The sequence below is a fragment of the Streptosporangium sp. NPDC049078 genome, from assembly GCF_040648855.1.
Taxonomy (GTDB): domain Bacteria; phylum Actinomycetota; class Actinomycetes; order Streptosporangiales; family Streptosporangiaceae; genus Streptosporangium.
In genome coordinates, this window is sequence record NZ_JBEZEL010000019.1 from 1 (window position 1) to 52,483 (window position 52,483).

General features: G+C 69.7%; 48 protein-coding genes and 2 tRNA genes. 26 read left to right on the forward strand and 24 right to left on the reverse strand.

The features are described 5' to 3' along the window. Positions 1-353: 353 nt before the first annotated feature. The 5 genes from AB0B90_RS29570 to AB0B90_RS29590 form a co-directional block, all read right to left on the reverse strand. Complete coding sequence (locus tag AB0B90_RS29570) at positions 354-548, reverse strand: hypothetical protein (protein ID WP_350947031.1); 195 nt, start codon at positions 546-548, stop codon at positions 354-356. 3 nt (positions 549-551) lie between these two features. Next, complete coding sequence (locus AB0B90_RS29575) at positions 552-1,352, reverse strand: hypothetical protein (RefSeq protein ID WP_362925841.1); 801 nt, start codon at positions 1,350-1,352, stop codon at positions 552-554. A gap of 5 nt (positions 1,353-1,357) precedes the next feature. Further along, on the reverse strand, positions 1,358-2,065 hold the full coding sequence (locus AB0B90_RS29580; RefSeq protein WP_350947033.1) for a hypothetical protein: 708 nt from the start codon (positions 2,063-2,065) through the stop codon (positions 1,358-1,360). 224 nt (positions 2,066-2,289) lie between these two features. Beyond that, a tRNA-OTHER gene (locus AB0B90_RS29585) sits at positions 2,290-2,362 on the reverse strand. A gap of 35 nt (positions 2,363-2,397) precedes the next feature. After that, entirely contained in the window at positions 2,398-2,850 is a 453-nt protein-coding gene (locus AB0B90_RS29590; RefSeq protein ID WP_350947034.1) for a hypothetical protein, read from the reverse strand. A gap of 112 nt (positions 2,851-2,962) precedes the next feature. Here AB0B90_RS29590 and AB0B90_RS29595 point away from each other — a divergent pair. From AB0B90_RS29595 to AB0B90_RS29675, 17 genes are all read left to right on the forward strand, one after another. Continuing rightward, positions 2,963-3,039 (forward strand) — tRNA-Pro (locus tag AB0B90_RS29595). A gap of 177 nt (positions 3,040-3,216) precedes the next feature. Then, positions 3,217-3,699, forward strand: a complete 483-nt coding sequence (locus tag AB0B90_RS29600; RefSeq protein ID WP_362925842.1) for a hypothetical protein — start codon at positions 3,217-3,219, stop codon at positions 3,697-3,699. Positions 3,700-3,849: 150 nt separating this feature from the next. Continuing rightward, on the forward strand, positions 3,850-5,046 hold the full coding sequence (locus AB0B90_RS29605) for an FAD-dependent oxidoreductase (RefSeq protein WP_350947054.1): 1,197 nt from the start codon (positions 3,850-3,852) through the stop codon (positions 5,044-5,046). Between the two features lie 10 nt (positions 5,047-5,056). Next, on the forward strand, positions 5,057-6,409 hold the full coding sequence (locus tag AB0B90_RS29610) for a hypothetical protein (RefSeq protein ID WP_362925843.1): 1,353 nt from the start codon (positions 5,057-5,059) through the stop codon (positions 6,407-6,409). Between the two features lie 35 nt (positions 6,410-6,444). Further along, on the forward strand, positions 6,445-7,452 hold the full coding sequence (locus AB0B90_RS29615; protein ID WP_350947055.1) for a LacI family DNA-binding transcriptional regulator: 1,008 nt from the start codon (positions 6,445-6,447) through the stop codon (positions 7,450-7,452). Positions 7,453-7,636: 184 nt separating this feature from the next. After that, positions 7,637-7,876, forward strand: a complete 240-nt coding sequence (locus AB0B90_RS29620) for a hypothetical protein (RefSeq protein ID WP_362925844.1) — start codon at positions 7,637-7,639, stop codon at positions 7,874-7,876. 499 nt (positions 7,877-8,375) lie between these two features. After that, positions 8,376-9,560, forward strand: a complete 1,185-nt coding sequence (locus AB0B90_RS29625; protein WP_350947057.1) for a low temperature requirement protein A — start codon at positions 8,376-8,378, stop codon at positions 9,558-9,560. 9 nt (positions 9,561-9,569) lie between these two features. Next, a complete protein-coding gene (locus tag AB0B90_RS29630) occupies positions 9,570-9,842 on the forward strand; it encodes a hypothetical protein (RefSeq protein ID WP_350947058.1) in 273 nt (90 codons plus the stop codon). 297 nt (positions 9,843-10,139) lie between these two features. After that, positions 10,140-10,370: a hypothetical protein gene (locus AB0B90_RS29635; protein WP_350947059.1), complete on the forward strand. Its 231-nt coding sequence runs from the start codon at positions 10,140-10,142 to the stop codon at positions 10,368-10,370. 83 nt (positions 10,371-10,453) lie between these two features. Then, a complete protein-coding gene (locus tag AB0B90_RS29640; protein WP_350947060.1) occupies positions 10,454-11,368 on the forward strand; it encodes an RNA polymerase sigma-70 factor in 915 nt (304 codons plus the stop codon). Positions 11,369-11,414: 46 nt separating this feature from the next. Further along, complete coding sequence (locus tag AB0B90_RS29645) at positions 11,415-12,098, forward strand: hypothetical protein (protein ID WP_362925845.1); 684 nt, start codon at positions 11,415-11,417, stop codon at positions 12,096-12,098. An 83-nt stretch (positions 12,099-12,181) separates the two neighbouring features. Beyond that, positions 12,182-12,376 carry a helix-turn-helix transcriptional regulator gene (locus AB0B90_RS29650; protein WP_362925888.1) on the forward strand — a complete coding sequence of 65 codons (195 nt, stop codon included), beginning with the start codon at positions 12,182-12,184 and terminating at the stop codon, positions 12,374-12,376. 70 nt (positions 12,377-12,446) lie between these two features. Then, a complete protein-coding gene (locus AB0B90_RS29655) occupies positions 12,447-13,199 on the forward strand; it encodes an SDR family oxidoreductase (protein ID WP_362925846.1) in 753 nt (250 codons plus the stop codon). Between the two features lie 8 nt (positions 13,200-13,207). Continuing rightward, positions 13,208-13,618, forward strand: a complete 411-nt coding sequence (locus AB0B90_RS29660; RefSeq protein WP_350947063.1) for a cupin domain-containing protein — start codon at positions 13,208-13,210, stop codon at positions 13,616-13,618. A 115-nt stretch (positions 13,619-13,733) separates the two neighbouring features. Next, entirely contained in the window at positions 13,734-14,042 is a 309-nt protein-coding gene (locus AB0B90_RS29665) for a ferritin-like domain-containing protein (RefSeq protein WP_350947064.1), read from the forward strand. A gap of 171 nt (positions 14,043-14,213) precedes the next feature. Continuing rightward, complete coding sequence (locus tag AB0B90_RS29670) at positions 14,214-15,326, forward strand: hypothetical protein (RefSeq protein WP_362925847.1); 1,113 nt, start codon at positions 14,214-14,216, stop codon at positions 15,324-15,326. 415 nt (positions 15,327-15,741) lie between these two features. Further along, positions 15,742-19,245, forward strand: a complete 3,504-nt coding sequence (locus tag AB0B90_RS29675) for a hypothetical protein (protein ID WP_362925848.1) — start codon at positions 15,742-15,744, stop codon at positions 19,243-19,245. Between the two features lie 255 nt (positions 19,246-19,500). Here the strand turns inward: AB0B90_RS29675 and AB0B90_RS29680 are convergent, their stop codons facing one another. The 7 genes from AB0B90_RS29680 to AB0B90_RS29710 form a co-directional block, all read right to left on the reverse strand. Beyond that, on the reverse strand, positions 19,501-20,541 hold the full coding sequence (locus tag AB0B90_RS29680; protein ID WP_362925849.1) for a thiopeptide maturation pyridine synthase: 1,041 nt from the start codon (positions 20,539-20,541) through the stop codon (positions 19,501-19,503). Positions 20,542-20,546: 5 nt separating this feature from the next. Further along, positions 20,547-21,413 (reverse strand): lantibiotic dehydratase C-terminal domain-containing protein, encoded by an 867-nt coding sequence (locus AB0B90_RS29685; RefSeq protein WP_362925850.1) that lies wholly within the window; start codon positions 21,411-21,413, stop codon positions 20,547-20,549. Beyond that, positions 21,410-23,596 (reverse strand): lantibiotic dehydratase, encoded by a 2,187-nt coding sequence (locus tag AB0B90_RS29690; RefSeq protein ID WP_362925851.1) that lies wholly within the window; start codon positions 23,594-23,596, stop codon positions 21,410-21,412. The genes AB0B90_RS29685 and AB0B90_RS29690 overlap by 4 nt, the downstream gene beginning before the upstream one ends. Positions 23,597-23,682: 86 nt before the next feature. Continuing rightward, the gene (locus AB0B90_RS29695; protein WP_350947070.1) at positions 23,683-23,856 is read right to left on the reverse strand and encodes a hypothetical protein; all 174 of its coding nucleotides are present in this window, start codon (positions 23,854-23,856) and stop codon (positions 23,683-23,685) included. A 21-nt stretch (positions 23,857-23,877) separates the two neighbouring features. After that, on the reverse strand, positions 23,878-25,206 hold the full coding sequence (locus AB0B90_RS29700; RefSeq protein ID WP_362925852.1) for a hypothetical protein: 1,329 nt from the start codon (positions 25,204-25,206) through the stop codon (positions 23,878-23,880). A gap of 8 nt (positions 25,207-25,214) precedes the next feature. Then, a complete protein-coding gene (locus AB0B90_RS29705) occupies positions 25,215-27,026 on the reverse strand; it encodes a TOMM precursor leader peptide-binding protein (RefSeq protein ID WP_362925853.1) in 1,812 nt (603 codons plus the stop codon). Continuing rightward, on the reverse strand, positions 27,023-28,429 hold the full coding sequence (locus AB0B90_RS29710; protein WP_362925854.1) for a hypothetical protein: 1,407 nt from the start codon (positions 28,427-28,429) through the stop codon (positions 27,023-27,025). The genes AB0B90_RS29705 and AB0B90_RS29710 overlap by 4 nt, the downstream gene beginning before the upstream one ends. Positions 28,430-29,233: 804 nt before the next feature. On the opposite strand from AB0B90_RS29710, the gene AB0B90_RS29715 reads away from it, so the two are divergent. From AB0B90_RS29715 to AB0B90_RS29735, 5 genes are all read left to right on the forward strand, one after another. Continuing rightward, positions 29,234-29,677, forward strand: a complete 444-nt coding sequence (locus tag AB0B90_RS29715; protein WP_362905839.1) for a PASTA domain-containing protein — start codon at positions 29,234-29,236, stop codon at positions 29,675-29,677. 238 nt (positions 29,678-29,915) lie between these two features. Next, positions 29,916-30,281 (forward strand): hypothetical protein, encoded by a 366-nt coding sequence (locus AB0B90_RS29720; protein WP_362925855.1) that lies wholly within the window; start codon positions 29,916-29,918, stop codon positions 30,279-30,281. Between the two features lie 522 nt (positions 30,282-30,803). Then, positions 30,804-31,145 carry a TraR/DksA C4-type zinc finger protein gene (locus AB0B90_RS29725; RefSeq protein WP_350947076.1) on the forward strand — a complete coding sequence of 114 codons (342 nt, stop codon included), beginning with the start codon at positions 30,804-30,806 and terminating at the stop codon, positions 31,143-31,145. Positions 31,146-31,200: 55 nt separating this feature from the next. Continuing rightward, positions 31,201-32,769: a helix-turn-helix domain-containing protein gene (locus tag AB0B90_RS29730; RefSeq protein WP_350947077.1), complete on the forward strand. Its 1,569-nt coding sequence runs from the start codon at positions 31,201-31,203 to the stop codon at positions 32,767-32,769. Between the two features lie 150 nt (positions 32,770-32,919). Further along, a complete protein-coding gene (locus AB0B90_RS29735) occupies positions 32,920-34,164 on the forward strand; it encodes an FAD-dependent oxidoreductase (protein WP_350947078.1) in 1,245 nt (414 codons plus the stop codon). A 120-nt stretch (positions 34,165-34,284) separates the two neighbouring features. Here the strand turns inward: AB0B90_RS29735 and AB0B90_RS29740 are convergent, their stop codons facing one another. The 6 genes from AB0B90_RS29740 to AB0B90_RS29765 form a co-directional block, all read right to left on the reverse strand. Then, positions 34,285-35,067, reverse strand: coding sequence for a MerR family transcriptional regulator (locus AB0B90_RS29740; protein ID WP_362925856.1), 783 nt, complete (start codon positions 35,065-35,067; stop codon positions 34,285-34,287). Positions 35,068-35,139: 72 nt separating this feature from the next. Beyond that, positions 35,140-35,967 carry a type II CAAX endopeptidase family protein gene (locus AB0B90_RS29745; RefSeq protein WP_362925857.1) on the reverse strand — a complete coding sequence of 276 codons (828 nt, stop codon included), beginning with the start codon at positions 35,965-35,967 and terminating at the stop codon, positions 35,140-35,142. A 440-nt stretch (positions 35,968-36,407) separates the two neighbouring features. Next, entirely contained in the window at positions 36,408-36,680 is a 273-nt protein-coding gene (locus AB0B90_RS29750; RefSeq protein WP_362925858.1) for a hypothetical protein, read from the reverse strand. A gap of 240 nt (positions 36,681-36,920) precedes the next feature. Further along, the gene (locus AB0B90_RS29755) at positions 36,921-37,694 is read right to left on the reverse strand and encodes an ABC transporter permease (protein ID WP_362925859.1); all 774 of its coding nucleotides are present in this window, start codon (positions 37,692-37,694) and stop codon (positions 36,921-36,923) included. Next, a complete protein-coding gene (locus AB0B90_RS29760) occupies positions 37,691-38,452 on the reverse strand; it encodes an ABC transporter permease (protein WP_350947083.1) in 762 nt (253 codons plus the stop codon). The genes AB0B90_RS29755 and AB0B90_RS29760 overlap by 4 nt, the downstream gene beginning before the upstream one ends. Further along, positions 38,452-39,177, reverse strand: a complete 726-nt coding sequence (locus AB0B90_RS29765) for an ATP-binding cassette domain-containing protein (RefSeq protein WP_350947084.1) — start codon at positions 39,175-39,177, stop codon at positions 38,452-38,454. Before AB0B90_RS29765 ends, AB0B90_RS29760 begins: the two co-directional genes overlap by 1 nt. Before the next feature lie 210 nt (positions 39,178-39,387). Between AB0B90_RS29765 and AB0B90_RS29770 the strand changes: the two genes are divergently transcribed. Both AB0B90_RS29770 and AB0B90_RS29775 read left to right on the forward strand, forming a co-directional pair. Then, a complete protein-coding gene (locus AB0B90_RS29770; protein WP_362925860.1) occupies positions 39,388-40,275 on the forward strand; it encodes a histidine kinase in 888 nt (295 codons plus the stop codon). Continuing rightward, positions 40,272-40,964 carry a response regulator transcription factor gene (locus AB0B90_RS29775; RefSeq protein ID WP_362925861.1) on the forward strand — a complete coding sequence of 231 codons (693 nt, stop codon included), beginning with the start codon at positions 40,272-40,274 and terminating at the stop codon, positions 40,962-40,964. Before AB0B90_RS29770 ends, AB0B90_RS29775 begins: the two co-directional genes overlap by 4 nt. Positions 40,965-41,073: 109 nt before the next feature. Here the strand turns inward: AB0B90_RS29775 and AB0B90_RS29780 are convergent, their stop codons facing one another. The 6 genes from AB0B90_RS29780 to AB0B90_RS29805 form a co-directional block, all read right to left on the reverse strand. Continuing rightward, positions 41,074-42,903, reverse strand: a complete 1,830-nt coding sequence (locus AB0B90_RS29780; RefSeq protein WP_362925862.1) for an RICIN domain-containing protein — start codon at positions 42,901-42,903, stop codon at positions 41,074-41,076. 45 nt (positions 42,904-42,948) lie between these two features. Next, on the reverse strand, positions 42,949-44,529 hold the full coding sequence (locus AB0B90_RS29785) for an arabinofuranosidase catalytic domain-containing protein (RefSeq protein WP_362925863.1): 1,581 nt from the start codon (positions 44,527-44,529) through the stop codon (positions 42,949-42,951). Between the two features lie 120 nt (positions 44,530-44,649). Next, on the reverse strand, positions 44,650-46,104 hold the full coding sequence (locus AB0B90_RS29790; RefSeq protein ID WP_362925864.1) for a hypothetical protein: 1,455 nt from the start codon (positions 46,102-46,104) through the stop codon (positions 44,650-44,652). Positions 46,105-46,560: 456 nt separating this feature from the next. After that, positions 46,561-48,249, reverse strand: a complete 1,689-nt coding sequence (locus tag AB0B90_RS29795) for a PQQ-dependent sugar dehydrogenase (protein WP_362925865.1) — start codon at positions 48,247-48,249, stop codon at positions 46,561-46,563. Between the two features lie 146 nt (positions 48,250-48,395). Continuing rightward, positions 48,396-50,216 (reverse strand): ABC transporter ATP-binding protein, encoded by a 1,821-nt coding sequence (locus tag AB0B90_RS29800; RefSeq protein ID WP_362925866.1) that lies wholly within the window; start codon positions 50,214-50,216, stop codon positions 48,396-48,398. A 211-nt stretch (positions 50,217-50,427) separates the two neighbouring features. Next, positions 50,428-51,123, reverse strand: a complete 696-nt coding sequence (locus tag AB0B90_RS29805; protein WP_362925867.1) for a hypothetical protein — start codon at positions 51,121-51,123, stop codon at positions 50,428-50,430. A gap of 267 nt (positions 51,124-51,390) precedes the next feature. On the opposite strand from AB0B90_RS29805, the gene AB0B90_RS29810 reads away from it, so the two are divergent. Together AB0B90_RS29810 and AB0B90_RS29815 are read left to right on the forward strand one after the other, a co-directional pair. Then, positions 51,391-51,531 (forward strand): hypothetical protein, encoded by a 141-nt coding sequence (locus AB0B90_RS29810; protein WP_350947093.1) that lies wholly within the window; start codon positions 51,391-51,393, stop codon positions 51,529-51,531. Positions 51,532-51,726: 195 nt separating this feature from the next. Further along, positions 51,727-52,275, forward strand: a complete 549-nt coding sequence (locus AB0B90_RS29815) for an Hsp20/alpha crystallin family protein (RefSeq protein ID WP_350947094.1) — start codon at positions 51,727-51,729, stop codon at positions 52,273-52,275. Positions 52,276-52,483: the final 208 nt, after the last annotated feature.

Consider the following 52,483-nt stretch of genomic DNA (forward strand, 5'->3'; position numbering starts at 1 on the left):
GCCCGCGGTCACTAAACTCTCTCGTCCATCCTGTTTTTGTTCGCCGGGGGGGGGGTGGGCTCCCCCCCCCCCAGGCGGGGGGGGGGCTTCCGGCCCCACCACCCCCCCCCACCGGCTTTTCCCGCACCGCCCTTCCTTCGCCGGCGCGAGGCGCGTCCCAGCGCCCTCGACGCCGGTTTCCTCATGCCCTTGAGTCCGTCGGAGGGGCTTCCCCCGCAGCCGACGGAGATCAGGACAGTCGAAAGGGCCCCGTCCATGTGGACGGAGCCCTTTCCTTCGGCTCCTTCGGCGACCGTGTTCCCGACTCTCGGAGCAGGCTTTCCCCGGTGCGGGGCAGCCCGTGGGCGGAGGGTCTAGCGCCTACGGCGCCAGCCGCCTCCACCCCCGCCGGTCCGCGGACCGGCCGAGCCGATCCCGGCCTGGTGCAGCGCCAGGAGCAGGAGTCCGAGAAGCAGGAAGCCTGTCCCGCTGATCGGGCCGAGTCTGGTGTTGATCAGGTCGAGCAGGAATCCAAGGCCGAAAACGACGGCGGCGGCGATTGCGAGCATGGGTCACCTCGTCCCGGCGGAGATGTTCAGGAGCTGCTCCAAGGTCGCGCGGTAGTCACGCAGAGCGGTCCGGAGATCTTCGGTGTCGTTCTTCTCGGTGTTCTTCCAACGCCCCTGGAGTTCGGTGGCCCGGGTCTCCAGCGCGTTCCTGAGGGAACCCGTGACCTCGTCGAGGAGGGAGTCGGCCCGTTCCACCGCGTCACGCGGATCGTCCACGAAACCGGCCTGGACCTCCTGCCAGCGCCGCCGTACGTCGTCGGCGTCCTGGTCGAACAGGGCCCCGGCCGTGGTGGGCGCGGTGGTGGCGGGCGTCTGGCCGGTCCGCTCGGCGTCGGTGAAGCCCGTGCTCTCGTCGAGCACGTCGTCCGGCCGATCCGCGGTGCTTCCGGGGAGATCGGAGGCGACCGGGGAGTCGTACGCGCCGGTCACCGGTGTACCCGGGGTGGTGGCGAAGGGCTGCGCGTGGGCGAACGGGCTGTCGTTCCTGCCGTCACCGTCGAGGTCACCCGGCACACCGTCGTTCGCCACGTCGCGCCGGTCGTCGTCGAACGAGGCGTCCGATCCGACGGCGGTGTGCCGGTCGTCGCTCGATTCGACGACGAGGACGTCGTCGCGGTCGCTGATCAGCGGGTCGCGCGTCCCGGTGTCCGGGTCGAGGGACGAGGTGTCCGTGCGGCCGGCGTCACCGTGGTGCGGCTCCCGGAACTCGGGGGCGGCCTCCTCGCCGTGGCGCGGCGTGTTCAGGTCGTCCTCGTCCGCCTTGTGGACCAGCCGGTCCTTGTCCGTGCTGAATCGGTCGTTCATTCGGGTCACCGTCCTTGGGGGTCGCGTCGAGGGGCTCGCTCGGCGTCGTCGATGGTCTCGGGCTGGGTGGAGTCCGGGTGCCGGGCGTCTCGGTCGGCGGGAATCGTGGCGTCCCGGTCGGCGGTCTCGGTCCGCCGGGAGTTCCGGTCACCGTTGACCGAGGGTTCCGGGGTCGAGGTGCCGGGGGCCTCGAGCAACTCCTCGAACAGGGCGCGGTAGTGGACCATGGCCTGCCGGAGCTCCTCGGTGGAGGCCTCCTTGCGGGCGGCCCGGGTGCTGATCTCGTGAGCCTGCCGGTAGTGGTCGAGGGTGCGGCCGTGCGCGACCGAAAGGTCGGAGAGCCGCTGCTCGAAGTCCTCGGTCGGGTAGCCCCGCTCCGCCATCACGGACGTGACCAGGTGGTCGGCCTCCGTCACCGCGAAGCCGGGAGCGTCCACGAAACGCTCCTGGACCTCCATCCACTTCTTCGCGTAGACCTCGCGCGTCCCGGCGTCCAGGGCGCGGATGTCGAGGGAGCTGAAGCGCTGCTCGCGGGCGATGAGCTCCTGCTCGGCATCGCGCCGGTTCTCGCGCTCCTGCACGGTACGTTCGTATTCTGGGCCGAAACGGTCGCGAAGCCGGTGTCGGCGTTGCTGCTGCATCACGAAATAGCCGACTGCAGCGATCGCCACCACCGCGACCACGATGACGGCCACCCAGATCACGGTGGACATGTCTGCCTCCGGTCGTGTAGGCGCTTGTACCCGTGCGCTGCCCTGGGGTCAAGGCTCGAAACCGGATGCCAACATCTATGGCGTGCCACTATTTAGACTTGATTTGACGTTTTACCGCGATTTTTCGGGTATTGACCGTTCCTTTGCGGAGTTTCTGATCGTGGCCTCCTCCTCTGGCTTCGGCCGGTTTCCGGTGCTCACCCCTCCGTCCAGCCGAAACCCGGTCGGGACGACGGGCTTTGAACCTGCGCCCCCGTGCCCCCGGCCAAGTGCGCCGCCAAGCTGCGCTACGTCCCGGTCGCCCATCGCCCTCTCGGGCAGGACGTCATGATCTAGTGATCCTCGATGCCCTCAGAGGGCACGGTGACCTCGAGAGCCTTCCTGGCCTCGTTCAGCATCCTCTCGACGAGCCAGTCCCCGGGAGAGGCGGGAACCTCCAGAAAACCCTGGCCCGGCTCGTACGAGATGTCCATCCCGGAGGCGACCAGCCGCCCGGCCCAGCGCAGCGCCGTGTTCAGCTTCTCGGCCGGGATCACCCGCCCCTGCGCCACGGACGAGAGATTCCGCAGGTTCGTCGCGGGTCCGGACTGGTTGTGCGCGCGGTCCAGCTTCCACGGGATGGCCCGCGAGTGGTCGAGCATCGGCTTCGAGAGACCTGCCGCCCGCTTCGCCTGCAAGATCCCCGACTCGCTCACCCCGAACCGCGCGGCCAGCTCCGCGTTCGACAACCCCTGCCCGGCCAGCCGCCGCAACTCCTCCTGGTCGATCAACGCCTTACGCCCCACGGTGCCCCTCGCCCTTCGCGCGATCGCCTGCCCTCGTGGGCGTCGCCGTGTGCGAAGCCCCCTCGATCTGCGCTAAGGTTATGACGTCCCGCCCGAGAGGGCGCAGGACAACCGGGACGTAGCGCAGCTTGGTAGCGCACTTGACTGGGGGTCAAGGGGTCGCAGGTTCAAATCCTGTCGTCCCGACCAGGTTTTTGCTGGTCGGCAAGGGTGTCACGTGATCACGTGACACCCTTTTCCGTTGCTGGGTGACTAACTGAGTGACCAAGGTACTCCTAGCCAGAGCTTGGAGGCGGCTTGTCTCTGCTGTGCGAGCTATGGAGCAGAGAGTCGCCAGTTCTGGCAGCCGTCCCCGAGGAGACCGTAGTGACCAAGCTATGGGCAGTTCGTATCTTCCGGGCGCGAGACACCTACAAGCGAAATGCTTCTGTGGTCATGACTAAGCGCTTCACCGTTGACGGCTGGGATGCTCGGATCACTATTGGAGACATCCCTGATGAGGTGGTCCGTGCGACTGCTGTTGGTGATGCTGCTATTGGATCTCTGCTGGACGAGTACCTCGTGCCGAAGGTCGCTGATCGGCTTGCGGCACGAGACGCCCACATCATCGAGCAAGCGGCAAAGTTCCAACTTCCACAGGAGTGGGCTCAGCAAGATGGTCTCTACACGACGCTTACCGTCTCGCGTTCTGTAGAGGTTGAAGCTGCCGACTCTGAACGCGCCTCCTCGATGCACTTCTGGTTTGACCTGAACAGTGCTCTTCGTGTGGCAGGGGAAGTCCGGCAAGGACGCGATGACCTTCTTGAGCGTCACACAGGTCCTGAGCATGATCTGTCACGCAGATCATGAGACCCGACACCGTGCAGGGGAAGATTCGATTGACACGCTGAACGGCGCATGCTTTGTTTGTAACTAGTTACAGAAACTAGTTACTTTCGAGAGGGCGTAAGCCGTCGAGCCGAGGTCATCAGTTCCCTTTCATTCGCCCCGGCTTAGACGATGAGCGCCGAGATCGGCGACACCCGAAACGACCCGACAAGCCCCACGAAAGACGAGGGAGACCGGATCAGCATGGTCGAGCATGTGGTCGTCATCGGTGCCGGCGTCTACGGTGCGGCGGTGACCGCCGCGCTGACGCGGCGGGGCGCTCGTGTCACGGTCGTTGACGCCGGTGCACCGGCGGCTGGCAGCTCTGGTGCGACGTTCTCGTGGACCAACTCCTGCGGCAAGCAGCCGCGGTCGTACCACGATTTCAGCGTCGCGAGTATGGCGGCCCATCGCAAGCTGGCCACCGACGTGCCTCATGGCGACTGGTACCACGAGGGCGGCAACCTCGAATGGGCCGCCGACGACGCCGGGCGCGAGGCACTGCGCAAGAAGGTTGCGGGCGTCCTCGACTACGGATACGAGGCACGGTGGCTCAGCCGAGCGGAGGCGCTGGGCCTGGAACCGGACATGGACCCCGCCGAGTTGCCGGCAGGCGAGATCGCCTACTTCCCTCGCGAAGGCTGGATCGAGCCGGTGCGCCTGATCGCCCACCTGCTGTCGAGGGCGGTGGCCGGCGGTTCCGAACTGGCGGCGAACGACGCCGTCACCGCACTGGAGGTGACTGCGGGCACGGTGCGCGCCGTGCGGCTCGCCTCCGGCCGGCGGCTCCTCGCGGATGCGGTCGTGAACTGTGCAGGACCCCAGGCCGCCGGGATCGCCGCGCTGGCCGGACTGGTTCTGCCCATGCGCAACACCCGCGGTGTGCTCGTCTGCTCCTCACCGGTCGCGGTATCGGTCTCGCGCGTCATCCATGCCCCGCACGTCCACCTACGCCCGGATGGCGGCGGGCGGCTGCTGCTGCACACCCATGAGATCGACGACACGGCACACGTGTCCGGCACCGGGGAGATCAGCGTCGACCCGTCGGCCATCGACAAGGTGGTCGAGGCCGGTCGTGCGCTGTACCCGGGAATGCGAGCCTCGACCGTGGAAGCCGTCCGGGTCGGTCAACGGCCCATCCCCGGCGACGGCCTGCCGGTACTCGGCCGGGTCGTCGCGCTGCCCAACTTCCACTTCGCGGTCTCGCACAGCGGCGCGACGCTCAGCGTGCACGCCGGCGACCTGGTCGCCGGCGAGGTGCTCGGTGAGGACCACGACGACGCGCTGGCCGCGTTCCGGTTCGAGCGGCCGGCACTGGCGGCCCGGTAACGGAGGGATCATGCGCACGATCGTCCTGCATGGCTGCGACCTGGTCGACGGCACGGGCACGGATCCACGGCACGGGGTGGACATCGTCGTCGCGGGGGGCACCATTCGCGAGATCGTTCCCGCGCGACCGGCTGACGCCTACGGCACGGTGGACGAGATCGTTGACGCGGCCGGAATGCTGATGATCCCCGGACTGATCAACAACCACACACATGGCACCGCGTACGGACCGCTGTTTCCCAGCGGACACGTGGGCCTGCCACACGAGCAGGTCCTCGCCAACCTCGACCGGCACCTGCTGGAAGGGACGACCACGGTGCTCTGCGTGGACGGGTTCGTCACCGCCGAGGCGCTCGCGCGCACCGGTGAAGTGCACCCGATCAACGTCAAACTCGCCTCGTGCAACACCCCGGCGTGCCTGGCGGCGGCGACCATCGCCGACGGCGGCGGCCTCACCGAGGCGAACCGTATGTTCACCGCGCGGCACGCGGTACGCGCCGGCGCGGTCGCGCTCGGCGAGATCGGGGCGGGACACACCCTCGGTGGGGGCGGGGCGAGTTACATGTACATCCCGGCCGAGATCGAGAGACGTACCGGCGTGAAGATCACACCCCGGCAGGCGAACGGGCTGAAGACCGCGGTGCTGGGCCGGCACATCTCGGAGAAGGCGTTCGATCGGGACCGTGTCGAGGAGGCCCTGGCGAGCGCGGGCCTGACTGGCACGCTCTCGGTCGAGGTCACCCGTGAGATCGTCTCCGGCATCGTGCTGCCGGCCTTCGACATCGCCTTGCACGGGCTCGCCGAGGCGGCCGGGCAAGCTCGCGAGGCGGGTGTCCCGGTGCTGGTGCACAACGCGGCGGCATCGATGACCCAGGTCGCCTCCATCGCGGAGACGGACGTGACGCTGATCGCCGGGCACTCCAACCACTCGAGCTTCGAGCTCCGCGAGGCGGTCGAGCACGCCGGACGGCTCAAGGAGATGGGTGCGATCGTGGATGTCTCCACCCTGGACACCTTCGGGGCACAGCGGCTCACAACGGGGCCGGAATTGCTTTATGCGATGTTTTCCGCAGGGGTGGTCGACACGATCTCGACCGACTACGCGGGCGGCCACCACGACCCGATCCTGCTGGCGATCGACCGATCCATCAAGGCGGGTGTGGTGAGTCTGCCGGCGGCGGTCGCGATGGCGACCGCCAACGTCGCGGACGCCATCCCCGGCGTGGCGCCGCGGCGTGGCCGTATCCTGCCGGGAACGATCGCCGACCTCGTGCTGACGGACCCTGCGGAGCTCCACCACGTGGGGATCGTCATGGTCGGTGGCGAGATCGTCGCGAGAGCCGGTCGGCGCGTCGCCGCCTGACCGGCACCGGAACTGCTGGGGGGACCGGGAGAATCATGGTGAAACGAGCGACCATCGGCGACGTCGCCGCGGACGCCGGCGTGTCCACGGCCACGGTCTCCCGCGTCCTCAACGGCGGCGCCGTCACCGAGGCGACCACCACCCGGGTGTGGGAAGCGGTCGCTCGTCTCGAGTACACCCCCAACGCGCTCACCAGGGGCGTCTTCGCCGGACGCTCCAGCACGATCGGAGTCGTCATCCGCGACCTGAGCAGCCCGTTCTACCTGGACCTGATCCGCGGCATCGACGAGGTGGCGGCCGCAAACGACAGCCTCGTCATGCTCGCCAACACCTTCCGTCGCGTCGACCGCGAGGTCGCCCAGGTACGGACCATGGACGAACAGAGGGTGCGTGGCCTGATCGTGACGACCGGCGAAGCGACCGATGGCCGGACACGCCGGATGGCCGAGAACGGCACCCCCTGCGTGATCATCGCGCGCTCCGTGCTGGACGCGCCGCCCGGCATGCACTCGATCAGCTTGGACAACGTCGAGGCCGGGCGGCTGATGGCCGTCCATCTGGCCGGGTGCGGGCGGTCGTCCATAGGCGTCGTGTCCTCGGGACGCCGCACGTCTCAGATCGAGCGCACGGCGGGGCTGAGGCGGGCCCTCGCGGACCTGGGGCTGCCCTTGCCCGAGGACGCGGTGATGGTCGCGGAAACCGAAGACGAGGTGAGCGGTGCCGTCGACACGCTGCTCGTCCGTGGCCGTGATCGCGGCAAGCCATTGGACGCGATCGTCTGCACCACCGGCCGACTCACCGTCGCGGTCCACGCGGCCCTCACCGCTCGCGGCATCGCCATCCCCGGCGACATCGCGTTCGTGACGATGGACGATTTTCCGTGGGCCACCGCGCTCGGGATCACCGTGATCGCCCAGCCCTCCTACCAGATGGGCCTGAAGGCGGGCGAACTCGTCGTCGACCGCCCCAGCGGGCCGGTCGAGTTGGTCTTCGCGCCTACGTTGGTCGCCCGCACCTCGTGCGGCGAGCGCCAGAAGGCCTGATCCCGTACCCGGCAGCTCGACGCTCCCGCCAAGCAGTCCAGCCCCGACTGCGCTGCCCACGGTCGTTCCCCACTCGCCTACCAGCGCAATGTGACCAGGCGTACAGCGGTGTGGGGTCGATCAGCGGGACCGAGCGGATCGTCGGGTGCGGCGGGAGGGGTATGTCCGCGGGCAGCAGGCTGAAGTGCTGCGTGTCGGCTGCCAGGTCTGCCAGGAAGTGGTCCAGTCCGAGATTCGTGCCTTCGGCGTGCTGGTGGATGCCGAAGGCCGTGGCGAAGCGATGCAGGAAGTCCAGCCGGTGGAGCGGGCCGGGGGGCCACAGCACGCCGTCGCGCAACTGTGCCGGACGGACCGCGGGGGCGTCCGCCAGCGGGTGGTCGGCGTGGAGGATCGCGTCCACAGGTTCGAGCCGTACCAGTCGTAGTGGTTCCTGGGTTGGACTCCGGCAAGGAGGAGTTCCACGATGTCGTCGCCGCCCTGCTGTACCGGGGGTCGGCCGTGTTCGCCATGGACGGGCCAGGACAGGGCGCGCTCGCCGCCACCACTACCGTCCGCGCCGACTATCATCACGTGATCGGCCAGGTTGTCGACGCACTCGGCACGCGGAGGGTGGGACTCGCCGGGCTCGGCGGCCACCGCCTTCAGTACAGCCGGATCGACCTCCGGATCCGGGGCGTCGGACGCGGTGTTCTCCTGCCCGCGATCGATGGCGGCCCCGAGCGCCGCCACGGTCGGCGCAGGTGGGCGGGGAGCACCTGCTCGATTTGGCGCGCGCCCGGGCCCCGGCGTCCTCGATCCCCGCGATGCCGGACGCCACGTGCAGGCCCACCGTTGACAACCACCGCGACGAGCTGTCACAGATCGCGGCGCCGTCCGGTCTTCCTTGGCGAACCGGATGCCGTAAGAGCGACAGGAGCGTGAGCGTGCCCTCGACCAGGACCACCGTCCGGATCCGGGTCCAGATGAGCTCCCGGCCCGTCGACGAGCCGCATCGCGCGTCGAGCCAGCTCGAGCTCCTCTTCGATCTCACCTTCGTGATCGCGGTCGCGGCTATCACGGCGCAGTTCGCGCACGCCATCGCTGAAGATCACGGCCTGACCGGGCTGGTCCCGTTCCTCCAGGTGTTCTTCGCCATCTGGTGGGCGTGGATGAACTTCACCTGGTTCGCGTCGTCCTACGACACCGACGACGTTCCATACCGGCTGCTGACCATGGTGCAGATGGCGGGGGTGCTGGTCCTCGCCGTCGGCGTGCCCGCCGCGGTCGGCCACTCCGACTACGGGATCATCACCCTGGGTTACCTCATCATGAGGATCGGGCTTGTCGCCCAATGGCTGAGGGCCGCGTTCGAAGACCCGGCGAGCCGTCGTACGGGGCTCCGCTACGCCGCGGGCATAGGTCTGGTCGAGTTGGGCTGGTTGTTCCGACTCGCTCTCCTGGGGACGGGATTCCTGCCGGCGTCACTCCAGCTGCCGTTCTTCGCCTGCCTGGTCGTCCTGGAGCTGGCGGTGCCGTGGTGGGCGGAGCGAGTCAGGGCAACCACCTGGCACCCGCACCATATCGCCGAGCGCTACGGCCTGTTCACGATCATCCTGCTGGGCGAGAGTGTCCTGGCCGCGAGCAGAGGAGTTGAAGCGGCGCTCGAAGCGGCTCCCCTCGTCGCCATCGCCGGATCCGGTCTCGTCCTGCTGTTCGCCATGTGGTGGCTGTACTTCCTGGTCAAGGCAGGGGAGGGGCTCAGCGACCGGCGTCATCGGTCGTACTGGTGGGGGTACGGCCACTTCGGCGTCTTCGCCGCGCTGGCGGCTCTTGGCGCCGGTCTCGAGGTGGCGGTGGAGCAGAGCGGGCGCCAGGTGGCGGCATCGCCGACGGCGATCGGCTACGCGGTCGCCATCCCGGTCGGGGTGTATCTCATCCTGCTCCGGGTGGTGCATGCGCTGGTCGACGCGGACTCCGTCATCCCCCGCCCTGCCGTGGCAGGGTGCGTCGGCGCCGTCGTGTTGTCGCCGCTCGCGGCGCCCTGGATCGGGGTGGCCGCCGTGGTCGGGCTGATCGCGGCCGCCTGCGTCGCGCTGGTCGCCGTCGCCCTCTGGGCGGCCCGTAGCTGAAGGAGCGTCATGTACGCATCAGAGAACAGAATCGCCACGTCCGTCCTGGTCATCGGGACCGGAGGGGCCGATCTGCGGGCGGCCGTCGACACCGCGATCGAGCGCCGCGAGACCCGTGGCTGCCGCAACCGCTCCGACGACCCGGAACTCGACCCCGCACCGCAGGTCAACCTCGGGTGGTCCGGCCCCGGATCGGTGGAGCGGGAGAGCATCCCGCCGATTCCCGCCGAGATCGCGGCGTTCATGCGCGAGGTCTCAACCGTGGGAAAGCTCGTCGAATAGCCGGATCTTGTCACAAATGCCGGGGCTGTCCTGTCTTAGCTGGCGATCGGGCCACACCGCTGAACGGGGGAGGTTGTTGTGACCGCGTTGCCGATGGTCGCCGAGTCCGGCGATGTCGCGGGCTGGACCGCCGACGTCTGGAATGCGGCTGCTCGATGTGGGCGCGGGAGTCGGCGGGCCGGCGGCCTGGGCCGCCGAACGGTTCGGGGCCCGGCCAATCCCGATCGAGCCGATGCCGGCCGCCGACCGGCTGATCCACGCGGTCAGCAGGCCGGCTGTACATCCCTTGGAGGAGACATGACCACCCCGAACGGTGAGAACGAGTTCCTGTACGAGCTCCACGTCGAGATCGAGGAGGAGCTGATCATCGCCGAGGCGAGCCATCCGGAAGAGGAGGTGTGGCGGCCGGTCACCGAGTGGCTGTACGACCCGACGGACGTCGAGCGCGAGAAGATCGCTCTGCGGGGGCTGCGCGACGCGGTCAAGGTGCTGGAGGACGGCTCGCGGCCTCCCAGCCCGACGCCGTGACAGCGACTATCCTCGACGCTGTGGACCACGCGCGAGGCTGACGAACCCCTGCCCAGGCCAACGGGTGAATCGATGTGGGGCACATGAACACGGAATCCCTGAAACAGGCGGGCGCTCTCGATCGGGCGGCGTCCGCTTTCATCGAGCTGCGCCCGCGGCTGTTCGGCATCGCCTACCGGATGCTGGGCAGCGCGGCCGAGGCCGAGGACATCGTCCAGGAGGTGTGGCTGCGCTGGCAGGACACCGACCGCGAGACCATCGAGAACCCGGCGGCCTTCCTGGCGCTGGTCACCACCCGGCTGGCCATCAACCTGGCGCAGTCGGCGCGCATGCGGCGGGAGTCCTACATCGGCCCCTGGCTGCCGGAACCCGTGGACACCAGTCTGGACCCCACTGTCGGCGCCGAACGCGGCGAAGCGCTGGAGCTGGCCTTTCTGCTCCTGCTGGAGAAGCTCAATCCCACCGAGCGCGCCGCTTACGTCCTGCGCGAAGCCTTCGACTACCCCTATCCGCAGATAGCGGAGATCCTGCGGCTCACCCCGGTCAATGTCAGGCAGATCGTGAGCCGCGCCCGCAGGCGCCTGACCGCCGTACGCCACGAGCCCATCGACAGGCTCCAGCACCGGCGCCTTCTGGAGACGTTCCTCGACGCCGCCCAGACGGGAAACGTCGGCGCCTTGGAGAAGCTCTTCGCCTCCGACGTCGTCAGCTCCTCCGACGGCGACGGCATCAGGGGATCGGCCAAGTTCCCCGTGCTGGGCAATGAGCGGGTGGCCAGGTTCGTGGCCGCGTTCTCACCACGGTTCTGGCCGGGCGCCGCCGTCACGTGGGTCGAGATGAACGGGCTGCCGGGCGTGCTCGTCACCCGGGACGGCAGCGGCGTCGCCCTGCTCGCCATCGAGGCCTCCAGGGAGGGGATCCACCACCTGTTGTGGATCCTCAACCCGGCCAAGATCGAGGCCTTCGAGCGGTCTCGCAGCCGCTTTGTCACAACGTAACGGGCTGTCCGGTCTTATCTGCCAACAATGAAGGGGGCGGCAGATCATGACCGAGGCGGGCGCCGAGTCGCTGGCGGAGATGCTCGACGAACGGCAGCACCTGCTCGAGATCGCTCTGTGCATGTTCGGCTCGGACACCACGGCCGACCACGTCGTCCAGGAGACCTATCGCCGCTGGTACGCCCTCGACGAGGAGGAGCGCGCCGCCATCGCGGTGCCGCGCGCCTGGCTGACGCGGACAGCGGGAAGCATCTGCCTGGAGCTCCTCGCCGACCCCAACCCCGACCCCGACCACGTGCCCGGCGGCCGGGTGCCCCGGGCCCAGCCCGTGCCGTACCCGGCCTCGCACCGGGCCGGGTACGGCCCGGAGATGCTCGCCAGGCACGAGCGGGTGGCCCGCCGGTTCGCCGCGGCCTGCCAGGCGGGCGACACCGAGGCGCTGCGGGAAGTCCTGGCCGCCGACGCGATCGTCGTCAGCGATGGCGGCGGCAAGGTGCGCGTCGCCGTACGGCCGACTTACGGTGCGGACGCGGTCGCGCGGGTCGTCACGGCGTTGCTGATCGACCAGCCGGGAACCGAGCCGGCCATCGGATCGGTGAACGGCGGGACGGGGCTCGTGCTGCGGCGGGCGGGCAAGGCCGTGGCGGTGGTCAGCGTGAGCGTGGCCGGAGCAGAGGTCACGGCGGTGTGGATCATCCTGAACCCCGACAAACTCCAGCGTTGGCACTGAAGGGCATACCGGCGCACGACCTCAAGGGCCTGGGCGGGCGCCGCTCGCGCGGTGTCCGGTAGGCCGACCGCGGGCTGGACAGCCTGACCGCCTCCGAGACGCAGATCATCAGGCTCGTCGCCGGCGGCGCCACCGACAAGCAGGTCGCCGATCGGCTCCACCCGCCGCCGCACACGGTCAGCACACACCTCCGGCATGCCTTCACCAAGCTCGGGGTCGGCTCGCGTGTCGAGCTCACCAAGCTTCTCCTCGAACACGAGGCCGCCTGTCACAAGTGAGGGGGCTGCCTTGTCTTAACTGACGATGCGGGCGCACTACAGCGCCCAGAGAGGCAGAAGGGTGCCAACAATGAAGATCGTGGTGATCGGCGGGACCGGGCTCATCGGGTCGAAGCTGGTGAAGAAGCTGGGCGAGCACGGCCACGAGGCCGTGGCCGCGTCGCCGAACACCGGCGTCAACACGCTGACCGGGGAGGGCCTGGCCGAGGTGCTGAAGGGCGCCCAGGTCGTGATCGACGTGTCGAACTCGCCCTCGTTCGAGCGCGAGGCCGTCATGAAGTTCTTCCAGACCTCCACCGGCAACCTGCTGGCGGCCGAGGCGGCCGCGGGGGTGGGCCATCACGTGGCGGTGTCGATCGTGGGGACCGACCGGATGCCGGAGAACGGCTACTTCGCGGCGAAGATCGCCCAGGAGGAGCTGATCGAGAAGTCGGGAATCCCGTTCTCGCTGGTGCACTCCACCCAGTTCTTCGAGTTCACCCGCGGCATCGCCGACGAGGGCACGGTCGACGGCAAGGTGCACATCGCGCCGGTGCTGTTCCAGCCGATCGCGGGCGACGACGTGGCTCAGGCGGTCGGCAGGACCGCGGTGGGGACGCCGCTGAACGGCCGGATCGAGATCGCCGGACCGACCCGGTACAAGATGGATGAGTTCTTCCGCGAGGCGTTGGCCGCCTGGGGCGACACCCGCGAGGTCGTCGTCGACTCGCAGGCACGCTACTTCGGCAGCCTGCTCGGCGAGCGGTCGCTGGTGCCCGCTGACGGCGCGCAGCTCGGCACCATCACCTACAAGGACTGGCTCGACCGGTCCAACGCGAAGTAGGCGGGGCGATGGACAAGCCGCGATCGACCGCGTGGCAGACGGCGCTGACCGTGCTGCAGGAGGCGCAGCCTCCGTTCATCCCCGAGGGCGCGCACGCGATGACCGTGGTCATCGAGTACCCGCCCGGAGACCCTGGCGCGCCGCCGCATCGCCACCCGGGTCCCGCCTTCGGCGTCGTCCTCGAGGGCGAGATGCTGATGGAGCTGGAAGGAGAGCCGGAGCGGGTGATCCGCGCCGGCGAGGCGTTCTGGGAGCCGGGTGGCGACGTCATCCACTACCAGGACGGCAACAATCGCGACGATGTCCCGGTACGGTTCACGGTCACCATGCTGTGCGAGCCGGGCAAGCCGATGTTCACGCTGGTGGAAGAGGCCGAGCTGGCCCAGCGCAAGGACCGCCGCGGCCCACGCCCGTCCTGAACCCCGGCGAAGTATCCGCAGCGTGACGGCACCGGCTGCCGTCATCGCTGCCTGACCCCAGGATCGAACCAGACCGCCGGCCCACCGGCCGGCGGTCCGATCCGCTGTGGAGGTGGTGAGCGGCGTCTTCGTGGAGGAGATGCTGCATCTGGCGCTGGCGGCGAACCTGCTCAACGCCGTCGGCGGCGCGCCGCGCCTGGACATGCCGGGGATGCCGCCGCCGCACCCGCGCAAGTTGCCGCACGGCGATCTGGAGGTGTCGCTGGTGCCGTTCGGCGCGGAGGCGGTGGAGATGTTCCTGCGTCTGGAACAGTCCACACCGCCCGGCGCGCCACCGGAGGACGACAACTACGAGAGCGGTGCCACGGGACAGCGCGTCTGGCATCGAGACGTCCATGGTGAAACCGAGGCAGGCACGCATTGAGGTGACCTCGGAAAACAATTCAGACTGATTGTGCCGCGGGCTTGACGTGATGTGACGAGCGTCATGTCACAAGCCGCCTGCCGCACTTTGTCTCTGTAGTGACAGTCCATGAGTCACCTCCGCGCAAAGGGCGCGACGGACATCGATTCGAGAGACGATGCGGGAGAAGAAATGCTCATCAAGAAGAGGTTGTTCATCGCGCTGGTGACGCTGGTCGCCTGTGCCGCCGCTCCTGGTGGAATGACGGCGCCCGCACCGGCTTCGGCCGACGACGGTGACGCCTCGATCAGTTCCTGGGGTTTTCCCGGTGAGGGATCCGACTGGCAGCCGGTGACCTATGCCGGTGGGCAGATCACCAGCAGGTCCACTCCGGGAGAGGCGCGCGACAACCGTGGCAACATCCTGCACGCCTGGCGCGGCGCGGACAACGACTCCATCTGGATCTCGTTGAACAACGGGCCGGCGTACTCACTGCCCAACGCGCAGACGTGGACTCCTCCGAGGGTGATCTGGACCGACGACGGGGGTCGCGGAAACTTCCGGATCTTCCACACCGGTACCGAGGGCCACGTCTACCAGCACCGCGTCCAGCTCAGCGCGAGCTACCAACTGCCCGGCACCCTGCCCAACTGGACCAGGATCCCCAACGACACGCGCACCACCAACACCGAGCCCGTGGCGGTTGCCGCGCTCCCCGGCAACTCCTTCATGCTCGCCTGGAACAGCCAGTCCACCGATGACATCTGGACGATGTACTACAACGGCGAAACCGCGACCTACAGCGCGCCCGGCATCGTGCCGGGTGCGCAGAGCAAGGACGCGCCGGGACTGGCCGCCCAGGTGGACACCGACAACGACCCCGCTCCCTGGAACCAGGTCGTTCTCGCCTTCACGGGCACCAATAACTACGTGTACATGTCGCGGCAGCGGTACGGGACCGGCAACTGGACGAATCCGTTCCGGGTTTATGCGACAGGCACCCCCGGCTACACGAGGAATGGCCCGTCCGTCGCGCTCTCCCGAAGCGGTTACGGCGTCATCACCATTACCGAGGACCGCGACAACACCATCGGGAGTTACATGATCTCGCGCGACGGTGGGTGGAGCGGTTATTACGAGGAGAACAGCTTCGCACTCTCCCCGGGCAGAACTCCGCTGGCCGTGGTAGCCGGTACCGATGTCTATTACGTCATCAACGGTTCAGCCGGCGGCAAGAGCGGCGTGCTGTGGAAGAAGGTCTACGACTTCGCGGCGATGCCCACGCCGTCGGCCCCGCAGTGGTGAAGCCGGTAAACGCTTAGCCGGACGGCGCCATCGTCGCCGACGTCGACGCCGGCGCCCGGCGCCGGCGTCCTACTCGGAAAGAGATCACGTGAGACTGCTTCGACCAGCGGCGGCCGTGTCATCCGTGTTATCCGGCCTGCTGCTCTTATTATCGTCGCCGGGCATCGCCCCGGCGGCATCCGCTTCCCCGACGCCCTTGACCGCGGCTGCCACGGCGGAGGACTCGCCGTCGGCCGGACCGGGAGCGTCCGGCCCGGACCTGAGTGTCACCAACCGCACAACCCCGACGGCCGGTCTACCGGACTGGTCACGCGCAGGATACCGAGGCGGCCAGAAGCTGCCCGAGGGCGATACGGATCTGACCGACGACGCCTCCTGCCGTATCTCGCCGGAAAAGCTTGCTTCCTCCTACGGGGTGACGGCGGACGACGGGGCCGACGACACCGCCGGACTGCAGAAGGCGATCGACCACATCAAGAGCGTCTGCTCGCCGAACGCCAACTTCAACCGGCTCTCGCTCGTCGAGCTGCCTTCCGGCCGGCTCGACATCACCCAGCAGATCTACGTCGACGCCGGATTCCTGATCGTACGGGGCAAGGGGGCCGGCGACGGCGGCACCCGGCTGGTGTTCAGACCCGGCCTCCGGACCCGCTACGACCAGGTGATCAACGGTCGGTGGGACCAGGAGAGCATGATTGCCGGTACCGCCCCCGACATCGGCAAGGGTGGCTGGATCTGGCCTGGGCGAGGCATGTTCCGGGTCCAGACCCGGGAGGTGGCGGCCCGGTACGAGGATGACTGGGAGCTGGCGTCGAGCCTGCCCATGCGCAAGGACCTCTACGAGGGCAGCATCAACCAGCACTGGGCCTCCGGCTTCAAGGTGGCCGCGGCGGACGGGGACCCGGGCTTCTCGGCACGGGCGGGAAGCGCGGTCGTGCGGCTGGACGCGAAAGCCGACATGACCAAGTTCAAGCCGGGCGGCTATGTCTGGGTGGGCGCGGCCAACAGCCGGAAGTTCTACGCGCAGCAGGGCATCACCGACCAGAGCATGATCGAGGCGCTCCACATGCGGCAGGAGATGTTCCGGCTCAGCCGCATGGACGCCACGGCCAAGACGATCACGCTGGACCGGCCGCTGGAGTGGGACCTGCCGGTCGACTCCGAATCGGACGGCTCCGAACCGCTGAACGGCAACGGCACCCCGTACGCCAGCAAGGTCACGCCGCTGAAGGTGGTCGAGGGTGTCGGGTTCGAGGACTTCGCCTTCACCCAGGACATGAACGGCCTGCCGAAGATCGGTGGCCAGGAGACGTACTCGCTCACTCCCGAGCAGGCCGTGCACAACTACGGCAACATGGCGCCCGAGTACGCCATGCACGGCATCGTGTTCAAGTGGGCGGCCAACAGTTGGGCGCGCGGGCTGAAAGCCACGATGACCGGCTCACACCCGATCGTCACCGAGGTGGCGCGCAACCTGCAGATCGAGCGCAACAGCTTCGACGGCGCCTGGAACAAGGGCAAGGGCGGCAACGGCTACCTGCGCGGCAGTCGCGTGTGGGACTCGCTGTGGGCGCACAACCTCAGCCGCAACCTGCGCCATTTCACCTTCCAGTGGTCGGCCGGCGGCAACGTCGCCTTCCGCAACGACCTCGACTCCGACCTGAACCTGCACGGCGGCTGGGAGCACGACAACCTGTTCGAGCAGAACACGGTGCGAGTCCCCTATGAGCACCGCTCGGCCAGTTGCTCGGCCAACTGTGGTGGTGAGGGCGGCGAGATCGACGAGGGCACCTGGTATCCGATCTGGTGGGCGGCCGGCCCCAAGGCGGGCAAGTGGGCCGGCTCCTCCGGGCCGCAGAACGTCTTCTACGACAACACGCTGAGCAAGCAGACCACCGCGGGCGGGCCGTTCGAACCGTACAGGCCGTACGGCGCCCAGGCCGGTACCGCCTTCCAGTTCGGATCGAACGACTCCGACCCGCGCACGTTCCTGCCCCTGCGCCAGAACGGGCAGGCGATCACGGACTGGACCGAACGGGAGACCCTGAACTACCGGGGCAACGGAGTGGCCACCCTCGACGTGGGGAATCGGCACTCACTGTTCCTCCGCGACACCGGCGGCGAAATTCCCCCACGTGACCCAGAGCTCGTCGAGATCAAGGCGGCCACCTGGAACATGGCCGGCGCGTCCTCGCAACACCATGGCGACAGGTACGCGACCGCACTGCCCTCCCTGCATACGCAGGAGAATCCTCCCAGGGAGAACGACATCCTGGCCCTACAGGAAACCGGCTATCCCGCCGACCGGCACTATTGGGCCAAAGACGCCATCGCGCAGGCCGACTACGTCAAGAGGATGCGGGACGGCAGCACGAACGCGCCTCCCGTCGAGGAGATCTGGCTCAGCCGAACCAGCGGAGGCCGCAGAGGGGGCTACCTCTACTGGCTGAACACGAACGTCGACACCGGCTCCGGCAACCCGGAAAAGATCAATCTGGCCGTCTGGACTCGGAGAAGTGTCCAGCAGAACGAGATATTCGTCGTCCCCGGAGCGACCAGGAACGGCGTGCACGAGGGCAAGTCCCGTCCCGCGCTCGGCGTCAACTATTGCGGTGTCGTCTACTTCACCTGGCACGGGGCAGCGGAAGGCGGAACGGACAACGCCACGATGCTGAGGAACATCAAGAGTCGTATGGAGAACGCCGGCCCGAACGGGCAGCCGCTGCGCTGGGTGGTCCTCGGCGACTTCAACATGGAGGCTTATGGACAGGCAGGATTGATAAACGCCCTCGGCGGTGACTCCCATCAGTTCGACATACTGTCCTCGAGCGGGCCGACCCGCCCCGTCACGGGACGCACCATCGACTACGCCGTCACGCAGAACAGCGTCACCCCGGTGCTCTACAGGGGTTACGGGTTCGGGACGCCGATAACCGACTTCGAACTGTCGGACCACCGTCCCGTCGAATACGACTTCTCCTATCCCACCGACGATCAGAGATGCACGACGTCCAAGCCGGCGCAGCGGGCGAAGGCCGTTCCGCGAACAACGCAGAATCTCAGAAGCGCATCCAGCACCCGCTCTCCCTACCCTTCGGGTGCGGGGACACAGCCCGGCAGTAGTCGCCTCAAGACCAGGATGTTCGCCCGCTCCGAGCAGAGCGCGCACAATTTCCGCTTCCTGGCCGCCGCTGACCACCCAGGTCACTACCGCGTGCTGCACAGCGTCACGCGTACCTATCTGGGCCAGGAATTCGGCCGTGCCGACGCGCCGGCGGTTCTCCAAGGCTCCGACGAGGGCGACTCCCAGCTCTGGCAGTTGCTGGACATGGGTGACGGCACATGGATCCTGCTGAACAAGGCCACCGGTCAGGCGTTGACCGCCCTGGATCGCGCGGACGGCGAAGAACTGGTGGGCCGTGATCTCGTCGACGAATTCGACCCCGGGCAACGCTGGTTCCTTCAGGACGCCGAGAACGAGGCGCTGGACGTCGACGAGATCGTCACCGGCGCAGGCTCGGCCATGACCGTGCAGGACTCCGATCCGGAGCCGGGCACCCCGGTGGTGCTCGAACCCGACAGCGGCGGTCCCGAAGAAGAATTCCTGCCCATATACGCTGACAAGACCGAGGATTTCTACTGCTACTACCTCGTCCACAAGGGACTGTACGTCAATTCAACGGCCACCGATCCCGCGGTCGGCGATGGTAACCGGCTCACACTGAACGAATTCCGCGCCAATGACGGCGGCTACGTGTTCTGCACCCCTCTCGCCGACAGGCACGCATCGCAGCCGACGACGGTGGGTCAGTACGACGCGCAGGCCCGCTTCCTCAATCTCGGCGCCATCGGCCCAGGTTCGCTGGCTCTGAGCTCGTCCTACGGGCTCACATGGAACTGGAAAGCACTCCAGAGCTGATCGCCGGCCCCGTTCTCCGGGGTCTGTCCAGTGAACCGCTCACGGAACGGGCGCGCGTAACAGGTATGGATGCAGCTGAATATGAACGGGAGGGAGACTGCGAGTGCTGCGGCAGCAGCGAGTGTGTCCAGGCGCTTCTTGAAGATCTTGTCCATGGTTTGGGCGCCCTTGGTGAGGGAGGGCCTGTTCTCGTGTCGGTGGACGTGCACGCCTGCCGACGACCGGCGCCCCGTGGTCGCCGGTTGGCCCGTCCCGCTAGCCGAGGGTGTAGCGGCGCATCGACTCCAGGCCGGAGACGCCGTAGACCTCCTCGACCGCGTTCGCGAGCAGGTGGCAGGTGCGGAAGCGGTCGAGCGGGGTCAGGCCGAGCCTTGTCAGGTGCAGGTAGGTGTAGTTGAGCACCACCCGGTAGCGCAGGAAGTCGGGGCGGGTGAACATGTCGCGGCGGTAGTCGGGGGTGCCGAACATCAGGGTGTGCAGTTCGCCCCTCGTTTCCGCCGGGGCGTCGTCCATGGTCGGCAGCAGGTGCACCACGCGGTCGGCCCTCGCGCGGTAGGTCTCCACGAGCGCCGCCCACTCCCGGACGAACGGGCTGTCCCCGTCCGCGTCGATGGTGTCCACGACCTGCCTGACCCGTTGGGTGAGCTGGGTGCGGCGGGAGTCGTACACCTCGTCGAAGGAGCGCCGGGCGGCCTCGGGGTCCTTGGTCCACGGGAGGAAGCCCTCGGCGTGCACCCGGAAGGACAGGTAGCTGCGCTCGATCGGATGGGAGGTGTGTGCGACCGTCAGCAGCAGGGCCATGGCCAGGTCCGGCTTGGTGTCGCGGCCGTCGCGGCAGTGGTCGAGCATCGTGAACAGGAGCGGGGTGCTGTCGCTGTAGAACGCGGTGAGCAGGTCGACGGCCTCGTCGCCGCCCAGGACGTGGCGGCGGTCGTCGAACGGGAACTCGACGATCGAGTTGTCGGCGGGCCACGGGGTGAGCGGGCCGTGTTCCTGCTCGCGTGCGGCCATGAGGCGGTGCCGCGCCAGGCTCTCGGCCTGGTCCACCACGTACGTCGACGGGTGGTCGCGCAACCATCCGCCGACGACGGTGTCGATGCGAGGGCGCACCGCCTCCTCCCACGTTCGCCGGTCGGTTTTCACGTTGACGCGCAGGTGGGGGCCCTGCCGCCAGTGGCGCACCACGTACGCCGCCTCGACATGGTCGCGGATGTCGGCCAGCAGGGGCCGGACGGCGTCGAGGATCAGGGAATCCTTGTCCGGCTCGTGGTAGAAGACGTGGACACTGTGCCACATGGTGGTCACCTCCGCAGCGCGGCCAGCGCGCGGGCCGCGAGAGTCGAGACATGTGATTCCGGGCCGGGGCGCAGGCCGATCCGGTTGTGGAACAGGTGGGCGCATCGCAGCAGTACGCGGGCCCGTTGTGCGTCGTCGCCGATGACGGCCAGGTGGGCGTGGGCGGAGCCCGCGTCGCCGGTCGTTGTCGGGAGGTTCGCGGCAAGGTCGTTGATCGAGGCGGCCCAGGTTCCGAGCAGGCCGGGGCCGTCCTTCAGGTGCCAGAGGCGTTCGGTCTGGGTGACCAGCGCGGCCGGGAGGTCGCCGGAGTCGCCGAGGTCGCCGAGGTCGCCGAGGTCGCCGGGGTCGTGCGGGGGCAGGCGGCGGGCCGCTTCGGCGAGGTCGGGCTGGCAGGCGGCCATCGTCAGGGTGAGCACGGCGAGGCCGACGGCGGTCCTGCGTTCCAGCGCGGGCGCGCCGTGCAGGACGTCGAGTGCGAGGGAGCTGGAGATGCTGAAATGTCGTTCGACGGCGGACATGTTTCCGTAGACGCGCTCTTCCGGCTCGTACGGGATGAACACCACGCTGCCGGGCGGGTGGAGGGCCGGGTCGTAACTCTCGCGGCGTTCCCCTTTCGCGAGCACGGCCGCCAGCCGCCGGTAGGCCGGGGCGTCGACGGCGGGCGACGGGTGGTCGGCGAACCACTGGGCGGCTCGGTCCCTGATCTCGTCGCGGGGCACCCCTTTCAGGCGCAGCCGCACGTGGGGGCCCGACTCCCAGTAGCGCAGGTAGAAGGAGGCCGTCGCCGACCGGGCCAGCGGGGTGACGACGTCGCGGATCAGGTCGTCGAGGTCTCCGGTATGGAACAGGTGGGCACTCTGCCAAGAGGTCACGGGGCGCTCACCTGGATGGCGTACTCGGTGACGCGCGGGCCGCCGGGGTAGACGGGGGCGTCCTCGGGGGTGGGCAGGGTCTCCTCGATGACCATCAGGGCGTCGGGGTTCCCGGCCGCGTGGCGCAGGCCCGCGAGCAGGAATGAGTCGGTGACGTCGACGTACATGGGCTTGCGGTGTTTGCCGAGCAGGCCCGCGAGCATGCCGTCGCGCAGGTCCAGGACCCGGGCGAAGAAACGCCGCGGCATGTCGTGGTCGCGCAACCACGACGCCAGCGCGGGCAGGTCGCCCGAAGGGAAGTCGGCGGCGCGCAGCCGCCAGCACTCGCGGGCCAGCGTGACCATGCCCAGGTCGAGGCGGGGCAGGTGGTCGATCCGGCCACGCGGCGGCACCGGGCCGGGGCGCAACACCCAGCCGGGCACCATCGCGACCGACGGTTCGCCGAAGACCCTGACCAGGAACTGCAACCACGGCGGCAACCAGTGCTGGGCGGTCATGCCCAGGTGCATCGGGCGCACCTTCTCGCCGTCGGCCCACAACGCCAGCCGGGAACCGTCGAGCCGCACCGTCAACGCCGAGGGGTGCAGACCTCCACCCGTGGTGTACGGGTAGTCGATCGTCACATCGGCCGTGGGGGTGCGGAGGTTCAGGCCGCTGCCGAGGGCGCCCGTGACCTCGGCGATCCTGGTGTCGTGTTGCGGGGCCCGCAGCGCCGACACGTCCGGGGCGTGGCCGATCCTGCGCAGCTGGTGGTGGAGACGGGACAGTCCTTTGCCGTAACCGGCGGTGACGGTGTTGACGACCAGGCGGCCCTCCGGGAGCGCCTGGGCGTAGACGCAGATCGAAGCCGGGGCGCGGAACCGGTCGTCGTCGGGGGGCTCGCCGGTCCGCAGGAAACGTTCACGCAGGTCCGCGTGGCCGGGACCGGCCGCGAAGACATCGCGGACCAGGTCGCGCAGCGGGCCCGGGTCGCTGTGGACGGCGCGGTAGAAGCTCATGACGGGGACGGCGGCGCCGGGGCCGTACCGGCGCAGGAAGAAGTCGGCGGCGGCCAGTTTCACCGGGAGGTCGCCGTCGAACAGGGCCAGCCCCTTGCGCAGCCGGTTGAGGTCGTCGAGCGCCGGGCGCCACGCCTCCCGGCCGCACCGGCCCGCGTCGCCGGGGATGACGGCGTTGTGCCAGAACAGATTCCGCTCCGGGATCTCCCTCGGCGCGAGCAGGTCGCGGATCACCTTCGCGTCCTGCTCGACGCCCAGCTTGGTCAGCGGGTCGTCGTCGTGTTCGCCGTACGGCGGCACGAGCTCCACCAGCCCGATGTCGGCCAGCGCCCTGGCCGGTTCCGCGAGCGCCGCCTTCACCGGCTCGGTCGCGGGCACGCTGAGCAGCGGTTCCTTCGCGGTCGGGCCGAGGAACCAGATGCGGCCGTCCTCCTCGAACGCGGTCGGGTTCACCCGCGTCTCCGCGGCCTCCGCGTGCCGCGACAACGTCACCCAGAGCGGGCGCAACACGGCGCGGTCGAGGTCGACGACCTCCCGCCAGGTCAGGGCGGCGGGTGGGGCGGACATGGGACCGTCGTCGGTCCAGGTGCCGAAACCGCTCCACGCGAACGTCGCGTAGGGGCTGGTCTTCATGGTGGCGCGGGCCAGGTAGCGAGCCAGTTTGACCATCTCCTGGCGCGACGGGGACGTGCGCGCGGCCAGGATCGGGCTGCCGAGCTCCAGCCCTCGGCGGAAGGTCGCGTCCTCGGCGAGCACGCGCAGGAGCTCGGCCTTCTCCCGCTGTTCGGTCTCGTAGACGGCGGGCAGGTCGGCCGCCAGCCTGTCGTGGAGGTCCTTGAGGGCGATCCAGGCGAGGACCCGTGCCCGCAGCTCCTCGGGGAGCGCGGTGAGCACCTGCGGCGCGGTCGCCCGCCGGTCAGGGCGGCGGCCCCGGAAGAGATCGCGGCGCAGCGCCACCAGGATCGGTTTGAACACGCCCGCGCCGATCACCTCGTGCAGGGGGCCGGACATCGCCCGGCCCTCGTCAGCCAGCGTGCGGGCGACCTCGAGCAGTTCGTCGACGAGCCTCCATGTGCGCTCACACCGCAACCGCCGTAACCCGTCGGCGGGCAGCCCGGCCACCCGGATGGCGAAAATCGGCGCCACGACGTAATCTCGGTCGGCGGGCTGGGCTGTTCGCGACAAGGACACTCCTTCATCCCGTGACCGAGGGCGCCCGTGCCGTGGGCGCCCTCGGCGTTTAGTGGGAACGTGCTACCAGCGGGGACCTGTTACGCCTCCGGCGCCCAGCAGCTGTTCGCCTGCATGTACGACGAGCAGTAGCCCATCGCCGACGAGGCGCCCGTCTCGATGGCGCCGTGGCCCTCCATCACGATCGAGTCGGCCGACAGGACGTCGATCGCCTCGACCTCCAGACCGGACAGGTCAAGGGGGAGCTTCTCCATGACGTTTCTCCTCTTTCTCTTTCACTGATCGGTGTGTTCCGGACGTGCCTTCGGACCTCCTTTCTGCGGATCGGGGAACCGGAGGACCAGGTCTGGCCCCCGGGATCTGGGGGCGCCGACGAGCAGGGACGACAGGCTCCGCGCCGGGCCCGTCAGGCCAAGGACGCGGTCCGTCGCCTCGTCGGCGCAGTCGGAGTGGATGCGGGAGGTGAGACCCAGCGCGGCGGCGGCCAGCGTCGCCCGCTGCAGCGACGCGCCGATCTCCACGAGCTGGTCACGGTGGTCGCGCGCGGTGCCCGCCAGAGGGTCGCCCACGGGGACGATCACTGCGGCGGCCGTCTTCAGGGCTTCCCGGGTGTTCGCCATGAGGGAGGCCGCGCCCAGTTCCTCCAGCGGCGCGGCGCGGACCCGTCGGAGGACGCCGTCGTAGTGATAGGCGGCCCTCGGGAGGCCGTCGACGCGCAAGGCCAGCAGGTAGAGGTCCAGGCCGGGGCGGACGGCGAGGCCGGCTATCGCGACGATCTTCGTCAGCGGGACGGGCGCCGGGCGGAAACCGTCGATGGGGGAGTGGCGCGCGCGCAGACCGTCGCGGAGATCCACCACTTCGGCCGCAACCCGGATGCCCTGTTCCGGTGGGCTCGGACGTCTCGCCCGTGAGGTGGCGTCCGCGGCCCGGTGCAGGTCGCGGGCCGTGCCCGGAGGAAACGGCCGGGGGAGAGGCCGGGCCTCCCGCGGCAGGTCGCCGGAGTTTCGCGGGGCGTCGGCGGACTCCGGCGGAAGGATGCGTTCGTACGGCTCCACGTACAGGACGGCCAGCGGGGATTCGCGGGTTTCGTCCAGACCGAGGAGGGTGTCGTCGGCGTCGCCGGGGGTGACGGTCAGGCCCAGGGTGGTGGCGACCACTTCCGCCTGGGTGCGCAGGACGCCGATCTCCTGGCAGATCAGGCGGTAGGCGTAGTCGCCGTACTTGAACATGGAACGCCAGAAGACCGCCGTCAGGCAGATCCGCGTCGGGCCGTGGTCACCCGTGCGCAGCACCTCCAGGACCTCGTGGACCGGGTCGTAGTGGAACAGCCCGTCCGGGCAGGCGACATAGGCCTCGATCGGGTACAGGCCGCCCCCGGAGGGCACCGGACGGCCCGGGATCGCCATCGGTCCCGCGTCCGTGTGTCGCCAGATCACGCGGGTGATGCCGAGCATGCCCCGGAGCAGCGCGCCCAGCGGATGCCGTGGTTGGACCCATTCGGCCGAGGGGTAGCGTTTGTGCCGGAGCGGCGCCAGGTCCCACCGGATGTCGAGCGGCCCGCGATCCGCCATCGCCGCCACGTAACGTGCTGCCGCGTCCGTCATCGCGCGCCTCACGGGAACGGGTGCGGATAGGGGCTGAGATCGCCCACCGCGAGGTCGTGGTCGAGGTAGCCGATCGCGCGGCCCCGTGTCAGCAGCCGAGGAAGCCCGTGCACCCGCCGGTGGTGGTGACCGAACGTGATCGGCACCGCTCCCGGCACAATCACCTTCGCGCAGGCGAATCCGCCCGTCGCCGCCTCGGGTGAGGTGGTGTCGACGGCGATCACGTCCATGCCGCTGACCAGGAACCGGGCCACCAGGTCACGCAGGTCGTCGGTCAGGTCGTCGTGGGCCGGCCACTCCGACAGCTCGCCGACCGTCGTCTCGGTGCCGTCCGACAGGAATTCCAGCCGCTCGTACGCCTTCGGGTGCCCGTACACCATCGGGTGGTGCTCCAGCAGGCGCACCTCGTCGGAGTCGGCCACCAGCCGGGCCGCCTCGCTCTCGTCATAACGGGCGACGTGATTGGCGAGCATCGGACCCAGCTCGTCCAGGGCCCGGCGCAGGGCCCGTTCGGGGTCGAGGTGGGCGGCGCCGCCGCACATCGCCTTCGGCCGGTCCGGCCGCCCCGACCGGTCGACGGCGGTGATCCAGAAGACCGGCAATCCCTGTTCGAGGGTGACCACGTGGGCGTGGACGTCGTAGCCGAGCCGGTCGCCGATCCGCTGGGCGGTCATCGGGACGCGCCGGTCGCGCGCCGAACGCAGGTCGACCCGGGGGAGCGGGAGGCGGGCGTACCAGGTGGTCAGGAAGGCGTCCCGCTCGGCGACCTCCAGCAGGCCGTAGAGGATCGCCTCCGCGAGCGACCCGCCGAGGGCGCAGCCGTTGGAACACTCGTAGGCGAAGCCCCGGTCGGGCCGGGGGCCGAAGTAGGCGAACGTCTCCGGCACCAGCACCGGCCCGCCCCGCTGGAACGAGTGGCCCCAGACCCAGGCGGTCTCCCGCGTCGGGTCGAACCGGGTGAACCAGAAACCGGGCCGGTCGTACCAGTCGTCGGGATACAACCCCAGGTGGCGCGGGTCGAGCGCCTGGTCGGCGATGTCGTCGAACGCGGCCCTGACGGTGGTCCGGCGCCCGCGCGGTGAGAACCCGGCCAGCCGTTCGAGTGCCTCGGCGACGGCGGTCGCCTTCGCGGCGGGCACGTCCTCGCACCGCCCGAACCCGTGGTGGCTCTCGTGGGCGGCCCGCGCGGGGTTCAGTCGTGCCACGGCGATCGCGCCGTCCCGCGCGTCGGCGGCCAGCGAACGCACGACGCCCGTCTCCGGGTCGACGTAGCGGCGTTCCAGGTCGGCGAGGTCAAGGGTGGTGACCCGGAAACCCGATACCTTCGGCTGCGGCGTGAAGACGAACGGGCGTGGCTCGTCGGGTGGCCGCTCTCCGCAGACCTCGCAGAACGGGTCGGGCAGGAACGGGTGGCGTTCCAGCGCGCCGGTCAGGACCGGCATCCGGAGCATCGCGCCGTTCGTCAGCGCGGCCGACGGGTCGGCCAGCAGGTTCTCCACCTCTTGGGCCACCAGTTCGCCGACCGTCCCGGCCACGAGGGAGGTGAGGGGGGCGGGGCGGTCGCGCAGACGTGTCTGGAAGTGCTCCCGGTTCCCGGCGCGCCGCCGCTCCACACAGGTGGGACAGCCAGGCCTGCCGGGGAAGGCGGTGGGACCGATCACGACATGTCCTGCTTCGGTGTGTACGGGCAACCACGGCACCTCGTAGTGCCGCCGCTCGATGTCGTCGGCGTCGCTGGCGACCACGACGATCCCGCCCGACCGCACCCGCGCCCTGATCGCTTCGAAGAGCCGCCCCGACCCCACCACGTCGGCGATCACGACGTCACCCGCGCCACGAACGCCGGTCCGTCGACGGACACCGAGACGGCGGCTCCGCCGATCGGATGTCCTTCGCTCGCCCACCGCACGGGCGGTTCGAGGCCGGTCTGCGCCCGCAGTAACACCCGCTCCAGCCCGTCGTGCAACCCGAGCGACACGATCGGCGGGCGGTTCGGCACCTCGAACCGCAATGCCATCGACCCCGGGATCTTCCGGACGATCGGCACCTCACCGGACGCCACGACCTGCCGCCAGAGCGGCCCGTCCTGCGGCACAAGTACCTCGTCCCCCGTCTCCACCATCGCCGCCTCGGCTTCGAGACGCTGCCTGTGGGCCGCGGAGACGGCGTCCTCCCAAGTCAGCCCCGCACCGAGGAAACCGTCGCCGGAGTCCGCCGCGAACACCGCCAGCAGGCACCGCAACCGCGCCGTGTCGTGATCCGCGCCCCACCCGACGACCTCGCGGTCACCGACCAGCGCCCGCACGACGGAGAGCGGCCCCTGCGGATAGGCGCCTTCGTCGAGAACCGTGATCACCCCCATCCGGGGGTCCACCAGATCACGACAGAGCGCGAAAAACCGGTCCCGGGCTCCCGCGTCGCCCGGGGCGTCGTGCCCACCGACTCCCGCCGCACCCGGAAGCTTCGGGCTCCCGTCGCCGGCGTCGCGCTCCCCGCCGCCCGCCGACGTCCGCGACGCGCGGGCGGCTCCGGACACCTCCGCCGGGTCCCGGCGCAGCCCCGCGAAGCGGTGGATCGTGCTCTCCAAACCGCGCAGATCAACGCGTGTGAACGCGCGCCGCGGCTTCGTGAGCCCCGTCACCGCCGAGAAGACCTCCAGGGCCACCTGGGACGCCAGCACGCGGGGGACCGCGCCGCGCAACCAGTCGCCCCGCGTCCCCTCGCGGAGGGACAACCGCCTCCACCCGGTGGCCGCGTCGGTCTCCCCGGGCGGTCCCGCGGAGGTCAGCCAGGCCTCGTCGTCGCAGACCAGCACCTGCGCGAGCACCACGTCGGCGGGGCAGGCGAGCGCCTCGGCCAGGAGTTCCTCCCGGGAGGTGCTGACCTGCACCAGAACGTCCCCGCCCGAGGCCACCGCCTCGCGCCAGCCCACCGACCGGAGACACTCGACCAACGCCGGAACCAGCACCCCGGTCCCCGTGACACGCAGCACCGAGTTCCGCACCCGGGCGAACCGCCCTGGGTGCCCGGCGAACGCGATCTCGGCCGCGTAGGTCTCCAGCTCCTCGGCGGACAACCCGTGAGCCGCAGCCCCGGTGTCGTCCACGACGAACCGCAGATCGGCCAGCCGTCCGACCAGGCCGGTGACCAGGTCGCGCTGAGCCTCGGGTAGGCCCGAGGTCAGCTCGCCCAGGGTCAGGACCCCGTCGAGGCGTGGCGCCAATCGTTCCAGCAGAGCAAGCGCGTGGGGTCCGCGCAGTGTAGCCGCCCCGTAATCCCCGTAAACATGAATTCCCCCGGGGAACTCGATCCATCGTACGTCAGCGCGTAGTCGGGGACGAAACATCTCCACACTTGGTGGGAGCGCTCCCATACGCTCATAATACCGGCGACCGATTTACCCCGCAAGATCCATGTTACGGGCGTATGACGTCCCATCGATCCTGGCCGATTGGATTCGGCTGCTGATGTGGCCTTTTCCGGCGGAACGCGACCCGTTCATTCACCTGAGAAAATGGCATATCCGGAATCGGTGCCCCCAGGCATTGACAAAGCGGCTCCACCCGTCCTCTCCCTGGATATGAGAAGATTTTTCGCCGGAATGGCCGCCCGCACCTTCTCGACGTGGGTGCGGAGCACCTCCGGGCGGTGGTCGCGATCCTTCGGCCGCCGAACACCCGGTCGGCGACCGTCGCCCGCGCCACGCGCGGGTGGATCCCGATGTGGCGGATTCGTTTACGGTAGGGCACCCCCGTTACGGCGGTTCCGATGCGGCCAACCTTGGCGAACAGAGCCTGATGAGTCTCAGCGGAATCTGTTATTCCCTACGCTCGATCTTGAAGGCGGATTGGCGGTGCTCAGGGATCATCGGCACATCACCGCTCAGGACGTGGCCTGTGCCCCTGCCCTTTCACGGTGAGTGAAGCATCGAATCCTGGCACCCCAACAGAACGACGTTCACTGGTCAACCAGCAGGCCGTCCGAACCGTCCTCACCTATCCGTTCACCACAACACAGGAGTGCCCGCATGAGAATCGCCGGCTCGATCGTGATCGCCGCAGTCGTCGCCGCTCTCGCCGGATGTGGGGCGGGTGCGGACACCGCGGCGCCTGTCGTGACCGTCACCGCGCCGGCGCCTGTCGTGACCGTCACCGCGCCGGCACCTGTGGAGAAGAGCCCCGAGCCGACCGAGCAGGACGACAAGGAGCCCCCTCCCGCCCCGACCGAGGAGAAGGAAGAGGCGGCGGAGAAGAAGGTCCTGCCGGATGTTGTCGGAATGAACCTGCAGGAGGGGCAGGACACCATGCAGGCCGCAGGCTTCTACATCCTGAACGACAAGGACGCCACCGGGCAAAACCGCTTCCAGGTGTATGACCGAAACTGGGTGGTGACCAGGCAGACGCCCGCCGCCGGCCGGAAGGTGACGGTCGACACGTTGATCACCTTGTATGCGAAGAAGATCGGCGAGTAAGACGAGTAGTGAGGGGCGCCCCTTCCTTCAGGGGCGCCGCCGTGTTCGATCGCGATCAGCCGCCCAAAGGCATGCGGGGAATCGCTGGACGTCATGCCACGCTTTGACGGCGGGGAGACGCGGGCCCCCGGCGGATGACCCCCCGCCCCGGCTCACCAGGCATTGTCGGCCTACTCATGGATCATGTGGCTGATGCCGTGAAATGTCTTTTCCGGTGGGGTGGGCTATGGTCGGCCGTATGACGGGACCGTGGAGAACTCCACAGGGGTCCATCGCGCTCGTCGGCGTGATGGGCCTGGTTCTGTTGTCCCTGGTGCTGGCCGGTGCTTCGTGCAAGGTGAGCTGCGGCGCCTCGACGGTTACCCAGAGTTCGGCCTCCGGCCCGGTCTGGGAGCCCGGAGGATGGGACGCCGACCTGACCGGCCTGCCGCCGCAGGCGGGCGACGCCCGCGCGCACCAGGTGCTGTCCCTGCGGCCGCTCACACGCGGCGAGCTAGCGCATCTGGTGCTGTTGCCGTCGCCGGGCTCGGACGCTGATGCGCTGCGCGAGCCTCAGCAGCTGGCTCACCGCATCACGGGATCGCGCAGCCCCCCGCTGATCTAGCCGATGTCTTCCCGTCGGGCTCCGCGGCCACGCGCCGCGGAGTCCGACGACGGCGCATCCGGTGCACCCCCACGCCCGCACCATGCCCGCAGCATGCCCGCACCATGCCTTTGCCTGGCGTCGGCGCGGGCGTGCCGTCGCGTCCTGAAGACGTCTCGCGATCGTCCCCTTGGTAGGAGAAGCGGCAGGCCGTCTTCGTTCGAAGTCACCCCTTCGTTCGGGGTGCTTTCGCCGTGCCGCCTTTCCTGTCGGCGTCCGCCAGGAGCCGATCATCGCCATGGCGGTTGTCGCGCCGGTTCACGGAGCCTCCGCGCCGGTCGCGCGCCCCTGAGGCTCCCGGGCGGCGCGGCGCCGCGGGCTCAGCACGCGGCCGTCCGCGGCCTGGTGCCGCTGTGCCCGCGGCCGACCCCTGGCGGCCGGCCTCGGCCTGTCCGCCCGCTGACGTGCCGCGACGCGAGAGAGGCCCCGCGCGGGACCTCCTCCAACACCTCCCCGCCCCATCATGGAAAGGATCACATGATCATGACCGACGGCCACACGACATCACATCTCAGCAGCGTTCAGCTCCACGCGCTGCGCCAGGACCTGCTGGAGCAGCTGGAGCAGCGCAGCAGGCACCTGGACGGCCTGCGGGTCCAGGAGCGGGAAAGCAGCGGCGCCGACGGCACCTGGCAGGAACTGGTCGTCTCGATCACCGCTGCCGAGCGCGCCGTCGCGGAGCTGTCCCATGCCTGCGAGCGGCTGGCGACCGACGCCTACGGGCGCTGCACCCACTGCCAGGCCCCCATCCCGTTCGAACGGCTCAAGGTCCGGCCGCTGGCACGCACCTGCATCGACTGCCAACGGCGGCACGAGGCCGCCTGACATCACGAAAGAGGGTGGAGCGATCCGCCCTCTTTCCGATCACCCGGAGCTGAACATGATCACATTGGACCGTCTGGTGAACGTGCTCGGCGGGTACGGCGTGCGGCTGTACGGCCGTCCCGAGGCGCGCTCGGCGTGGCTGCGCAGCGTGGCGATACCGGACTCCACCGACCACCACGTCGCGGGCGACCTGCTCCTCGCCGTCGGAGCCTCCTCACTCGCCGAGGCGGTGCGGTGGGCGGCCGCGGACAGGGCCACAGCGGTCCTGGTACGCCCCCCTCGAACCGGCGACGAGAGCGGGAGCGGTGCGGACGTCGAGCGGGAGGCCGCCGCGATCGCCGACCAATACGGAGTGGCCGTGTTGCTGGCCGACCCCGCCGTCTCCTGGAGTCAGCTGGCCGGCGTGGTGTACGGGTTGGTGCTGGAGAGCCGCGAGACCGCCTCGGGACGAGGCCCCACCGACCTGTTCGCCCTGGCCGACAACCTGGCCGACGTCATCGGCGGCGCGGTGACCATCGAGGACCGGCACTCGCAGGTGCTGGCCTACTCCCGCTCCCAGCAGGCGGGAGATCCGGCCCGGCTGGAGACCATCCTCGGGCGGCGGGTCCCGGAACGGCTGCGCGAGCTGTTCCGGCGACAGGAGGTGTTCACCCGCCTGGCGGCGACGAACGAGCCGGTGTTCGTCCCCGCCGACGCCGGGCACGGCCTGACCGGGCGGATGGCGGTGGCGGTGCGGGCCGGCCGCGAGCTGCTCGGTTCGGTGTGGGTCAGTTGCGCCGACCCGCTGACGGGCGACCGCCGCCGGGCTCTGGTCGACGGCGCGCGCACCGTCGCCCTGCATCTGCTGCGCTCCCGGGCCAGCGCCGACCTGGAGCGGCAGGTGGAGTCCGACCTGGTCATCCGACTGCTGGAGGGCAGCGCCGACGCCGCGACGGTGATCAGCCGGTTGGGTCTCGCCCCGCGGGCGATCCGCGTCATCGCGATCCGCGCGTACACCCCCGACGATCGTCACGCCGCGCTGCTGCTCGCCCTTGAGCAGGCCACCACCGGCTTCGGCTGGTCCAGGCCCGGGCGCAGCGCGCTGCTCGGCGACACCCTCTACACCATCCTGCCGGCCGAGCGGGCCGAGGCGGCCAGGCAGTGGATCGCGGCCCTGCGCTCCGAACTGCCCGCCCAGGTGCGCGTCATGGCCGGGATCGGCGCACCCGCCGAGGCGGCGGACCTGGCCGCGGGCCGCCAGGAGGCCGACGAGTGCCTGGCGCTGCACGAGAGCGCCGAGCCCGGGACCGTGCCGCCCGCCTACGACGAGTCCTGGGACGACATCCTGCTGCGGCGGCTGCGCGCGGCCGCGCGGACCGGCCGGGCACCGGCCCGCGGGCCATTGGGCGCGCTGCTGCGGCACGACACCCGGCACGGCACGTGCTTCGTCGCCACGCTGCGGGCCTGGCTGGAGAGCCAGGGCGACCTCACCCTGGCCGCCGAGCGGCTCGGGGTGCATCCCAACACCGTCCGCAACCGGCTCCGCAAAATGGACGAGCTGAGTCCGCTGGACCTGTACGACGCCCGTCGGCGCCTGGCCATGACCATCATGTTGGCCGCGTTGGAGGACGAACCTCGCCGATGACCTGATCAGGACCCGTCACCGTTCCCGGTGGCGGCGTTGTGCGGGATCCACAACGGCGGCGCCGCGATTGTCGCCCGCTCACAACGCCGCCGGTCACCGCCCGCGCCATCCTGGCCAGGACATCGACGTTCGTACCTGTTGGAGGTTGGCATGGTCGGCAACTGGCCGCGATCGGTGATCGTGGTTGGCGCGGGCATCGTGGGTCTGTCGACCGCGTGGTTCCTGCAGGAGCGTGGCGTCCAGGTCGACGTGGTCGACCGCGGCGGCGTGGCGGCCGGCGCGTCCTGGGGCAACGCCGGCTGGATCGCGCCTGGCCTGGCCATCCCGCTCAACGAACCCGCCGTCCTGCGCTACGGCCTGCGCTCGCTGCTCAACCCGGCCGCGCCGCTGCATGTGCCCGCGACCCTCGATCCGGGCCTGTGGAGTTTCCTGGCCCGCTTCGCCGCCAACAGCCACTGGCGGTCGTGGACCCGCGCCGCGCGCGCCAACCTGCCGCTCAACGACGAATGCGTCGAGGCCTACGAGGTGCTCGCCGCCAACGGTGTGTCCGCACCCGTCGTCGCGGCGCCGATCACCGCGGCGTTCCGTACGCCACGTCAGGCCGAGAGCCTGCTGCGCGAGCTGCGCAGGCTGGGGGCGGCCGGGCAGACGGTCGAGCACACCGTGCTGAACGGCGCTGGGCTGGCCGAGCATGTCCCGCTCGCCGGTGAGGCGCTGAAGACGGGGGTGCGGATCGACGGTCAGCGCTACGTCGACCCGGGCGCCTTCGTGCACGCCCTGGGAAAGGCCGTCATGCGACGCGGCGCGACCGTGTACGCCGTCGAGGTCGACGAGGTGCGCACCGACGACAGGAAGGTGATCGTCCGCTCGGCCAAGGGCACCGTGCTGTCCGCCGACGCGGTGGTGCTGGCCACCGGCGCCTGGCTGCCCCGCCTGGCCCGGCAGTGGGGCGTGCGTGTCCCGGTGCGGGCCGGTCGCGGTTACTCCTTCACCGTGCCGGTCGACCATCCTGTCCCCGGCCCCATCTACCTGCCCGAGGAGCGGGTGGCGTGCACGCCGTACCGCGACGGGCTGCGGGTGGCGGGGACCATGGAGTTTCGCGACCCGGACGCCCCGCAGGTGCCCGCCCGGCTGGAGGCCCTCGTCGCCTCCGTCCGGCCGCTTCTGCGGGGTGTGCGCTGGGAGGAGCGTACCGACGTCTGGGTGGGGCCCCGCCCCGTCACCCCGGACGGACGGCCGCTCGTCGGCGCGACGGTGGCCCCCACCGTCTACGTGGCGGGTGGTCACGGCATGTGGGGCCTGGCCCACGGTCCGATCACGGGCAGGCTGCTGGCCGAGCAGATCACCACAGGCAAGCAGCCCGCCGCCCTGGCCGACCTCGACCCCCTCCGCTGACGCGGGCCGCGGGGGTTTTCGGCGGGCGTCTCCTTTGACGGTCGTGCTGTTCGAGGCTGAGGAGTCAGGTGGCGCGAGTCCCCATCAGGCCCGGAGCACCTCAAGGCTCGGGCCGGATGCTCACGCCGTGCTGTCGTCTCCGGGAGATTCCTTCGACTCGTCGCGCGACACCGAGCGTGCGTCGCCGTTGGCTGTGCTGATCATGTGTGCCCGACGCAGCACGTCGAGCTGAGCGTGGTTGTAGAGGGCTTCGAGGGCATGGCCGACGGCGCTTTGGGCCGCTCGCACCTGGCGCGGGGTGGAGGACCTGGGCTCCAACGTGACCGAGTGATCGGTGGTCGCGCCGTTGACGAACGGTGCGATCTTCTCGGCCAGGGCCTGTCGAGCGGCCTCGTCGGCGTCCTCGGGAAGGTCACGGAACTCCTCGTCGAGTGCGAGGTTGGGGCGTGCCTCAAGGGTTCGCCGTACGGACTCCATCGACTCGTCGGAGAAGAGCTGGGCGTAGATCATGAGGAGCGCTCGATCGTTGTCGCGCAGCTGCTCCGCGACGCCGCTGAACCCGGTCGGCACGTCCGCCGAGGCGCCCGGCTCCGACAGCGTGGCCAGTTCCTGCCGGATGTTCTGGAGCCGTTCCACCGTCGCCTTGAGTTCGGCGTCGATGGTCCGGAAGACCGAGGCATGACCGTCGGTGTCCGTTCCCATTGCGGCCACCTGTGTGAGCGACACGCCCAGCCCGGTCAGTCGCCTGATCTGCAGAAGCCGGGTGAGGTGGTGGATCTCGTATCGCTTGTAGCCGTTGGGCTCGCGGTCAGGCTCATCGAGCAGGCCGATCTCGTGGTAGTAGCGCACCGTCTTCACCGTGGTTCCCGCGAGCTCGGCTATCTCGTGAGTGCTCCAGGGCATGGATCGCTCGCCTCCTCATGCGATATCGCGCGTCCGGCGATCTCTCTTCGTGGATGTGACATCGACGCAGGATCAATCGGGCTCGTCCGCTGCTCGCCGCTCGCGCAGCCGGACGAGGACGACCATGCCGATGTTGACGGCGACAAGGATCAGCAGGGATGCGTCGCCGGTATCGGTGGAGCGGTCGAGGGGGAACGCCTCGCCGTCCGCCATCAGTGTATTGACGGTCGTCGCCAGGACGTTGTTGGCGATGTGGAACGCGACCGGTGCCTCGATCCCCCCGCTGATGATCGCCATCAGCCCGGTGCAGATGCCGATCACGACGTAGTAGCCGAACAACCAGGGGTCGGTCGACCCGTGGAGCACCGCGAAGGCCAGGCTGGAGACCACGATTCCCAGGACCAGGGCCGGGCGAACCGCACGCACCCAGGATGCGGCGGCGGGCAGCACGACGCTTCGGAACATCAACTCCTCTCCGGCGGCCTGTATCGGAGTGGTCAGGAGGATGATCACCAGCATGATGATCGTCGTGGTGCTCACGCCGAAGGCCGTCCAGCCGGGAGCGTCGGGAGCGACCAGCGCCACGACGCCGATCCCGGCGCCCACCAGCAGCGCCGCGCCGAGAAGGTACTGCGTCAGGCGGCGCGCGTCGAGCGCTCGTGGTGAGCTGATCAGGCTGCGCCACGGTACCTTCGCCGTCCACACCAGGAGCAGGATCGCCAGCGCGCCCGCCGCGCCCACGCTCAGGTTGACGGCCAGGAACTTCAACGGTGTGAAGGTGGCCGACATGGGGTCGTCGCTGCCCTCGATGACGCCGACGATCTGGTAGAGCAGAATCTGCAGGGCCACCAGCACCAGCGACGGCACGATGATGACCACGAGCGACTTCCACCGGCTCATGCGGAGATGCGCGCCGAACGGCCGGGAGTCGTCGACGGCCGGCCCGAAGCGCCCTTGTGTCAAAGGACTCGGGGCCGCGGGGTTCGGGTGATTCGTCGTGTTTCGGGGATCGCCGGACCCTGGTTCATCCATCGGGGGTTCCTCTCGGGCTCGAACCGGTCGTTGCGCTCACGAGCGAACACCATGCCCTGGGGGCAGACTCAAGTCGCCCAGGTGAACGTGTCCGGGGTGGAGCACGACGATCTGGAGGACCTCGGCGACGAGCGCGCGACGGCTCTGAACACGACGATGCCCCGTCGAGTGTCTCGACGGGGCATCTCCCGAGATGCTGTCACCGCACAATCCTCCGGAGGGCCGCCTCGAACGCCTCGGCCCGCTGGGGAGTCACTCCTTCGAGACCCGCGCCTCGGGTATTTCAAGGGCTCGGGCTCGACTGAAGCTCAAGGGATGTAGACCTCGTAGTAGTAGCCCGACGGATAAGCGCTACCCCCGAGGAGCCAGCGACAGCCGACGAGCCCGCTGTACAGACCGCTCTGCGCGTCGACGTCGTAGTAGCTGTCGCATTCGGCCAGGGTGGGGAAGGGGCCCACCTTGTACCAGTCTCGTGTCGGCCAGTCCCCGCTGGCCGCGCCGGTCTGGGTGGCGGTACCGACCAGGATGCCGGCGCCCAGCGCCACGGCGAGGACGGCGGAACGCAGTCGGCGGATCTTCATCGTGGGTGACTCCTCACGTCCGGGAAGGAGAACACCTTCAGATGAGCATCCGCTGTCGGGCCTGAGAAGATACCGGTTATCCATATTTCGGATTGATGGTGCGTTTGCCGAGGCGATTTCGCCTGACCTGAACACGTGAGCGCCACGTCGGACCGATCGAGCAGGGCCGGAGCGGTGAGCGCGCCGGTGGCCTGGCGTGTCGGTCGCCCCGGACGCGGACGGGGGCGTCGTCAGGCCGGATCAGGCGTCTCGGCGTTCGAAGACGACGGTTGCGGTGGCGAGCGCGACGAGCGTCCAGGCAAGGACGAGTAGCGAGCCCTCCCACTGACCGAGCGACGTGCCGGTCTCCGTGCCGGCCGAGAGCCACATGCCGCGGCCCGCCGTGTCGGGCAGGTATGCGGCGTGACCCGTGTGATGCCGGACGTACGGGCCGACGACGAAGTAGTGGCCGAGCAGGACCGCGACGGCCGGGAGACTCCGCCTCACGACGGTCGCGAGGGAGGAGGCGATCAACGTGGTGAGGACGAGGTAGGCGATCGCCCCGGCCGCGGCCTGCGCCGCTCGGTGACCGTCCACGGGGGCCGCCACGTCCGTCGGAGCGAGGTGGGCGATCACCACGCCGGCGGCGACGGTCACGGCGGCGACCGGGACGGCCGCGAGGGCGAGGGCGAGTGCCTTGACGAGCTGCAGCTCGATCCTTCTGGGCAGGCTCGTCAGGCTCGTCCGGATCTGGCCGCCACCGTACTCCGAGGTGGCGGCCAGGACGCCGAGGACGATGAAGCCGGCCTGCAGGTATCCGACGGCGGCCAGGCCGACGTCGAGTGTGGAGGTCGCGTCGCCTCGCCCCTGCCTCGCCGCGGCGACGAACGCGGCATCGAGGACGAGTGCCGCGCCCCAGGTCCCGAACGTCGTCAGCCACAGGGCGGGCAGGGTGAGCAGTTTGACGAACTCGGCGCGGAACGCGTCCCTGACGATCTCACGACGGGACCGCGCCTGCCCCGAGGTGACGGTCATGCGTCTCTCCGCCGGAACACGGCGACACCGAGGGCGAGTACCGCGATCACCCAGGACGTCATCACCAGGCCGCCGGTCACCGGAGCGATCTGCACGGAGGATCTGACGTCGCGGAGGAACATCCGTGCCCCGACCAGGTCCGGCAGATAGTTCGCGGCGTCGATCACGCGGGACAGGAGGTAGGTGACCGAGACGAGAGAGGTGTTCAGGATCAGCACCGTCAGCGGTATGACGCCGTTGCGGGTGAGCAGCGTGACGCCGTAGGCCAGCAGAGAGGTGAGCACCCAGTACAGGACGACCCCGAGCACGCGCGGAGCGGTGTCGGCGGTGAGCGATGCGGCGTGGTCGCCGAGGACGACCCGGGTGACGGTGAGGGTCACCGCGGTCGTGACCGTCGCCAGTGCGGCCACCGTCAGGACCAGCGCCGTGGTCTTCGCGGCGAGGAACCGGGTGCGGGAGGGTACGGCGGTCAGACTCGTGGTGACCTGGCGTGCGCCGGCCGACTCCTCTCCCTCGGTCAGGTATTCGCTGCTGATGGCGACCACGCCGAGGACGATCGCGCCGAGGACGCCGAACGCGAGCTCCTGGTATCCGGCGTCGCCGCCGGGAACGGTCAGGGTGCCGTTCTCGATCGCCCGCACGGTCGTGGACGCGTTGAGGAAGGCGATCGCCGGTGACACGACGAGGCCGATCACGACGGCGATCCAGGCCGACGGTAACCCGAGGAGCTTGAGCGACTCCGCGCGGACGATTCGCACTACCGGCCTCCCGGCGTCGCGTCGCCGGATCCCGCCGAGGTCAGCGCGAAGAAGGCGTCCTCAAGGGTTCGGTGGTCGCCGGTGACCTCGGCCAGGGTGCCACGGCTCACGATTCGCCCCCTGTCGATGACGACGACGTCGTCGACGGTCTCGGCGAGTTCGCCCATGAGATGGCTCGACAGCAGGACGGTCCGGCCCGCGGCGGCGCGATCGCGCAGGAACCGCCGCATCCATCGGATGCCCCCGGGGTCGAGCCCGTTGATCGGCTCGTCCAGCACCAGCACCTCCGGGTCGCCCAGCAGAGCCGCCGCGAGGCCCAGACGTCGCCCCATGCCGAGCGAGTACCCGCTCACGCGCTTTCCCGCGGCCTCCGTCAGGCCGACGACGGCGAGGACCTCGTCGACCCGCTCACGGGGCAGGCCGTTACTCGCGGCGACCCAGCGCAGGTGGGCCCGCCCTGTCCGGGAACGGTGTGCTCCGCTCCCGTCGAGCAGCGCGCCCACGGTGGTCAAGGGGCGGTTCAGCCGGGCGAAAGGCCGGCCGCACACGAGCGCGACACCCTCCTGCGCCCGGTCCAGGCCCAGGATGATCCGGAGCGTCGAGGACTTTCCCGCCCCGTTCGGGCCGAGGAAGCCCGTCACGCGGCCCGGTCGGGCCTCGAAACCGACGTCGGACAGGATCTGGGTGCTTCCCCGCCGTTTGCTGACGTGTTCGACAGTGATCATTCAACCCTCGTGTGAGTCGTGGTGAGGCGATCAGTCAACCGGGGCACGGCCGTCCCCACATCGGACGTCGGATCGAAACCCGGCGGCGCGTCTCGGACCGGAGGCCGTCGGACCCAGGGCTGAGATCGAGCGGGGGAGACCGGCGTGATGTGCCCTGGCCCTTGTTCCGAACCTGACGAGGGCTTCGGCTCGGCGCCTAGGATGACGGTGATGAACACGCTTCAGCGGCCCGTATGGCGCTCGCATGCCGGGCTGGTCAGCGGCGTGGTGTTCGTCGTGCTGCTCGCGGTCCTTCTCGCGACAGGAGCCGATGGACCACTCGCCGATGTCGTTCCCTCGCTGATCGCGGCGATCGCGATCGGCGTCGCGGTCTGGGCGGTCCGGCGGACGCGCGCCACCCGTGCCGACTACGAGGCGCGGCTCACCAGCTGGGCCGCCACGGAGGCGGTGCTGGCGGAGCGGATGCGGATCGCGCGGGACCTGCACGACATCGTCTCCCACGGCCTTGGACTGATCACCGTTCGCGCCGCCGCGGTTCGCCAGGTCACGAACGCCGACGGGCGTGACGTCGCCGAGCTGCGGGAGGCCCTCGCGGACATCGAGGCGGCGGGCAGGAACGCGACGGCCGAGTTGCGTCGCATGCTGACCGTGCTCCGCACGTCCGGAGACTCCCGCGACGAGGAGGTTCCGCGGCTGCCTGTGGAGAGTCTCGAGCAGCTTCCCGCGATCGTCCGCGGCACCGAGATCACCGGCCTTCGTACCCGGCTGGACCTCGAACCGCTGGGCGAGGTCTCCCAGGGGGTCCAGGTCGCGGTCTGCAAAATCGTGCGGGAGGCCCTGAACAACTCGGCGCGTCACGCCGGTCCCACCACCGTCTCGGTGCACGTCTACCGGGACGGGGGCACGGTGGTGGTCACGGTCGCCGACAGCGGTCCCGACGGTGGCCCCGAAGGCCCCTGGTCGGCGAGGCCCGGAGCGGGCCACGGGCTGGCGGGCCTTCGGGAACGCGTCTCGGGTCTCGGCGGCAGCCTCCACGCCGCGGCCGTCGAAGGGGGCTTCCGGGTCGTCGCCCGGATCCCGGACGAGGTCGGCACGTGAACGACGGCGACCGCCCCGTCCGGGTGGTGCTCGCCGATGACCAGCCCTTACTCCGCAGGAGTCTCGCAATGGTCATCGACAACGCGGCCGGTCTGGCCGTCGTCGGTGAGGCCGGCGACGGCGTGGAGGCGCTGGCCGTGGCGCGAGCGACCCGACCCGACGTGATCCTGATGGATGTGCGCATGCCCCGGCTCGACGGGCTCAGGGCCACCCGGGAGATCGGCGCCGATCCGGCACTGGCGACGAGCAGAATTCTCGTGCTGAGCATGTTCGAGCTGGACGAGTACGTCTACGAAGCCCTGCACGCCGGTGCTTCGGGGTTTCTCCTCAAGGACACCGTGCCCGAGCAGCTCATCGACGCGATCTGGCGCACCCATCGCGGGGAGTCCCTCTTCGCCCCGTCGATCCTCACCCGGCTCGTCGAGCATTACGTGATGACGCCGCGCTTGCACCCGCGTCCGCCGGTGGGGCGGCTGACCGGCAGGGAGGTCGAGGTGCTCACCCTCGTCGGGCGGGGCCTGTCGAACGACGAGATCGCCGCCCGGCTCACGATATCCGTCAAAACCGTCAAGACGCATATCTCTCACCTGCTCGCCAAAGCCGGCGCGCGTGACAGAGCGCAGCTCGTCATCGCCGCGTTCGACGCGGGACTGGTGCGACCGCGCGGACACACCGGAAACATCCGCTGAACTCCGTACCCCTCCGTTCTCCTCCCTTCCTCGGAGGTCGTTCATGCGTCGGGGGCGGGACGACGACCGTCGTCCCGCCCCCGACGCATGACGGCTCACTCGCCCACGGTCACACCTGGGTGCGCAGCCACTGCTGGTTGGTGCCGGTGCCGCAGGTCCACTGCACGACCTGGACTCCGTCGGCGGTGCCGGCGTTCAGCACGTCGAGGCACTTGTCGCTGTGGCGGGCGGCGAGCCGCACGTAGCCGTTGCCGGCGTCCTGGAGACGCCACTGCTGGTTGGTGCCCCCGTTGCAGGCCCACTGGACCACCCGGGCACCGTTCGCGGTCGCGGTGGCGCCGCCGTACACGTCGAGGCACTTGCCGCTGCTGACGCTCGTCACCGTGTAGTAGCCGCCACCGGCGTCCTGGAAGCGCCAGCGCTGGTTCGCCTGCCCGTTCGCCGTCCACTGCACGATGTTCGCGCCGTCGGTCGTCGCGGCGTTGTTGACGTCCAGCGACTTCCCGCTGTGCCGCGCGGTCATCGTGTAGGTGGCCGGTGGCGGGACGGTGGTCTGGGGAGCCAGCCGGTAGAGCCCGGAGCCGTGCGGGGGCAGCGAACGGCTGAACGTCCCGGTCGAGGTGCCGAGGTTCGCACCGGACCACAGGTCGGTCACGACGGCCGAGCCGATGCCGAGGTCGGCGAGGTTCACCGACACGTTGGCCGTCGCGCTCTCTCGGTTGAACAGGGCGACGTAGCGGTGGTCACTGTCCGGCACGTTGGCGGTCCACACCTGCCGGGTTCCTCCGTAGAGCCGCCGGTTGTCGGTGCTGTGCTGGTCGACCGCGAGCACCGCGGAGTTGGTCATCAACGCCAGCTCCGCCGGCCGGTTCTCGACGAGGTTGCCGCCCCACATCAGCGGCGCCCGGTTGATCGCCCACAGGGTCATGAGCGTGCGTTGCTCGTCGGCGGTGAGGTTGGAGTATCGCGGCGAGCCGACCGGGCCGTACTTCGACAGCCGCCCGATCGGGATCATGTCCGGATCGGGCCACGCTCCCTTCGCCCGGTGCGGCGTCCAGTTGTGCAACTGGTCGAACAACGCGTCGAGAGCCGACCAGTTGTCCCACAGGTCGTTCACGATCCGCCACATGTGCGCGTTCGCCCGCACGTGCGATCCGCCGGCCAGCGGGGTCGCGCCGGGGGAGAGGCTCAGCACCATCGGGCGACCGCTGCGCTGGATCGCCACCCGGTACCCCTCGACCTCCGCCTGCCGGTACGTCGGCGCGGAGATGTCGTCCACCTTCACGAAGTCGACCCCCCAGGAGGCCAGCAGCTGGAACACCGAGTCGAGGTACGCCTGCGCGCAGGGGTTGGTCATGTCCAGCCCCCACATGAGGTTGAGCCAGGCCGCGGTGGTGCCGTTGGCGATCTGGTTGGCGCGGCAGTCGGTGCCGAGGATCGGCACGTTGTCCGCGACCGCCTGCCGGGGAATGCCTCGCATCAGGTGCACGCCGAACTTCAGCCCTTGGGCGTGCACGTAGTCGGCGAGCGGCTTGAACCCGTTGGTGCCGGCCGCCGAGGGGAACCGGGTGGTGTCGGGGAGCAACCGCCCGTTGGCGTCCATCCGGAGCCGGGGTTGCAGGTTGGCGTCCTGGTTGGGGCTACCGGTGTGCTGGCCGGGGTAGTACCACGCCCAGTCGATGACGACGTACTGCCAGCCGTGCTGCCGCAGGTTCGCACCCATGTAGTCGGCATTGGCCCGGACGTCGGCCTCGGTGACCCTCCAGTTGAACGAGTCGTAGCTGTTCCACCCCATCGGAGGGGTGTCGGCCACGCCGTTGTCCCACATCTGCATCCTTTCCGCCGAACCGCTGCCGACCAGATTCACCACGAGCAGGAGCGTCGCGGCCATCAGGACGGCCGTCCTACGGAGTACCGGATGGACCGGGCGGTTGCTCATCAGACCTCCAAAAGACCTGGGGAACCCTTACCGCTCTGTGCCCGCTCAGCGATAGCCGGCGGACACCACGCTTGCCTGTACCGCGTTCTCGGTCGCGTCGGACGGGTAGCCGGCGACCATGGCCCCTTCGTAGAAGGTGCCCGCACTCAGGTTCGCACCGCCGTCGGGCTTGCAACAGTCTCCGCCGCTGCCCAGGATGATCGCCCCCTGCTTCTTCATCGGGCTGTATCCGGGCGGGAGCGCGCCGTCCCACAGCGTGTAGAGGCTGCCGGACTGGGCGTTGCTGCCCTTGATCGCGAAGCGCGTGGTGCCGTTGTTCTTCAGGGTCGCGGTGACGAACTTGCTGTTGAAGGCGCGCTGGTTCGGGTTCCAGCTCTGGCTGCCGCCGGGGAAGAGACCCCATTCGAGGTCGGCCTGCACCCAGGGGCCCGTGCCGGAGCAGCCGCCGAACCAGCACTGGGTGCTGAAGTTGATGGCGTCCATCGCCCCGGCGGCGTCGGCCTTCCGCGTCGTCTCGCTGTTGCCGTAGTCGAAGCAGCAGCCGTTGTTGACGTGGGTGCCGCTGGTCACCATGTACATGCCCTCGGGGGCGGCGCCGGTCGGCACCCCGGTGAGGTGCCCGTCCCGCCAGTAGCTGTTGCCGGGGTTGATGTAGAGCGAGTACGCCTTCGCGCCGCCCACGGTGAGGGACTCCGAGGTGGCGATCGCCGGCCTGCTCTGCGGCGAGCCGGGAACCACGCTCGATCCCTGGTACCAGAGGTCGTTGCCCCGTCCCGACTGGTCGAAGACGACCGTCACCACGCAGGTCGTGCCGGCGCAGAACGAGTCCTGCGTCGCGGCGTTGGCGGTGCCGCCCGCGGCCAGCAGGCCGATGTTTCGGGTCGTGTTGTCCGACGAGCGGCGGACCTGGTACAGGTTGCCGGCGTACGCCTGATAGAGCGCCCGCGTCGTGCTGTGGGCCGCCACGCAGGGGGTGCCGCCGGAGGCGTAGATGTCACATGGACGCGCGCCGGGCGACGGTGGCGTCGGAGTCACAGTCGGCGTCGGGGTCGGAGTGGTGGGCGAGGTCCACTGCTGGTTGGTGCCGCCGTGGCACGCCCACAGGAGGATCTTGGTGCCGTTCGCGGTGCCGGCGCCGTTCGCGTCGAGGCACAGGCCGGACTGCACGCCGGTGATGGTGCCGTTGGCGTTGACGTTCCACTGCTGGTTGGTCTGGCCGTTGCAGTCCCAGATCACCGCCGCGGTGCCGTTCGAGGTGCCCCGGCCGTAGGCGTCCAGGCACTTGTTGCCGTAGACCATGAGCTGCTTGCTCGACGTCCAGGTCCAGATCTGGCCGGCGCCGCCGTGGCAGTCCCACAGTTGTGTCTGGGCGCCGTTGGCGGTGCCGGCGTTGGGGACTTCGAGACAGCGGCCGGACGCGGTACCCACGATTCTGGTGCTCTGCCCGGGCTCGATGGCGGCCGCCGCCGACGCCGCCTCGGCCGGAGCCTGGGTGCCGGGGGTGGCGCCGCCGACGATGAGGACGCCGGCGAGCGCGCCGGCCAGGGCGCTCAGCAGCCGGAGGCGACGGCGTCGGGGCATGGGGTCGCGGACCTGCCCTGACCTGCTGCGTAACGGGATTCGCACGGTGTGGCTCCTGTTCTGTTGTGAGAAAGCGAGGGTCTGCGGATGTTCCACGGCGACGGTGCTGTCGAACCGATTCGACAGCACTTCCGCCGTGTTGACGGCGACTCTGGCCCGCCAGGGTCACCGACGGCGGGCGAGTGGGGCCTGCGGTGGCGCGTCCGGGCGGGCGTGCTGGGCCACCGCCACCGACTGGAGGCCGCCGTCCGAGGGCGGCAGCAGGGTGATGGTGTAGGTGTCGGTCTGGTTGCCGTACGGCACGGTCACCGTGACGGTGTCGTTCGACAGGTTCACCACGTTGTTCGAGACCGTGATCGGGCCCTGCACCGCGCCGCCGCCGTTGTACGGAATGCGCTGGGTGAGGACACGCACCTGGTTGTTCTGCACGATGCCGCTGGTGGTGTCCAGGCGCCGCAGGTTCACGGTCAGGTTTCCGGTGGTGCGACCGCCGCCGACCAGCACCTTCGCGACCCCGCTCGTCTTGGTGGCGTGCGCGTCGTACGACGGCCCGGCGGTCACCGAGACGACCTGCCCGGTCTGCGAGGCGTAGTAGCGGTAGACCCACCACTCGCCCTTGGGCCGGTGCCGGCCGGCCGAGTCGCGGACCAGCAGATTGGCGAGGTCGTTGTGCAGGTCGCCGCCACCGGCCCAGTTCGCCCGCAGGCCGTCCGCGCGGGCCCGCTCCAGCCGCGCGATGTACCAGGCGCCGTCGGCGGGGTTCTGCTCCTCGGGCGCGCCGTACTCGTTGATCTGGTACGGGCGGGGGTGCGGGATGCCGCGCGGGTCGAGGGTGGCGTCGGCGGCGGCGACGTCGGCGACCGGGTCGCCGGGCAGCGAGTGCCAGCTGATGATGTCCGGCACCGTGTCGGTCGAGCGGACGAAGTCCAGGTACTGGTTCCAGAAGCTGTGCGTGGTGGACGGGACGCAGGCACAGCTCGGGCCGACGATGAGCCGGCTGGGGAACTCCGCCCGGATGCGCCGGTAGGTGCGGCGCCACAGTTCGAGGTACTGGGAGATCGGGCGGTTCCAGAACAGGGTGATGTTGGGCTCGTTCCAGATGTCCCACTGCACGCTCAGCCCGGAGGCCCGGACGTCGTTGACGAGGCGGTTCAGGAAGTCGTCGTAGTCGGTCCAGTCGCCGTTGTCGCCGGGGAAGCGGGAGATCCCGGCGCCGTCCGCACCCCACAGGTCGTGCGGCAGGAGGATGAACCGACCGCCGAGGGCGACGGTCCTGCGCGCCTGGGCGAGGGTGGAGTTCCACCGGCGGTCGTAGGTCCCGCCGACCCAGCCACTCCCGGGGAGCTGCGCGCCACCGGCGCGCATGAAACGGAAGTTGACGTCGCGGAAGAAGTGGTCGGCCGGTCCGACGGCGTTCTCCGGCATGCCGTAGATCCAGCCGGAGGCGCGGTAGGTCGGCGCGCCGCCGGTGGTGGAGAAGTCGACGGTGATCGACTCGCCGGCGGCCTGGGCCGGGGAACCGGTGACGGTCACGGAGGCGCCGGTGACGAGCAGGCCGACCGCGAGGCGGGTGGCGAGCGCAGGGGCTCGTCGCGGCCTGCCGCGGGAGGGGGTTTTCACGGGCGGCTCCTTGCAGGGCGTTGGGGGGGACGCTCTTCGGAGGGCTGCACTTGCGAACCGATTCGAAAGGATCGTAGGACCGGTCACCGAAGCATGTCAATGAAGTGACGGTTCGATGACATCGATGTTTCGTAAAACACGGCCCTTAGCGTCATGGATGCCTTGACTGTTCCGGGGTGGACGGGCCATGTTCACCCTGCTTGATTCATCGAATCGGTTCGCTTCACGCCGAGAATCGGCGTCGACCTGCGCATCCCCGCCCGACGATCCGCGCGAAGCGCGGCGGCGGACGACGGGGCTCGGCCGTCGGCGGCCGAGGCCCCGGTCGAACGCGAACCGAACCGCACCCGCCTCGCACGGCGATGCGAGGCGGGTGCGCGTGCCCACCGGGATCGGCACGCCACCGGGGGACCGATTCCCCGGTGGCGTGCCGGTTCTCTCAGGCGTGGGCAGGACTCAGGGGCTCGTGCACTGGTAGCCGGACGGCGTCTGGGTGTTGCCGTTGGGGCGGCTCGCCTGGAAACCGAAGGTGGTGCTCTGGCCCGGGCCGAGCGCGCCGTTGTGCCCGGCGCTCCTCGCCGTGACGGTCTGCCCGCTCACGGTCAGCGTGGCGTTCCACGAACCGGTGACGGCGTGGCCGCTCGGCAGCGTGAAGGTCACCGTCCAGCCACTGGTCGCGGACGTGCCGGTGTTGGTGACCGTGACCGGCTGGATCACGTATCCGTTCGACCACTGCGTCTGGACGGTCCCCGTCGCCGAGCACCCACCGGGGCCGCCGCCACCCGGGGTGGTGGTGACCGTCATCGTGTTCGACACCGGCGAGAGGTTGCCCGCCGCGTCGCGGGCCCGGACCTGGTAGCGGTAGGTGGTGTTCGCGGTGAGCCCGGTCTCGGCGTACGAGGTGGTGGCCGAGGTCCCCACCTGGGTGAAGGTGCCGCCGGACGCGCCCGGCGCGCGCAGGACGTCGTATCCGGTCACGCCCACGTTGTCGGTGGAGGCGGTCCAGGCCAGGGTGGTGCCGGTGGAGGTCGTCCCCGACGCGGCGAGGCCGGTCGGCGCGGTCGGCGCGGTGGTGTCGCCCCCGGTGGTGGCCGGTGGGACGCGGACGATGCGGTCGTCCTGCGCCGCCGGGGTGCCGCGGCCGTCCCGGTTGCTGGTCGCCACCCAGAGCCAGCCGTCCGGACCGACCGCGACCGTGCGGAGCCGCCCGTAGGTGGACTGGAACTCGGCCAGCGGCGTGCCGGGGGTGCCGGCGCCGCTCAACGGCACCGTCCAGAGGCGCTGGCCGCGCAGCGCGGCGACGAAGAGCGTGTTGTTGGCCCAGGCCAGCCCGCTCGGCGACGCCTCGGCGGTCGTCCACGTGACGATCGGGTCGCGGAAGGAGGGGTTGTTGCAGGTGCCCTCGCACGTCGGCCAGCCGTAGTTGGAGCCCGCGACGATCTGGTTGATCTCGTCCCGGGTGTTCTGTCCGAGTTCGGCGGCGTACATCCTGCCCTGGGAGTCCCAGGTCAGGCCCTGGACGTTGCGGTGACCGTAGGTCCAGACGCGGGAGCCGGCGATCGGATTGCCCGAGGGCACGCCTCCGGTGGGTGTCATCCGCAGGATCTTCCCGGCGAGGCTGTTGACGTTCTGCGCGTTGGCGGTGGTGCCGGCGTCGCCGGTCGCCACGTAGAGCATGCCGTCGGGCCCGAAGGCGATGCGGCCGCCGTCGTGGATGGTGGCGCTCGGCACCCCCGAGAGGATCACCGTCTGTGTCTGTGGCGCGGTCAGTTGCAGCCTGACCAGGCGGTTGTCCCCGGCGGTGCTGGTGAAGTACGCGTACACCCAGCCGTCCTGGGCGTAGGTGGGCGACACGGCGATGCCGAGCAGGCCGCTCTCACCCGAGGCGCTCACCCCGCTGATGGTGGCGACCGCCGTGGGTGTCTGGTCCGGCCGCACCCGCAGGATGCGTCCGGTGTTGCGTTCTGACACCAGCGCGCTGCCGTCCGGCAGGAACGCCAGACCCCAGGGAACCTGGAGGCCCGTGACGGAGACCTGCGCCCGGGAGAAGTCGAAGCCGCCCACCACCTGGGCGCGGGCCTCGGGGGCGGTGACGACCAGCGCGAGCAGAGCCAGAATCAGGGCCGGTATGACGCGGGCGCGCATGATGGCCTCCTTGACCGAATCACTTTACGTATGTCAGCACCGTAGGCACGCGGGCCGCGGAACCTCAAACGCCGTGATCGATCCACCCTGACACTCTGGGAGTACGGCGTCACACCGGTGAAAATTTCACGCGAACGGTGAGACTCTCAGCGGGGGACGGCGTCCGAGCTGTCCTCTTCGAGGAGGAAACCGCCGGACTGGTGGTGCCACAGGCGGGAGTACGGTCCCTGGGCACGAAGGAGCTCGTGGTGGTCGCCCTGTTCCACGATGCGGCCCTGGTCGAGGACGACGAGGCGGTCCATGCGCACGACGGTGCTCAGCCGGTGCGCGACCACGAGGGCGGTGCGATCACGCATCAGGCCCCACAGGGCCTCCTGGATGAGAGTCTCGCTCTCGGAGTCCAGCGCGCTCGTGGCCTCGTCCAGCAGCAGGATCGGCGCGTCGCGCAGGATGGCGCGGGCGAGGGCGACGCGCTGCCGCTGGCCGCCGGAGAGTTTGACGCCGCGTTCCCCGACCAGCGTGTCGAAGCCGTTCGGCAGGGTCTCGGCGAACTCCGTGACGTGCGCCGCCCGCGCCACCCGGTGGATCTCGGCGTCGGTGGCGCCCGGCCGGGCGAAGGCGATGTTGTCGCGCAACGACCGGTGGAACAGGGCGGGCTCCTGCGGGACGTAGGAGATCAGGCTGCGCAGGTCGGCCTGGCGGAGCCGGGTGACGTCCTGGCCGCCGATGAGGATCCGGCCGTCCTCGATGTCCATGAGGCGTAGCAGCAGCCGGGTGAGGGTGGTCTTGCCGCCGCCCGACCGGCCCACCAGGCCGACCTTGGTGCCGGTGGGGATGTGCAGGTCCAGGCCGTCGAACAACGGCGGATTGCCGGAGTGCGCGAACGTCACCCGCTCGAACCGGACGCCGGCGTCGGCGGGGCGCAGCGGCTGCGGGTCCTTGGGGTCGACGACTGCCGGCGGGGTGAGGAGGAGCTCGGTGAACTGGGCGGACTCGGTGAGCACGCTCTCCATGCGACGGTAGATCTGGTTGAACTCGAACATGATGTTGATCGAGGTCGTGTAGTAGCTGAACGTCACCACGACCGCCTCCACGCCCAGGCCGCCGCGGAGGGTGATGGCGAGGAGCAGGCCGAGGGTGCTGGTGAGGATCGAGAGCGGGGCGATGACGGTGTCCACCCGGAGGTTGGCGTAGTCCCAGGAGCGGAGCGTCAGCCCGCGCTGCTCGGCGACCCGCGCCCGGTGCTTCGCGGCCTCGCGCTCCTCGGCGGCGAACGCGCGGACCGTCTCCATGTTGGCCAGCACGTCGGCGATGTGCCCGGACACCCGCACCTTCGCGGCCTCACGCTGGTCCACCAGTCTCTGGCGACGGCGAATGAGCGGGGCGATGACGAGGCCGGTGACGACGATGAGGCCGAGGAGGACGAAGACCAGCAGCGGGTGATACCGCCACAGCACCACCGAGGCGAAGGCCAGCGGCACCACCTTGGCGATGATCGAGAAGGTGAGCGTGTCCACGAAGTTCTCGAACCCGCCGGAGAAGCTCAGCACCCGCTTGGTCAGCGAGCCGGCGAAGTTGTCGTGGAAGAACGCGGCGTCCTTGGCCAGCAGCCTGTCCATGGCCATCACCCCGAGCCACTCGACGCCCCGGGCGTCCGTACGGTTCAGGAAGTGAATGCCCACCCGCCACAGCACCTCCCCGGCGAGCAGCGTCGCGCCGAAGCCGAGCACGTACGGCATGAGGGCGGCGACGTCGTCCCCGCCGTCGGACAGGCGCCCCACGATCGCACCCACCGCGAGCGGGGCGAGATAGAACAGGCAGGTGTTGCCCAACGCGGGCAGGGTGAGCGCGGGCACGGCGACCCGCCACTGTCTCAGCAGCTCCCGGTTGTAGTACCGCAGCGCCAGCAGGACGGCCGACCTCCGGGGAGACGGTCTGTCTTCTGGAGAATCGACTGATTCCAGCACGGCCATCCGCCCCTCCGAACACCCTCGGTCATGGCAATGGTGACGCAGGGTGTCAGGAGGATGCGAACGATTTTTCGCCGGTCGGATCATCGGGGCTCCGCCGCCCCGGATGGGCGGCGGGTCCGAGGTTCGCGGGATGGTGGGTCCTCCCGGTCAAGTGTGTGCCGTGGCCGGGAGGGCGGCGAGCGGAACTCGTGGAGGTCCGCGCAGGTCAGGGGCCGTTGAAATCGTCCGCCGTGCTCCGGCCTTCAAGCCGGGAGCGGGTCAGCCGCCCGGTGGGGGGGGCGGGCCAGTACGGGACCGATCGCTCGGCGGCGGACACGATGGCCGCGCCGTCCAGGGTGGCGATGCTCAGCTCGATCCCGGCGGAGGGCCACTCCACGCCGAGTTCGAAGGTCTCCGGGGGCGGTGAGGGCCAGAGCCACAGTCCGACGGTGAGGAAGCCCTCTTCGTCGCCGCCGCTGCGCAGGGACATGCCTCCGAACAGCCAGGAGAGCCGCGGAACCGATGGCGGGTCCTGTGGGAGCCGTGCCAGGTCGAACCTCTGCCCGACGGTGGTGGCCTTGGTGCCGTCGGCGAAGCGGACGCCGAACCGCAGCAGGTTGTCCGGTAACCCGCGGGCGCTCACGCTGGAGATCATGTGCGGAAACACGGACATCTGGAGGGCCTGGAAGTCGTCGGGGGGCAGGGAGCGCCGCCTCATGACGATGTCCACGTCCAACAGGCATCCGGTGCTGAACGCCCGGATCGTCGGCAGGGCGATGGCGACGTTCGGGGTGCGGGCGAGCAGAAGATCGCTGGTCATCGTCGCGCCCATCTCCTCGGCGGGCGGGGCGTACCAGGCGGGCAGTTCGGGTTTGGACGGGCGGGGTGCTTCTTCCTGTGCCGATGGGGGCTCGAAGAACATGCCTTTACCATATGGAAAAAATTTCGCGAGCGCGGGGCGGGGGAATCGCCGCGCTCGTCGGCGTTCGGCCCCCTTCCCGGGGGACGCGAGCCCATGGGCTAAATATGGAAAATCATCACTTTTGTCCTGGAATCGCATATTTTGGGGATGTGGTGAGGAAAGACATCACCTCCCCGGGCCGGGCGGCGTGACCGCGGCCCCGACGACGCCGGGGATTCGCGGCCGAGGACCGGCCGGAACCAATGATCAAGTGGAGGTCCACCCGTCATGAGCACGCATGTTCACGTCCGCCTCAATCGCGACATGACCGTGACCGAGGGGGGCGAGCTGCTCGTGCTGTCCCACTGCCGATGCGGTGCCACCTGGACCACGTCCTACCGGGCCGAGGAGGGAGAGCCCGAGAGGTGACCCGGTTGAGGTCGCCGGGGACGCCGCCCGGCGGGGCGGGTGGGGTCGGCGGCGAGTGTAGTCGCGACCTTTGTCGGGTATCTGTCACTACGCGGTAGCGCTGTGCTACTGGCCGCGCGGGCCGTTGCCCTGCTGCGGCCGAGGTTCCCTCGTGGGGGACGAGGAGCCTGATTCAAGCGTAAGCAGGGGGATGTCATGACATTGCCGATGAGGCGCACCAGGGGCGGCCACATGCACGGGGTCGAGCCGTTCGCGATACTGCGAAGGGACCCCTTCGGGGAGATGCAGGACCTGTTCAGCCAGCTCGGACTGCTGACCCGGCCGACGGTCGAGGGCGAGGCGGAACGCCCGTGGATGCCGATCGCCGAGATCGACGAGATCGACGACGCCTACCTCGCCAGGCTGGAGATGCCCGGCATCTCACCCGAGGACGTCGAGATCTCCATCAACGGCCGCGAACTGTGCGTCAACGGCGAGGTCCACAAGGAAGAGGGAAGTTCCAACGCGCTGCGGGTTCGGACGGGACGATTCCACTTCCACACCTCGCTCCCCTCCGACGTGGACCAGGAGGGCGTGGAGGCGTCGATGGAGGAGGGGATCCTGACCCTGCGGATCCCCAAGGCCACCCAGGGACAGGGGCGACGCATCCAGGTCAAGGCCGGGCATTCCAAGGGGCGCCCGGAGAGTGGACGTTCGGAGAGCGGCCGCTCCGGAGGGCGATCCGAAGGCGGAAAGCGGTCCTGACCGGGCCTTCCCCCTCACGTCCGCAGGTCGAGGTTCTCGCCGTCTCTCGACGCCTCGCTGTCCGTGCGCGGCCCGCATGACCGACTGAGCCGTCCACCCCCGCACCGCACGCGCCGGCCGGGTGTCCGAGAGGGATCCCTCTTCCTTGTGGACCTCGCCGTTGACGCACAGTTCGCGGCCGTTGATGGAGATCTCGACGTCCTCGGGT

Excerpts from the sequence above, each read along its gene's own strand:
- AB0B90_RS29645 (WP_362925845.1), top strand. The coding sequence starts at position 11,415 with ATGACCGAGGCGGGCGCCGAGTCGCTGGCGGAGATGCTCGACGAACGG.
- AB0B90_RS29770 (WP_362925860.1), top strand. The coding sequence starts at position 39,388 with ATGAACACGCTTCAGCGGCCCGTATGGCGCTCGCATGCCGGGCTGGTC.
- AB0B90_RS29605 (WP_350947054.1), top strand. The coding sequence starts at position 3,850 with ATGAGCGCCGAGATCGGCGACACCCGAAACGACCCGACAAGCCCCACG.
- AB0B90_RS29670 (WP_362925847.1), top strand. The coding sequence starts at position 14,214 with ATGCTCATCAAGAAGAGGTTGTTCATCGCGCTGGTGACGCTGGTCGCC.
- AB0B90_RS29575 (WP_362925841.1), bottom strand. The coding sequence starts at position 1,352 with ATGAACGACCGATTCAGCACGGACAAGGACCGGCTGGTCCACAAGGCG.
- AB0B90_RS29655 (WP_362925846.1), top strand. The coding sequence starts at position 12,447 with ATGAAGATCGTGGTGATCGGCGGGACCGGGCTCATCGGGTCGAAGCTG.
- AB0B90_RS29580 (WP_350947033.1), bottom strand. The coding sequence starts at position 2,065 with ATGTCCACCGTGATCTGGGTGGCCGTCATCGTGGTCGCGGTGGTGGCG.
- AB0B90_RS29635 (WP_350947059.1), top strand. The coding sequence starts at position 10,140 with ATGACCACCCCGAACGGTGAGAACGAGTTCCTGTACGAGCTCCACGTC.
- AB0B90_RS29725 (WP_350947076.1), top strand. The coding sequence starts at position 30,804 with ATGACCGACGGCCACACGACATCACATCTCAGCAGCGTTCAGCTCCAC.
- AB0B90_RS29720 (WP_362925855.1), top strand. The coding sequence starts at position 29,916 with ATGACGGGACCGTGGAGAACTCCACAGGGGTCCATCGCGCTCGTCGGC.
- AB0B90_RS29795 (WP_362925865.1), bottom strand. The coding sequence starts at position 48,249 with ATGCGCGCCCGCGTCATACCGGCCCTGATTCTGGCTCTGCTCGCGCTG.
- AB0B90_RS29630 (WP_350947058.1), top strand. The coding sequence starts at position 9,570 with ATGTACGCATCAGAGAACAGAATCGCCACGTCCGTCCTGGTCATCGGG.
- AB0B90_RS29730 (WP_350947077.1), top strand. The coding sequence starts at position 31,201 with ATGATCACATTGGACCGTCTGGTGAACGTGCTCGGCGGGTACGGCGTG.
- AB0B90_RS29700 (WP_362925852.1), bottom strand. The coding sequence starts at position 25,206 with ATGACGGACGCGGCAGCACGTTACGTGGCGGCGATGGCGGATCGCGGG.
- AB0B90_RS29780 (WP_362925862.1), bottom strand. The coding sequence starts at position 42,903 with ATGAGCAACCGCCCGGTCCATCCGGTACTCCGTAGGACGGCCGTCCTG.
- AB0B90_RS29755 (WP_362925859.1), bottom strand. The coding sequence starts at position 37,694 with ATGACCGTCACCTCGGGGCAGGCGCGGTCCCGTCGTGAGATCGTCAGG.
- AB0B90_RS29570 (WP_350947031.1), bottom strand. The coding sequence starts at position 548 with ATGCTCGCAATCGCCGCCGCCGTCGTTTTCGGCCTTGGATTCCTGCTC.
- AB0B90_RS29750 (WP_362925858.1), bottom strand. The coding sequence starts at position 36,680 with ATGAAGATCCGCCGACTGCGTTCCGCCGTCCTCGCCGTGGCGCTGGGC.
- AB0B90_RS29810 (WP_350947093.1), top strand. The coding sequence starts at position 51,391 with ATGAGCACGCATGTTCACGTCCGCCTCAATCGCGACATGACCGTGACC.
- AB0B90_RS29660 (WP_350947063.1), top strand. The coding sequence starts at position 13,208 with ATGGACAAGCCGCGATCGACCGCGTGGCAGACGGCGCTGACCGTGCTG.
- AB0B90_RS29735 (WP_350947078.1), top strand. The coding sequence starts at position 32,920 with ATGGTCGGCAACTGGCCGCGATCGGTGATCGTGGTTGGCGCGGGCATC.
- AB0B90_RS29815 (WP_350947094.1), top strand. The coding sequence starts at position 51,727 with ATGACATTGCCGATGAGGCGCACCAGGGGCGGCCACATGCACGGGGTC.
- AB0B90_RS29610 (WP_362925843.1), top strand. The coding sequence starts at position 5,057 with ATGCGCACGATCGTCCTGCATGGCTGCGACCTGGTCGACGGCACGGGC.
- AB0B90_RS29695 (WP_350947070.1), bottom strand. The coding sequence starts at position 23,856 with ATGGAGAAGCTCCCCCTTGACCTGTCCGGTCTGGAGGTCGAGGCGATC.
- AB0B90_RS29765 (WP_350947084.1), bottom strand. The coding sequence starts at position 39,177 with ATGATCACTGTCGAACACGTCAGCAAACGGCGGGGAAGCACCCAGATC.
- AB0B90_RS29740 (WP_362925856.1), bottom strand. The coding sequence starts at position 35,067 with ATGCCCTGGAGCACTCACGAGATAGCCGAGCTCGCGGGAACCACGGTG.
- AB0B90_RS29640 (WP_350947060.1), top strand. The coding sequence starts at position 10,454 with ATGAACACGGAATCCCTGAAACAGGCGGGCGCTCTCGATCGGGCGGCG.
- AB0B90_RS29715 (WP_362905839.1), top strand. The coding sequence starts at position 29,234 with ATGAGAATCGCCGGCTCGATCGTGATCGCCGCAGTCGTCGCCGCTCTC.
- AB0B90_RS29680 (WP_362925849.1), bottom strand. The coding sequence starts at position 20,541 with ATGTGGCACAGTGTCCACGTCTTCTACCACGAGCCGGACAAGGATTCC.
- AB0B90_RS29615 (WP_350947055.1), top strand. The coding sequence starts at position 6,445 with ATGGTGAAACGAGCGACCATCGGCGACGTCGCCGCGGACGCCGGCGTG.
- AB0B90_RS29745 (WP_362925857.1), bottom strand. The coding sequence starts at position 35,967 with ATGAGCCGGTGGAAGTCGCTCGTGGTCATCATCGTGCCGTCGCTGGTG.
- AB0B90_RS29805 (WP_362925867.1), bottom strand. The coding sequence starts at position 51,123 with ATGTTCTTCGAGCCCCCATCGGCACAGGAAGAAGCACCCCGCCCGTCC.